The sequence below is a fragment of the Pseudomonas sp. 2822-15 genome (genome assembly GCF_002742515.1).
Taxonomy (GTDB): Bacteria; Pseudomonadota; Gammaproteobacteria; order Pseudomonadales; family Pseudomonadaceae; genus Aquipseudomonas; species Aquipseudomonas salomonii.
Genome location: NZ_LJRY01000178.1, coordinates 170,579 through 228,249 on the forward strand (window position 1 = coordinate 170,579; position 57,671 = coordinate 228,249).

Annotated in this window: 51 protein-coding genes (2 of these 51 running past the window's edge); 19 read left to right on the plus strand and 32 right to left on the minus strand. The window is 59.7% G+C overall.

The features are described from left to right. Positions 1-402, plus strand: the 3' portion of a protein-coding gene (locus AOA59_RS10210; protein ID WP_099487144.1) for a tetratricopeptide repeat protein. It extends 183 nt beyond the left edge of the window; 402 of the gene's 585 nt are visible here — the last part of the coding sequence; its start codon lies beyond the left edge, outside the window; its stop codon occupies positions 400-402. Here the strand turns inward: AOA59_RS10210 and AOA59_RS10215 are convergent. The 7 genes from AOA59_RS10215 to AOA59_RS10245 all read right to left on the minus strand — a co-directional run bounded on the left by AOA59_RS10215 (position 384) and on the right by AOA59_RS10245 (position 7,185). Then, entirely contained in the window at positions 384-1,496 is a 1,113-nt protein-coding gene (locus AOA59_RS10215; protein WP_099487146.1) for a succinylglutamate desuccinylase/aspartoacylase family protein, read from the minus strand. The two genes, AOA59_RS10210 and AOA59_RS10215, sit on opposite strands and share 19 nt — an antisense overlap. A 9-nt stretch (positions 1,497-1,505) precedes the next feature. After that, a complete protein-coding gene (locus AOA59_RS10220) occupies positions 1,506-2,216 on the minus strand; it encodes an ABC transporter permease (RefSeq protein ID WP_065911222.1) in 711 nt (236 codons plus the stop codon). Next, the gene (locus tag AOA59_RS10225; RefSeq protein ID WP_099487147.1) at positions 2,213-2,929 is read right to left on the minus strand and encodes an ABC transporter permease; all 717 of its coding nucleotides are present in this window, start codon (positions 2,927-2,929) and stop codon (positions 2,213-2,215) included. The genes AOA59_RS10220 and AOA59_RS10225 overlap by 4 nt, the downstream gene beginning before the upstream one ends. 31 nt (positions 2,930-2,960) lie before the next feature. Then, positions 2,961-3,713, minus strand: a complete 753-nt coding sequence (locus AOA59_RS10230; protein ID WP_099487149.1) for a transporter substrate-binding domain-containing protein — start codon at positions 3,711-3,713, stop codon at positions 2,961-2,963. A gap of 53 nt (positions 3,714-3,766) precedes the next feature. Further along, on the minus strand, positions 3,767-5,824 hold the full coding sequence (locus AOA59_RS10235) for an FAD-dependent oxidoreductase (RefSeq protein WP_065911225.1): 2,058 nt from the start codon (positions 5,822-5,824) through the stop codon (positions 3,767-3,769). 74 nt (positions 5,825-5,898) lie between these two features. Next, positions 5,899-6,753, minus strand: a complete 855-nt coding sequence (locus AOA59_RS10240) for a MurR/RpiR family transcriptional regulator (protein WP_065911226.1) — start codon at positions 6,751-6,753, stop codon at positions 5,899-5,901. Between the two features lie 105 nt (positions 6,754-6,858). Then, complete coding sequence (locus tag AOA59_RS10245) at positions 6,859-7,185, minus strand: DUF1820 family protein (protein WP_003194436.1); 327 nt, start codon at positions 7,183-7,185, stop codon at positions 6,859-6,861. A 131-nt stretch (positions 7,186-7,316) separates the two neighbouring features. Between AOA59_RS10245 and miaB the strand changes: the two genes are divergently transcribed. The 5 genes from miaB to lnt all read left to right on the plus strand — a co-directional run bounded on the left by miaB (position 7,317) and on the right by lnt (position 12,744). Then, positions 7,317-8,645 carry a tRNA (N6-isopentenyl adenosine(37)-C2)-methylthiotransferase MiaB gene (gene miaB / locus AOA59_RS10250; protein WP_065911227.1) on the plus strand — a complete coding sequence of 443 codons (1,329 nt, stop codon included), beginning with the start codon at positions 7,317-7,319 and terminating at the stop codon, positions 8,643-8,645. A 228-nt stretch (positions 8,646-8,873) separates the two neighbouring features. Beyond that, a complete protein-coding gene (locus AOA59_RS10255) occupies positions 8,874-9,878 on the plus strand; it encodes a PhoH family protein (RefSeq protein WP_058420190.1) in 1,005 nt (334 codons plus the stop codon). Then, on the plus strand, positions 9,871-10,329 hold the full coding sequence (gene ybeY / locus AOA59_RS10260) for an rRNA maturation RNase YbeY (RefSeq protein ID WP_099487151.1): 459 nt from the start codon (positions 9,871-9,873) through the stop codon (positions 10,327-10,329). Before AOA59_RS10255 ends, ybeY begins: the two co-directional genes overlap by 8 nt. 43 nt (positions 10,330-10,372) lie before the next feature. After that, the gene (locus AOA59_RS10265; protein ID WP_010206772.1) at positions 10,373-11,212 is read left to right on the plus strand and encodes an HlyC/CorC family transporter; all 840 of its coding nucleotides are present in this window, start codon (positions 10,373-10,375) and stop codon (positions 11,210-11,212) included. Between the two features lie 8 nt (positions 11,213-11,220). Beyond that, positions 11,221-12,744: an apolipoprotein N-acyltransferase gene (lnt, locus tag AOA59_RS10270; RefSeq protein WP_065911228.1), complete on the plus strand. Its 1,524-nt coding sequence runs from the start codon at positions 11,221-11,223 to the stop codon at positions 12,742-12,744. A gap of 128 nt (positions 12,745-12,872) precedes the next feature. Here the strand turns inward: lnt and AOA59_RS10275 are convergent, their stop codons facing one another. Both AOA59_RS10275 and AOA59_RS10280 read right to left on the minus strand, forming a co-directional pair. After that, entirely contained in the window at positions 12,873-13,634 is a 762-nt protein-coding gene (locus AOA59_RS10275; RefSeq protein ID WP_065911229.1) for a YdcF family protein, read from the minus strand. A 104-nt stretch (positions 13,635-13,738) separates the two neighbouring features. Further along, a complete protein-coding gene (locus AOA59_RS10280; RefSeq protein WP_065911230.1) occupies positions 13,739-14,050 on the minus strand; it encodes a hypothetical protein in 312 nt (103 codons plus the stop codon). A gap of 262 nt (positions 14,051-14,312) precedes the next feature. Between AOA59_RS10280 and leuS the strand changes: the two genes are divergently transcribed. The 5 genes from leuS to AOA59_RS10305 all read left to right on the plus strand — a co-directional run bounded on the left by leuS (position 14,313) and on the right by AOA59_RS10305 (position 20,465). Beyond that, positions 14,313-16,919 (plus strand): leucine--tRNA ligase, encoded by a 2,607-nt coding sequence (gene leuS / locus AOA59_RS10285; protein WP_099487153.1) that lies wholly within the window; start codon positions 14,313-14,315, stop codon positions 16,917-16,919. An 88-nt stretch (positions 16,920-17,007) separates the two neighbouring features. Next, the gene (gene lptE / locus AOA59_RS10290) at positions 17,008-17,613 is read left to right on the plus strand and encodes an LPS assembly lipoprotein LptE (protein ID WP_065911232.1); all 606 of its coding nucleotides are present in this window, start codon (positions 17,008-17,010) and stop codon (positions 17,611-17,613) included. 39 nt (positions 17,614-17,652) lie between these two features. Continuing rightward, positions 17,653-18,690 carry a DNA polymerase III subunit delta gene (holA, locus tag AOA59_RS10295; RefSeq protein ID WP_065911233.1) on the plus strand — a complete coding sequence of 346 codons (1,038 nt, stop codon included), beginning with the start codon at positions 17,653-17,655 and terminating at the stop codon, positions 18,688-18,690. 223 nt (positions 18,691-18,913) lie between these two features. Continuing rightward, positions 18,914-19,078 carry an alternative ribosome rescue factor ArfA gene (gene arfA / locus AOA59_RS10300; RefSeq protein WP_003176285.1) on the plus strand — a complete coding sequence of 55 codons (165 nt, stop codon included), beginning with the start codon at positions 18,914-18,916 and terminating at the stop codon, positions 19,076-19,078. Positions 19,079-19,139: 61 nt separating this feature from the next. Continuing rightward, positions 19,140-20,465: a lytic murein transglycosylase gene (locus AOA59_RS10305; protein ID WP_099487154.1), complete on the plus strand. Its 1,326-nt coding sequence runs from the start codon at positions 19,140-19,142 to the stop codon at positions 20,463-20,465. A 124-nt stretch (positions 20,466-20,589) separates the two neighbouring features. Here AOA59_RS10305 and AOA59_RS10310 read toward each other — a convergent pair whose 3' ends face one another. The 13 genes from AOA59_RS10310 to AOA59_RS10370 all read right to left on the minus strand — a co-directional run bounded on the left by AOA59_RS10310 (position 20,590) and on the right by AOA59_RS10370 (position 33,043). Next, a complete protein-coding gene (locus AOA59_RS10310) occupies positions 20,590-21,522 on the minus strand; it encodes an LD-carboxypeptidase (RefSeq protein ID WP_068932025.1) in 933 nt (310 codons plus the stop codon). 119 nt (positions 21,523-21,641) lie between these two features. Then, positions 21,642-22,643: a lipoyl synthase gene (gene lipA / locus AOA59_RS10315; protein ID WP_057444888.1), complete on the minus strand. Its 1,002-nt coding sequence runs from the start codon at positions 22,641-22,643 to the stop codon at positions 21,642-21,644. A gap of 26 nt (positions 22,644-22,669) precedes the next feature. After that, on the minus strand, positions 22,670-23,317 hold the full coding sequence (gene lipB / locus AOA59_RS10320) for a lipoyl(octanoyl) transferase LipB (protein WP_016973912.1): 648 nt from the start codon (positions 23,315-23,317) through the stop codon (positions 22,670-22,672). Beyond that, complete coding sequence (locus AOA59_RS10325) at positions 23,317-23,598, minus strand: DUF493 domain-containing protein (RefSeq protein WP_017136054.1); 282 nt, start codon at positions 23,596-23,598, stop codon at positions 23,317-23,319. The genes lipB and AOA59_RS10325 overlap by 1 nt, the downstream gene beginning before the upstream one ends. An 85-nt stretch (positions 23,599-23,683) precedes the next feature. Continuing rightward, on the minus strand, positions 23,684-24,841 hold the full coding sequence (locus AOA59_RS10330) for a D-alanyl-D-alanine carboxypeptidase family protein (protein ID WP_017136053.1): 1,158 nt from the start codon (positions 24,839-24,841) through the stop codon (positions 23,684-23,686). A gap of 173 nt (positions 24,842-25,014) precedes the next feature. Continuing rightward, a complete protein-coding gene (locus tag AOA59_RS10335; RefSeq protein ID WP_099487156.1) occupies positions 25,015-26,016 on the minus strand; it encodes a septal ring lytic transglycosylase RlpA family protein in 1,002 nt (333 codons plus the stop codon). After that, on the minus strand, positions 26,016-27,026 hold the full coding sequence (mltB, locus tag AOA59_RS10340; protein ID WP_099487158.1) for a lytic murein transglycosylase B: 1,011 nt from the start codon (positions 27,024-27,026) through the stop codon (positions 26,016-26,018). The genes AOA59_RS10335 and mltB overlap by 1 nt, the downstream gene beginning before the upstream one ends. 17 nt (positions 27,027-27,043) lie before the next feature. Beyond that, the gene (gene rodA / locus AOA59_RS10345; RefSeq protein ID WP_178076257.1) at positions 27,044-28,147 is read right to left on the minus strand and encodes a rod shape-determining protein RodA; all 1,104 of its coding nucleotides are present in this window, start codon (positions 28,145-28,147) and stop codon (positions 27,044-27,046) included. A gap of 31 nt (positions 28,148-28,178) precedes the next feature. Continuing rightward, the gene (mrdA, locus tag AOA59_RS10350; RefSeq protein ID WP_056861964.1) at positions 28,179-30,077 is read right to left on the minus strand and encodes a penicillin-binding protein 2; all 1,899 of its coding nucleotides are present in this window, start codon (positions 30,075-30,077) and stop codon (positions 28,179-28,181) included. Between the two features lie 15 nt (positions 30,078-30,092). Further along, complete coding sequence (rlmH, locus tag AOA59_RS10355; RefSeq protein ID WP_003176297.1) at positions 30,093-30,560, minus strand: 23S rRNA (pseudouridine(1915)-N(3))-methyltransferase RlmH; 468 nt, start codon at positions 30,558-30,560, stop codon at positions 30,093-30,095. A gap of 9 nt (positions 30,561-30,569) precedes the next feature. Then, positions 30,570-31,064, minus strand: coding sequence for a ribosome silencing factor (gene rsfS / locus AOA59_RS10360; RefSeq protein WP_010206793.1), 495 nt, complete (start codon positions 31,062-31,064; stop codon positions 30,570-30,572). A gap of 69 nt (positions 31,065-31,133) precedes the next feature. Next, positions 31,134-31,778 (minus strand): nicotinate-nucleotide adenylyltransferase, encoded by a 645-nt coding sequence (gene nadD / locus AOA59_RS10365; protein ID WP_099487161.1) that lies wholly within the window; start codon positions 31,776-31,778, stop codon positions 31,134-31,136. Continuing rightward, entirely contained in the window at positions 31,778-33,043 is a 1,266-nt protein-coding gene (locus AOA59_RS10370) for a glutamate-5-semialdehyde dehydrogenase (protein ID WP_056861962.1), read from the minus strand. The genes nadD and AOA59_RS10370 overlap by 1 nt, the downstream gene beginning before the upstream one ends. Positions 33,044-33,217: 174 nt before the next feature. On the opposite strand from AOA59_RS10370, the gene AOA59_RS10375 reads away from it, so the two are divergent. Together AOA59_RS10375 and AOA59_RS10380 are read left to right on the plus strand one after the other, a co-directional pair. Further along, positions 33,218-33,901, plus strand: coding sequence for a DNA-3-methyladenine glycosylase (locus AOA59_RS10375; RefSeq protein WP_099487163.1), 684 nt, complete (start codon positions 33,218-33,220; stop codon positions 33,899-33,901). 155 nt (positions 33,902-34,056) lie between these two features. Next, complete coding sequence (locus AOA59_RS10380; RefSeq protein ID WP_099487165.1) at positions 34,057-35,373, plus strand: bifunctional DedA family/phosphatase PAP2 family protein; 1,317 nt, start codon at positions 34,057-34,059, stop codon at positions 35,371-35,373. Here AOA59_RS10380 and AOA59_RS10385 read toward each other — a convergent pair. From AOA59_RS10385 to AOA59_RS10395, 3 genes are read right to left on the minus strand one after another with little or no spacing between them, the layout of a single operon-like run. After that, on the minus strand, positions 35,367-35,960 hold the full coding sequence (locus tag AOA59_RS10385; protein ID WP_099487167.1) for an LON peptidase substrate-binding domain-containing protein: 594 nt from the start codon (positions 35,958-35,960) through the stop codon (positions 35,367-35,369). The genes AOA59_RS10380 and AOA59_RS10385 overlap by 7 nt on opposite strands. A gap of 21 nt (positions 35,961-35,981) precedes the next feature. Next, entirely contained in the window at positions 35,982-36,698 is a 717-nt protein-coding gene (locus AOA59_RS10390; RefSeq protein ID WP_065911246.1) for an LrgB family protein, read from the minus strand. Further along, positions 36,695-37,048 (minus strand): CidA/LrgA family protein, encoded by a 354-nt coding sequence (locus AOA59_RS10395; protein ID WP_017136042.1) that lies wholly within the window; start codon positions 37,046-37,048, stop codon positions 36,695-36,697. Before AOA59_RS10395 ends, AOA59_RS10390 begins: the two co-directional genes overlap by 4 nt. A gap of 163 nt (positions 37,049-37,211) precedes the next feature. Between AOA59_RS10395 and AOA59_RS10400 the strand changes: the two genes are divergently transcribed. The 3 genes from AOA59_RS10400 (at position 37,212) to AOA59_RS10410 (ending at position 40,162) form a co-directional block, all read left to right on the plus strand. Then, entirely contained in the window at positions 37,212-37,667 is a 456-nt protein-coding gene (locus AOA59_RS10400; protein WP_065911248.1) for a MaoC family dehydratase, read from the plus strand. 105 nt (positions 37,668-37,772) lie between these two features. Further along, on the plus strand, positions 37,773-39,491 hold the full coding sequence (locus AOA59_RS10405; protein WP_099487168.1) for a C13 family peptidase: 1,719 nt from the start codon (positions 37,773-37,775) through the stop codon (positions 39,489-39,491). 29 nt (positions 39,492-39,520) lie between these two features. Next, positions 39,521-40,162: an oxidoreductase gene (locus AOA59_RS10410; protein WP_065911250.1), complete on the plus strand. Its 642-nt coding sequence runs from the start codon at positions 39,521-39,523 to the stop codon at positions 40,160-40,162. Between the two features lie 114 nt (positions 40,163-40,276). Here the strand turns inward: AOA59_RS10410 and AOA59_RS10415 are convergent, their stop codons facing one another. From AOA59_RS10415 to AOA59_RS10445, 7 genes are all read right to left on the minus strand, one after another. Further along, positions 40,277-40,561 (minus strand): YceK/YidQ family lipoprotein, encoded by a 285-nt coding sequence (locus AOA59_RS10415; RefSeq protein WP_099487170.1) that lies wholly within the window; start codon positions 40,559-40,561, stop codon positions 40,277-40,279. Continuing rightward, positions 40,554-41,183: a flavin prenyltransferase UbiX gene (ubiX, locus tag AOA59_RS10420; protein WP_017136038.1), complete on the minus strand. Its 630-nt coding sequence runs from the start codon at positions 41,181-41,183 to the stop codon at positions 40,554-40,556. The genes AOA59_RS10415 and ubiX overlap by 8 nt, the downstream gene beginning before the upstream one ends. Next, entirely contained in the window at positions 41,180-42,529 is a 1,350-nt protein-coding gene (gene mpl, locus AOA59_RS10425) for a UDP-N-acetylmuramate:L-alanyl-gamma-D-glutamyl-meso-diaminopimelate ligase (protein ID WP_099487172.1), read from the minus strand. Before mpl ends, ubiX begins: the two co-directional genes overlap by 4 nt. A gap of 428 nt (positions 42,530-42,957) precedes the next feature. Continuing rightward, a complete protein-coding gene (locus tag AOA59_RS10430; protein ID WP_143522771.1) occupies positions 42,958-46,185 on the minus strand; it encodes a hypothetical protein in 3,228 nt (1,075 codons plus the stop codon). Positions 46,186-46,567: 382 nt separating this feature from the next. Then, positions 46,568-47,518, minus strand: a complete 951-nt coding sequence (locus AOA59_RS10435; RefSeq protein ID WP_099487175.1) for a hypothetical protein — start codon at positions 47,516-47,518, stop codon at positions 46,568-46,570. A 279-nt stretch (positions 47,519-47,797) separates the two neighbouring features. Further along, on the minus strand, positions 47,798-50,998 hold the full coding sequence (locus tag AOA59_RS10440) for a hypothetical protein (protein ID WP_143522772.1): 3,201 nt from the start codon (positions 50,996-50,998) through the stop codon (positions 47,798-47,800). Between the two features lie 176 nt (positions 50,999-51,174). Continuing rightward, complete coding sequence (locus tag AOA59_RS10445) at positions 51,175-53,082, minus strand: sigma-54-dependent Fis family transcriptional regulator (RefSeq protein ID WP_099487179.1); 1,908 nt, start codon at positions 53,080-53,082, stop codon at positions 51,175-51,177. Positions 53,083-53,353: 271 nt separating this feature from the next. On the opposite strand from AOA59_RS10445, the gene AOA59_RS10450 reads away from it, so the two are divergent. The 3 genes from AOA59_RS10450 to AOA59_RS10460 form a co-directional block, all read left to right on the plus strand. Beyond that, positions 53,354-54,874 carry an aldehyde dehydrogenase family protein gene (locus tag AOA59_RS10450; protein ID WP_056861948.1) on the plus strand — a complete coding sequence of 507 codons (1,521 nt, stop codon included), beginning with the start codon at positions 53,354-53,356 and terminating at the stop codon, positions 54,872-54,874. A 207-nt stretch (positions 54,875-55,081) separates the two neighbouring features. After that, positions 55,082-56,515, plus strand: coding sequence for an ethanolamine permease (gene eat / locus AOA59_RS10455; protein WP_068931319.1), 1,434 nt, complete (start codon positions 55,082-55,084; stop codon positions 56,513-56,515). Between the two features lie 52 nt (positions 56,516-56,567). Continuing rightward, positions 56,568-57,671, plus strand: the 5' portion of a protein-coding gene (locus AOA59_RS10460; RefSeq protein WP_056861946.1) for an ethanolamine ammonia-lyase subunit EutB. 291 nt of this gene lie beyond the right edge of the window; only the first 1,104 of its 1,395 coding nucleotides appear in the window; it begins with the start codon at positions 56,568-56,570; its stop codon lies off the right edge, out of view.

Below are 57,671 nucleotides of genomic sequence, written 5' to 3' on the forward strand. Positions count from 1 at the left end.
GATGCGCAGGCGCAATACGAGTTGGGCGAGTACTTCCACGACGACAAAAACCCTGCCCGCGACCTCAACAAAGCCCTTAGCTACTTCGAGAAGGCTTCGTTGCAGGGCCATGCCCAGGCGCAATTCCAGCTGGGCAACATGTTCTTCAAAGGCGAAGGCGTGCCGGCCAATAACGTTCAGGCGTACATCGTGCTGAAAATGGCGGCGGTCAACGGCGCCGAGGACGCACTGGACACGGCCGACGAAGTCGCCGAGCACATGCAGCGCGATGAATTGGAAGTGGCCACCCAGGTACTGGGCCAGATCTTCCGCAATTACCTGCAGGAATTGCAGAGTGCCGATGGGCGTTCGCCCTTCTCGCCCTTGCCCGAACCCATCGCGCCTCAGGGCGACAACAGGTAGCCCTGTCGGTAGGCCGTTGCACCTGCAACATGCGCAATCGTCATGCCGCTGATGGCCATGCGCCTTAGTGATCGCACATACAGCAAACCTTCCCGAGTACAGGCAATGGCCGTCACGCTGTCGCTGATCGGATCAATGATGTGCGCCACGACTTGACCCGCGCTCAAATAATCCCCGACCTTGGCACAAAATACGATCAAGCCGCCCACCGGGCTGACGACGGGCTCAACGCCGGCCAGCGGCGTGGGCGGGTTCAATAAAGGCGGCAACTCAGGTGCCTGGCCCTCGATGACGCCCGCGTGCGTAAGGTAGTCAATCAAAGCCTGGCAATCCTGTTCGGCCAGCTCATAACTCACGTCGGCCACACCTCGCAGTTCCAGCGTCACGGCAAAACCGGGCGGCGCCACACGTTGCGGGAAGCGCGCCTCTATCTGTTGCCAAAACAAGCTGAAGCACTCATCGAAGGACTGCCCACCGGCGTCTGTCGCCATAAAGCACGCCTGTGCCCCCAGGTAACGGGCCAGGGGTTCCACTTGTGGCCAGCAAACCGGCGACGCATACAGATGCTGCACGGCCTCGAAATCACAATGCAAGTCGAGCACGATATCGGCATCGCAGGCCAGGCGCTGAAGCGTCAGGCGCATGGCCTGTACCCGGTTGGCAGGCACTTGGCTGGTGAGCACGCGAACCAGCACCGAACGAATCAACCGCAAGTTTTCCTCGGGGTCATCGGTCAGCAGTGCCTCGACGGCATCACCCACCTGCCGGCTGACATCAAGGAAGTGCCGATTGAAGTTCTCCCGGCTGTCGTAATCGAAACGGCCTTGAGGCACGTCCATCAACACTTGCTCCAGGCCCATGGGGTTGGCCACCGGCACCAGCACCACCGCACCACGTAACAGGCCCGCAGCCTCCAATCGCAACAACCTCCGCTTGAGATGCCACACCACCAACATCCCCGGCAGTTCATCGGCATGCAGGGAAGACTGGATATAGACTTTGCCCACGCCATCGGCCGGGCCGTAGTGAAAACTATGGATCTGCCGCGTCGTACCCGGCACGGTTACTGGCAGTTGATGCACGCGTTCATACATGGCGACCTCCTATCGGCTTGGGTCAAGAAATCTCAGCCAACGCTTCTCGGCCAGGTGAAAAAGGCCGACCAGAGCGAAGGTGATGCATAGATAAATGGCCGCGGCGATGCCGAAGGACTCGAACGTCAGAAAGGTCGCGGCATTGGCATCCCTGGCCACTTTCAGCACATCGGGGACCGTGGCGGTGAACGCCAGCGTGGTGGAGTGCAGCATGAAAATCACCTCATTGCTGTAGTACGGCAATGCGCGGCGCAGGGCCGACGGCATGATCAGATAGGTGTAGAGCTTCCAGCCATCGAACCCTAACGCCCTGGCGGCCTCCACTTCACCGCGCGGCATGGAGCGGATGGCACCGGCGAGGATTTCGGTGGTGTAGGCGCCCGTGTTAAGGGCAAAGGCCAGCAGTGTGCAGTTCAAGGCATCACGGAAAAAAGCGTCCAGAAGCGGCTGTTCGCGTACAGCTGCCAGGCTGTATAGGCCGGTATAACAAACCAGCAACTGGACATAGAGCGGCGTTCCGCGAAACAGATAAGTGAAGCTCTGCACCGGCCAACGCACCCACGAGCGGGTTGAAACCCGGGCAATGGACAACGGCAATGCCACCAGCAGCCCAAGGCATAACGAAGCACTGGTGAGCCACAGCGTCATGGCCAGGCCGGTGATTTGCTGACCGTCGGAATAGAGAAACGGCCGCCAATATTCCTGTATCAGTTCAATCATCGCGGCGCCTCCTGCCCTGCACCGCCATAACGACGCTCAAGCCAGCGCAGCACCGCATTGGAGGCGCTGCTGAGGAGCAGATAAATAAAGCCCGCCAGCAATAGAAAGCTCAATAGCTGCTGGCTGCTTTTGCCAGCCACCTGAGCCACCTTGACCAAGTCTGCCAAGCCGATAATCGACACCAACGCGGTAGCCTTGAGCAAGACCATCCAGTTATTGCCCAGCCCCGGCAAGGCGACGCGCATCATCTGTGGAAAGGTTATGTAGATGAAACTTTGGCTGGGCTTCATACCCAGCGCTTTGGCCGCCTGTGCCTGCCCACGTGGCACCGCCAACAATGCGCCACGAAAGGTCTCGGTAAAATAAGCACCGTAGATAAACCCCAGGGTCAGTACGCCCGCAGTCAAAGGGTCAATTTCGAGGTAGGCCCAGCCCATCACAGCCGTCAGGCGGCTCACACCGGTTTGTACGCCGTAAAAGATCAGCAGCATCAACACCAGGTCCGGCACCCCGCGGATCAGGGTGGTGTAGACCTGTGCTGAAACACGCCAGGCCCTGACGCGTGACAGCTTGGCCCCCGCCCCGAGCAGACCGAAGATCAGCCCCAGCAACAGCGATAGCAGCGCCAGCTTCAGGGTCACCCATACACCTTGCAGCAGTAACGGCGCAAAACCCTCCAGGGTCGCGACAAAGCGCGCAACGTTCTCCAGCATGACCACGCCCTCCAGATATGATGACGGGCGGTCAATTGCCGCTGAACATGTCGACGCCTGGGAAATACTGTTCTTGCAGGCGAGCATAGGTGCCATCGGCATGCAGCGCTGCCAGGCCCTGATCCAGCAGAGTCTTCAGCGCCTGATTGCCCTTGGCGATGCCAATGGCACTCAGGGAAGGCATCAGCTCGCTTTCTATGACCTTGCCCAACTCGAAACCGGCACCTTGAGGCGAGCGCAAAAAGCCACTTTGCGCCTGTTGGGCGTCCTGCAACGAAGCGTTAAGCCGACCCGCCACGAGGTCGGCGTAAACCTGTTCCTGATCGGCGTAGGCCACCACTTTCATGCCCTTAGGGGCCAACACGCGCTTGGCGTAGGTTTGCTGAGTACTGCCCTGCAAATAGCCCACGGACTTGCCCTTGGCGTCGCCAAGGTCGGTGCCGGCCTTGAACACCATGGCGGAGGGGCTGGAGAACACTTGCGAAGAGAAGTCGATGATCTTGCGCCGCGCTTCGGTCACGGTTACCGACGCCAGTATGGCGTCGATCTTGCCGGCCCTGAGGCTGGGAACCAGGCCGTCAAAGTCGCTTTCGACCCATTGGCAGCGCACCTTCAAATGCGCACAGATGGCGTTGCCGATATCAATCTCGAAACCGACCAAAGTACCGGTGTTGTCTTTATAGGCAAAAGGCGCGTAGTTAGGGTCAGCACCGAAGCGTATGACCTCATAGTTGTTGGCGGACACCCAGTTGCTGACCACTAGGGAAGCCAACACCGATAACATCAGAACTAATTTTTCATTATTTTATTCCTTGTTATTGTTTGCACAGCAGGACGTTACAACACCTCTAAATGAGGAATTTCGCGACGCATGACCAACGAGCCGGCGGGCGCATCAAACTCACGCGCCAGCCGATGCCCTGAAAACACGGCAGCCGCAATGGTTCCAGGCGCCAGGCAGTCCCCCACCAATGCGACCGACTCAATACCCGCCTCAAAGCGTTGCTCCGTTGCCTCGTTGAGTGCCTGGTACAGGCCTTGCTCAGGCTCACGGGCTGTCACCAGCAACAAGGACGCCACGGTAATGAACCTTGGCCGGCCGGTGTACATACAACTGGCAACCGCACCTTCAGGCGTCACCGCCGCCAACGAGTGAGAGGCGATGATCGTGACATTGAGTTCCAGCAGGCGACGCTGGATGCGCTGTTGTTCAAGCGTGTTATGGGTCCAGGTCGCCACATCCGGCGCAGGGGTGACAAAGATCACCTCCACGCCCTGCGCTACCAACTGCTCTGCCAACACACTGCCCATGTAGTAGTGGTCATCATCGAACAGCAGCACCGGTGAAGCAGGGACTGTTCCGGCCAGCAGATCATCCGGGGTCAGTACCGGCAGGTGTTCCAACCCCGGCAAGGCCTGGCGCAATACACGCCCCAGACCATCGGTGCGCCAGCGCGAACCGGTGGCGATAAACACGTGGGCGGCGGCGAAGTCCAACACGTCCTGGGCTTGTAGCTGACTTTCTCGATAGATCTCTACTGAAGGCAATCGGCTGAGGGCGTCCAGCCGGTAGTCGAGCACCCGTGACCAACTCGCCAACCCTGGCAGCCTGGCTTCAAGGAACACACGCCCGCCCAGCGTGCGCGTGCCTTCGACCAGCGCCACCTCCATGCCCCGCGCGCCCAGTATCCGCGCGCATTCAAGGCCGGCAGGCCCTGCCCCGACCACCAGCGCGCGTGCGGGGTTAGGCGCACGGGGCGTCGACTCGGGGTGCCAGCCGCGCCGCCATTCTTCACCCAGGGTGGGGTTTTGCGTGCAGCGCAGCGGGGTGCTGGTGTGGTCACCACTGACACAGACGTTGCAGCCGATGCATTCGCGAATCTCCTCCAGACGCCCTTGCTCTATCTTCTTTGGCAAGAAGGGGTCGGCAATCGAGGGACGGGCCGCGCCGATCAGGTCCAAGACGCCTCGACGCACCAATGAGACCATGGTGTCCGGTGAGGTAAACCGACCCACGCCCACCACCGGCTTGGTGGTCAGCGCTTTGAGCCCGAGCAGGAACGCCTCTTGAAAACCTTCAGGGGCAAACCGTGAGGTCACGCTGTCGTTGGACCAGTCGGCAACGTTGACATCCCACAGGTCCGGCAGCTGCGCCAACAGCGAAAAAATCTCGCGGCCTTCGCCCTCGCAGGCCAGCCCGCCAGCGACCTGTTCATCCACGGCCAGCCGCACGGCGACTGCGCAACGATCACCCACCGCATCGCGGGTATCTTCAATCAACTCACGCAACAGCCGTACACGATTCTCCAACACCCCACCGTACTCATCGGTGCGCCGGTTATTGCGTGGGGTCAAAAAGTGAAACGGCAGGCCAAGGTCGTGGCCGGCATACACGTAAATAATATCGAAACCCGCCTGGCGTGCCCGTAACGCAGCAGCGCGATGCATCTGGCGCAGTTGCTTGATATCGGCGCGGCTCATGGCCCGGGCTTGCACCGGGTCGTAACCACGCACCGGTGTATTGGAAGGCGCCCAGGGGATTTCGCGGCTATAGCGATTGGGCGCCGAATAGCCATTGAACGCCAGTTCGACGCCGGCCAATGAGCCATGCAGATGGACGGCCTCACACATTTTCGCCAGCGCGGGGATGTCGCGTTCATCCCATAAGCGCGCTTCTATATAAGGCGAAAACTCGCTCAGCGGGCTGATCTCGCACTCCTCCGTACACACCACCCCCCAACCCCCCTCGGCTTTGACCCCGCGCATGGCGGCCATGGCCGAGGGATGCACATGGCCCATGCCATTACAGTGCGGCACTTGGTAAAAGCGATTACGCGTGCGAACCGGCCCAATGTGTACCGGCTCAAAAAGAATGTCATACCGAGGATCGCGCACAGGGCTACTCCCGAACCAATAAGTTCGCTAATGACAGTTAAATAAAAAGCGTTAGTTAAATAACGCTTAAGCGGTCAACTCTGGGTGTAACCCACAAACGCCTGATGCAACTGGGCGATCGCATTCAAGTGCTCTTCCATTTCCGGTCCCAGTTGTTTGGACATAGCGTTAATCAACAAGTGAGTCAGCGATAACATGGTGGCCGTCGAGTCCCATAACAAATCAAATTCGGTCGACACCCGAAACACTTCGTTGGCGTTTTGCTCGGCCCACTCACAAAAGTTGTCGGTTATCAGCGTGACCGCAATGCCGCGTTTGCGTGCCGCCTGGCACAGCAGTAAAGACTGGCGGGAATGGCGCCGCGCCTCATAGACAATCAGCATTGAATCGGCAGACGGCGCCAGCAACACCTCGCCGAAATGCCCTGATGCACCGTCCACCAGATGCACGCCTGTGCGCAGGTATTGCAGCATGTGGACCATGGAGCAGGCGATGCCCCGCTCGGTGCCGAAACCGGCGACAAAAACCTGCGGGCTTTGCGCCAGCCTTGAGGTCACCACGCGCCAAGGCTCGGTGCGGGTGTACTCGTAGACCCGCACCAACGCCGCGATCTCCAGTTGCAGGCTGTTGGCCAGCGGGTTTGCGTCGCCTTCTGCCTGGAACGCCCGCAGCCGGTCGCCGATCAGCCATGGGCTGTCACCCAGGTCGTCTTTGAGTTCGTGTTTAAGGTCTTTGAAATGCTTGTAGCCCAACGCCCGGCAGAATCGGCCGACCGTGGACTCGCTGATCTGGAGCTTGTACGCCACCTGCGCCGAATTCTCGAACGGCAGGTCTTTGAGGTTCGCCAGGATATAGGCCGCCAGCGCCCGATAAGCCTGGGACTTGGATGACAACTGGTGTTCGAGGGATTTTTTTATGGATGTGCTCATGGCGTCCTCTCTGCATGGGCACAAACTGCTATTTTTCTGTCAAACCGTCAACGGCGACTGAAAAGTTTCAGATGTGTCTTACAACACCCTGTCACCAGCGCAGTGTCACTTTTCCGGCATCGGCATCGGAAACGGCATCACATTACTGGTGCCGCGTGCCTCGCTGATCTTCGGCGTGCCGAGGCGCTCGACTTCATCGATGCGCACAATCGAATGCATCGGCACAAAGCTGCGCACCACGCCTTCAAACTGCGCCTTGAGTTTTTCTTCGCCCGGGTCGACGACCAATTGGGTGCGCTCGCCAAAGACGAACTCTTCCACCTCCAGGAAGCCCCACAGATCACTTTGATAGATCTGCTTGGCGTACATTTCGAACACCTGGCCCTGGTTGAGGAAAATCACCTTGTAGATTGGAGCTTCACGTTTGGTCATGGTGGGCGAATAACACATGGGGGATATAAAAGAGGGCGCGAACTATAGCATGGCACCCGATGCACAGCGCTAGGAACCAATGGGCATGCCCCCTATAATGCGCGGTTCTTTACCTCCAGTTGATGATTCCCATGGCCAAGAAGCTTTACATCGAAACCCACGGTTGCCAGATGAACGAGTACGACAGCTCGCGCATGGTCGACCTGCTGGGCGAACACCAGGCCCTGGAAGTCACTGCCCGCGCCGAAGATGCCGACGTCATCCTGCTCAATACCTGCTCGATCCGCGAGCGTGCCCAGGACCGTGTGTACTCCCAGCTGGGCCGCTGGCGTGAATTGAAACTGGCCAACCCGGACATGGTGATCGCCGTCGGCGGCTGCGTGGCCAGCCAGGAAGGCGCCGCGATCCGCGACCGCGCCCCCTATGTCGACGTGGTTTTCGGCCCGCAGACCCTGCACAGGCTGCCGGAAATGATCGACGCCGCACGCATCACCAAGCTGCCGCAGGTGGACGTGTCATTCCCGGAAATCGAAAAATTCGACCATTTGCCCGAACCGCGCATCGACGGGCCGAGTGCCTATGTGTCGGTGATGGAAGGCTGCAGCAAGTACTGCACCTTCTGCGTGGTGCCTTACACCCGTGGCGAAGAAGTCAGCCGGCCGTTTGACGACGTGCTGGCCGAAATTATCCACCTGGCCGAAAACGGCGTGCGCGAAGTGACCTTGCTGGGCCAGAACGTCAACGGCTATCGCGGCCAGACTCACGACGGGCGCCTGGCCGACCTCGCGGAGTTGATCCGCGTGGTGGCTGCGGTGGACGGCATCGAGCGTATTCGCTACACCACCTCGCACCCGCTGGAGTTCTCCGACAGCCTGATCCAGGCGCACGCCGAAGTACCGGAGCTGGTCAAGCACCTGCATTTGCCGGTGCAGTCGGGTTCTGACCGCATTCTGGCGGCCATGAAACGCAACCACACGGCCCTGGAATACAAATCCAAGCTGCGTAAATTGCGCGCCGCGGTGCCGGGTATCTGCATCAGCTCGGACTTTATCGTCGGGTTCCCCGGCGAGACCGAGAAAGATTTCGAGCAGACCATGAAGCTGATCGAAGACGTCGGCTTCGACTTCTCCTACTCCTTCGTCTACAGCCAGCGTCCGGGCACCCCGGCTGCCGATCTGGCAGATGACACCCCGGAAGCGCTAAAAAAAGAGCGCTTGAACGCACTGCAGCATCGCCTGAACCAGCAAGGTTTCGAGATCAGCCGACAAATGGTCGGTTCGATCCAGCGCATCCTGGTCACCGACTACTCGAAAAAAGACCCGGGCGAGTTGCAAGGGCGTACCGAGAACAACCGGATCGTCAACTTCCGCTGCGACACGCCCACCCTGATCGGCCAGTTTGCCGATGTGCACATCGATGCGGCGCAACCGCACTCGCTGCGGGGGTCGCTAATCAACTGACCTCTGACCGGATGAAGATCAAAATGTGGGAGCTGGCTTGCCTGCGATAGCGGTGGGTCAGCCGACACACCTGGCACTGACACACCGCCATCGCAGGCAAGCCAGCTCCCACAGTGGATTTTCATGGTTCTTGAGAGTGAGCCAGCACTATATAAGTGCTTTCGCACGCCGAGCACTGGCGTTATCCTCTCCTTCACCTAAACAGCCAAAGGGCGGCTAAAAGCAACCTTGAACGCACCCATAGCAGAACCCCATCGTTTTATCCTCGAGCCGTTTGAGGCTCGCCGTTTCGCCAACCTGTGCGGACAGTTCGACGAGCACCTGCGCCTGATCGAACAACGCCTGAGCATCGAGATCCGCAACCGCGGCAATCAGTTCGAGCTTATTGGTGAACCCCAGCACACCACGTCTGCAGAAAACCTGCTGCGCCGCCTCTACCGCGAAACCAAGGGGAGTGAGCTGTCGCCGGAGACCGTGCACCTGTACCTGCAGGAATCTGCCGTGGAAGACTTGGCCAACAACCCGGTGGCCGAAGCCAGCGTGGCCCTGCGCACCAAAAAAGGCATGATTCGCCCACGCGGCTTGAATCAGCAGCGCTACGTCAAGGAAATCCTCGGTAACGACATCAACTTCGGCATCGGCCCCGCCGGTACCGGCAAGACCTACCTGGCCGTGGCCTGTGCGGTCGACGCCCTGGAGCGCGAGCAGGTGCGCCGCATCCTGCTGGTACGCCCGGCAGTCGAGGCTGGCGAGAAGCTTGGCTTCCTGCCCGGCGATCTGGCCCAGAAGATCGACCCGTACCTGCGCCCGCTCTACGACGCGCTGTACGAGATGCTCGGCTTTGAATACGTGGCCAAGTTGATCGAGCGCCAAGTGATCGAAATCGCCCCGCTGGCCTACATGCGTGGTCGCACCTTGAACAACAGCTTCATCATCCTCGACGAAAGCCAGAACACCACCGTCGAACAGATGAAAATGTTCCTCACCCGTATCGGTTTCGGCTCCACCGCCGTGATCACCGGCGACGTCACCCAGGTCGACCTGCCCAAGGGCACCAAGTCCGGCCTGGCCCAGGTGATCGATGTGCTCAAGGACGTGCCAGGCATCAGCTTCACGCATTTCATGCCTAAAGACGTGGTTCGCCACCCGTTGGTGCAGCGCATTGTCGAAGCCTACGAGCGCTTTGAGCACCGCGATGACGCACCCGCCAAGGACGTGCGCCGCGATGCTTGAGCTAGACCTGCAGCTGGCCACCGAAGCGCCCGCCCCCAGCGAAGCGCAGTTCCGTCAATGGTGCGCCCTGGCCCTGCGCCAGCGCACCGCCGACTCGGAGCTGACCATCCGCCTGGTGGACGAGCCCGAAGGCCGTGAACTGAATCACACCTGGCGCCAAAAGGACTACGCGACCAACGTGCTGTCCTTTCCCGCCGACGTGCCGGATGAGTTACTGGATATCCCGTTACTGGGCGACCTGGTGATCTGCGTCGAAGTGGTGGAGCGTGAGGCGAAGGAACAAAGCAAGGAACTTGAAGCCCACTGGGCCCATCTAGTCATCCACGGCTGCTTGCATCTCTTGGGTTACGACCATATAGACGATGACGAAGCCTGCGAAATGGAAACACTGGAACAAACGTTGCTTGCTGAACTGGGTCACCCTGATCCGTATGCAGACGACGAAAACTGAAACTACACATAACTGACACAACAAAGGATTTAGAGTAATCGCTATGAGCGAAGACCGATCGAGCAACGGGCAGAAGTCATGGCTGGGTAAACTGACCCAGGCTTTTGCCCACGAGCCGAAAAACCGCCAGGAGCTGCTGGAGCTGCTGCGCGAGGCCCATCAGAACAAGTTGCTGGACAGCGAAGCGCTGGCCATCGTCGAAGGCGCCATCCAGGTGGCTGACCTGCAGGTACGGGACATCATGGTCCCGCGCTCGCAGATGATCAGCATCAAGGCGACCCAGACCCCACGGGAATTCCTCCCGGCCGTGATCGACTCGGCGCACTCGCGCTACCCGGTGATCGGTGAAAGCCATGACGACGTCATGGGCGTCCTGCTGGCCAAGGACCTGCTGCCACTGATCCTCAAGGAGAACGGCGACAGCTTCAACATCAAGGACTTGCTGCGCCCGGCCACCTTCGTGCCTGAATCCAAGCGCCTGAATGTGCTGCTGCGCGAGTTCCGCGCCAACCACAATCACATGGCCATTGTGATCGACGAATACGGCGGCGTGGCCGGTCTTGTGACCATCGAAGACGTGCTTGAGCAAATCGTCGGCGACATCGAAGACGAGCACGACGTCGAAGAAGACAGCTACATCAAGCCGCTGCCCAGCGGTGATTTCCTGATCAAGGCGCTCACGCCGATCGAGAACTTCAACGAGTTCTTCGACAGCGAATTCTCCGACGATGAGTTCGACACCGTGGGCGGTTTGGTGATGAGTGCGTTCGGGCACCTGCCAAAACGTAACGAAACCACCGAGATTGGCGCTTATCGCTTTCGCATCTTGAATGCCGATAGCCGCCGGATTCACTTGATCCGCCTGACACCTATTGCCCGCTAAGGACTGATATGCGCCGTCTGATTGCACCCGGCTGGCCCGGTAACCTGCTGGCCGCGGTGGCTGGCGCCGTCACTACCCTGGCGCTGGCGCCCTTCGATCTGTGGCCATTTGCGCTGCTGGCCGTCGGGCTGTTCTACGTCGGCCTGCGCGAGCTGACGCCACGCCAGGCCCTGGGCCGTGGTTGGTGCTTCGGTTTTGGCCTGTTTGGCGCCGGTACCAGCTGGATCTACTACAGCATCCACCATTTCGGCGGTGCTTCGGTGTTGCTGGCTGGCTTTTTGATGCTGCTGTTTACCGCCGCGATTGCCTGGTTCTTCGCCCTGCCCGCTTGGCTGTGGGCACGCTGGCTGCGTCGTAATGAGGCGCCGGTGGCCGATGCGCTGACCTTTGCGGCGCTGTGGGTTGGCCAGGAAGCGTTTCGTGGTTGGTTCCTGACGGGTTTCCCTTGGCTGTACTCCGGTTACAGCCAACTCGATGGCCCGCTCACCGGCCTGGCGCCACTGGGCGGCATGTGGCTGATCTCCTTTGCCCTGGCGCTGACGGCTGCCGTGCTGTGCAACTTGCCACGCCTGCTGGCAAGCAAGCGCAACGGCTTCATCGGCGCAGGCTTGGTGTTGTTGGTTGCACCCTGGGCCATCGGCCTGGCGCTCAAGCATCATGCCTGGACCTCGCCCTCCGGCGCACCGCTGACCGTGGCGGCGATTCAGGGCAATGTCGAACAGAGCATGAAGTGGGACCCCGCGCAGATCGACGCGCAGTTGGCGCTGTACCGCGACATGAGCTTCAGCTCCAAGCCGGTAGACCTGCTGGTATGGCCGGAAACCGCGGTGCCGGTGCTCAAGGAATCCGTCGAAGGTTACCTGGGCATGATGGGCAAGTTTGCCGCCGACCGGCACACCGCGCTGATCACCGGCGTACCGATCCGCCAGGAAGTGCACCACCAGAAGCGCTACTTCAACGGCATCACCGTGGTGGGCGAAGGCGAAGGCACTTACCTCAAGCAAAAACTGGTGCCGTTTGGTGAGTACGTGCCGTTGCAAGACATGCTGCGCGGGCTGATCGCTTTCTTTGACCTGCCGATGTCGGACTTCGCCCGCGGCCCGTCCGATCAGGCGATGCTGCAGGCCAAGGGTTATCAGATTGCGCCGTTCATTTGCTATGAAGTGGTGTACCCGGAATTCGCCGCAGGCCTGTCGGCCCAGAGCGATTTACTGCTGACCATCAGCAACGACACTTGGTTCGGCCGCTCCATTGGCCCGCTGCAACACCTGCAAATGGCGCAGATGCGTGCGTTGGAGGCTGGTCGCTGGATGATCCGCGCCACCAACAATGGCGTGACCGGCCTGATCAACCCGTTCGGGCAGATCACCGCGCAGATCCCGCAGTTTGAACGCGGGATTCTCTACGGCGAAGTGGTGCCGATGCACAACCTGACGCCGTACCTGCAATGGCGCTCGTGGCCGTTGATCATTGTGTGCCTGGGCTTGTTCGGCTGGGCGCTGCTGGCGGGGCGGATGTCGAAAACGGTCTAACGAACGGCATAAGACCAATGTGGGAGCTGGCTTGCCTGCGATAGCGGTGGGCCAGCTAAAAACCGGCCAACTGACACGACGCCGTCGCAGGCAAGCCAGCTCCCACACTTGACCTGCGGTGCTTCTGCTTACCGGTAAAACACCCGATACCCCACCTGCCCCACCGCCTCATTGATCAACTGCCCGCTGCGCCACACCGACACGAACTCCGGCATCCAGCCGCCCAGTGGCCGCGCATTGTCCACGCCCAAAAAGCCCACCGGCCCCGGCACCACGGCAAAGCCGGCCTTCTCGAAGCTCCACACCGCACGCGGCATATGCCAAGCCTGGGTCACTACCACCACGCGCTTGATGCCTTGCGGCAACAGGATGTCGGCGCTCATCTGCGCGTTTTCCCAAGTGGTGCGGCTGCGCTCTTCTTTCCAGCGCACGGTGACGCCGAAGTCATCCTGCATCGACACCGCCATCAGCTCGGCCTCGCTGGGTGGCGTGCCGTAGTGCAAGCCGCCGCTGGTCAGCACCGGCAAACCAGAGGCCTTGGCCAGACGCGCGGCATAACGCTGGCGCTCAAGCCCTGTACCGGTGGGTTGATCGGTGCCCCACGCAGGGTCGCCGCGCTCACGCCCAGAGCCCAACACCACAATTGCATCGGCGCGCTGGGCCAGCGTCGCCCATTCTTCACGGGCCAACGGCGGCTCGGTCTCCAAGGCATGCGCGCCCCATTGCACCATCACCGGCAGGCTGATCAACCACAGCCCGCCGAACCCCACGGCAAAGCAGCATCCGGCCAGGCGCGGGCGACTTTTACGCAACCACCAGGCAAGCGCCAGCAGCAGCAAAAAAAGGCCGGGCGGCAAGAGCAATTGTTTAATGAAATAACGAAAAGGCATCGGGCATCTCCAAAGATGCCCGAAGCCTAGATGCAACGGGGTTCAGCGACAATCTTTACCAACCTGTTTCGAGACGACTCAAAGGTTAACGTGGTGCTCCACGTTTACCGTGCGGCCCGACGTTTGTCGGGACCGCGAGCCGCAGACACATCTTTCAGCCAGATCACCTTGGCCGAACGCAAAGGCTCTTGGGCGGGCGGGGCAGCCCGTTCCTCGGAGGCACGGTGGTGATTCAATTCCAGGTAGCCCTTGATCAATTCAAGTTCAGCCTGGCTCAAGCCTCGCAACTCCAGCTCCAGAGGCCGCTCATCAAGCAATCGGCCTGCGGTTCTTGCGGCATCCAATGCCCGACCCAAACGGTCGATCAGTCCTTCATACAATTGCGGTTTCATTAAAGTTCGCTGCGATTCAACCATCCCCTCACCTCATTGAAGATAAGACTCACTCCCCAATAAACAGCGTAGTCCCCGTGGCTGCGCCTGCCTCGCGCCGCGACAGACGGCCCTTGCCGCGCAATCAGGGTTTCCCTCGATAGAGTGGGGTCATGTATGCTACGGCGCTTCCTGTAACTCCACTTCCCGCAGGGTTTGGGCACGGACGCGCCGCTTTTTGGTGTCGATCAACCTGAATGTTGTACCGAAGAGGATTAGGCCACCCCTATTCAGTTCAAAAGTAGCCATGCACGAACAATATCAGCCCCGTGAAATAGAAAATGCCGCCCAAACCTTCTGGGACGAGCAAAAGTCCTTTGAAGTCAGTGAACAGCCAGGCAAGGAGACTTACTACTGCCTATCGATGTTCCCTTACCCCAGCGGCAAGCTACACATGGGGCACGTGCGTAACTACACCATCGGCGACGTAATTTCCCGCTACCAGCGCATGCTCGGCAAAAACGTCCTGCAACCTATGGGTTGGGACGCCTTCGGCATGCCGGCGGAAAACGCCGCGATGAAAAACAACGTGGCGCCCGCCAAGTGGACCTACGAAAACATCGCCTACATGAAAACCCAGCTGCGCAGCCTGGGCCTGGCGGTGGACTGGTCCCGTGAAGTGACCACCTGCAAGCCCGATTACTACCGCTGGGAACAGTGGCTGTTCACGCGCCTGTTCGAAAAAGGCGTGATTTACCGTAAAAACGGTACCGTGAACTGGGACCCGATCGACCAGACCGTACTGGCCAACGAGCAAGTCATCGACGGTCGCGGCTGGCGTTCCGGCGCGGTGATCGAAAAGCGCCAGATCCCGATGTACTACTTCAAGATCACGGCCTACGCCGATGAACTCTTGTCGAGCCTCGATGACATGCCGGGCTGGCCTGAACAGGTCAAGACCATGCAGCGTAACTGGATCGGCAAATCCAAGGGCATGGAAGTGCAGTTCCCGTACAACGTCGATTCGATCGGCGAAGCCGGCGCACTCAAAGTCTTCACCACCCGCCCCGATACCCTGATGGGCGCGACTTACGTGGCCGTGGCCGCCGAGCACCCGCTGGCCACCCAGGCCGCACAGAACAATCCTGAGCTGCAAGCGTTCATCGCCGAATGCAAAGGCGGCAGCGTGGCCGAAGCCGACGTTGCCACCCAAGAGAAAAAAGGCCTGCCGACCGGCCTGTTCGTCGAGCACCCACTGACGGGCGAAAAACTGCCGGTGTGGGTCGCCAACTACGTGTTGATGCACTACGGCGATGGCGCAGTCATGGCTGTGCCGGCCCACGACGAGCGCGATTTCGAGTTCGCCACCAAGTACAGCCTGCCGATCAAATCCGTGGTGCGTACCAGTTCCGGCGAGACCAACCCGGCCCCGTGGCAAGACGCCTACGGCGAGCACGGCACGCTGATCAACTCCGGTGAGTTCGACGGCCTGGACTTCCAGGGTGCCTTCGACGCCATCGAAGTTGCCTTGATCAAGAAAAACCTCGGTGCCTCGCGCACCCAGTTCCGCCTGCGCGACTGGGGCATCAGCCGCCAGCGCTACTGGGGCTGCCCGATCCCGATCATCCACTGCGAAACCTGCGGTGACGTGCCGGTGCCGCAAGACCAGTTGCCGGTGGTCTTGCCTGAAGATGTGGTGCCCGATGGCGCCGGTTCGCCATTGGCGCGCATGCCCGAGTTCTACGCGTGCACGTGCCCTAAATGCGGCGCACCTGCCAAGCGTGAAACTGACACCATGGACACCTTCGTCGAGTCCTCGTGGTATTACGCCCGCTACGCCTCGCCACACTATGAAGGCGGCCTGGTAGAAAAATCCGCAGCCGACCACTGGTTGCCGGTGGATCAATACATCGGCGGCATCGAACACGCGATTCTTCACCTGCTTTATGCGCGCTTCTTCCACAAGCTGATGCGCGACGAAGGCCTGGTGAGTTCCGATGAGCCGTTCAAGAACCTGCTGACCCAAGGCATGGTAATCGCCGAGACTTACTATCGCCGCGAAGCCAATGGCGCCTACACCTGGTTCAACCCGGCGGACGTCGAGCTTGAGCGTGACAGCAAAGCCAAGGTAATCAGCGCCAAGCTGAAATCCGACGGCCTGCCGGTGGAAATCGGTGGCACCGAGAAGATGGCCAAGTCCAAGAACAACGGCGTCGACCCACAGTCGATGATCGATCAGTTCGGCGCCGATACCTGCCGCCTGTTCATGATGTTCGCCTCGCCGCCCGACATGAGCGCCGAATGGTCCGACTCCGGGGTTGAAGGTTCGCACCGCTTCCTCAAGCGCGTCTGGCGCCTGGCGCACGCCCATGTCAGCCAGGGTTTGCCGGGCAAACTGGACGTGACGTCGCTGAGCGATGAGCAAAAAGCCATCCGTCGCAGCACCCACCTGGCCATCCGCCAGGCCAGCCAGGACGTGGGCCAGAACCACAAGTTCAACACCGCCATCGCCCAGGTGATGACGCTGATGAACGTGCTGGAAAAAGCCCCGCAAGCCACCGAACAGGACCGCGCGCTGGTACAGGAAGGCCTGGAAGCTGTGGTGTTGCTGCTGGCGCCAATCACGCCGCACATCAGCCATGAGCTGTGGAGCCGCCTGGGCCATAGCGATGCGGTCATCGATGCGCGCTGGCCGGTGCAGGATGACAGCGCGCTGGTGCAGGACACATTGCAACTGGTTATCCAGGTTAACGGTAAACTGCGCGGCCAGATCGACATGCCTGCCAGCGCCAGCCGTGAAGACGTGGAAGCCGCAGCGCGCATCAACGAAAACGTGCTGCGCTTTACCGAAGGCCTGACGATCCGCAAAGTGATCGTAGTGCCGGGCAAACTGGTCAACATCGTCGCCAGCTAATCGGATCGGGCGCAGGGCTTGAGCCCTGCGCCGAACTAAACCTTTAAGGCCTCGATAAGGCCAACATGGTTTCAAGGGGAGCAACAAAATGATCAAACGCAATTTGCTGGTGATGGGCCTCGCTGTGCTGCTGAGCGCTTGCGGCTTCCAGCTGCGTGGCACCGCCACCAATGAACTGAGCATCAAGGAACTCGACGTCAGCGCGCGCAACGCCTACGGCGATACCTTGACCCAACTGCGCCAGACCCTGGAAAGCAGCGGTGTACGCGTGGGCTCCGGCGCCACTTACAAACTGAACCTGGTGGACGAGAAAGAAACCCAGCGTAACCTCAGCTACGCCAGTGCCGGCCGTGCGTCGGACATTGAGCTGAACACCCTGGTCGTCTATGAACTGCAAGGTCGCGACCACCTGCCATTGATGGGTGACAAGATTGAAGTGCAGAAAGTTGTCAGCCACGACGGTAACAACCTGGTGGGCTCGGACTCGGAGATCATCCAGGTTCGCAAGGAAATGCGTCGTGAGCTGATCCAGCGCCTGATGATTCGCCTGCAACAGCTGACGCCGGAAAAACTCGCCGCCTTGCAGTTGACCGCCGACAACAAGGCCAAGGCTGACGCCGACGCCCTGAAAGCTGCGCAGGAATACGAAGACAACACGCCGAAACAATCGCCTGCCGAAGTCCCTGTCGAGTAAGCCAGACGGGGCGCCCCTGGCGCCCCGTTCGCCCCGCCTATGAAACTTGCCCCCGCCCAACTCGCCAAGCACCTGCAAGGTGGCCTTGCGCCTGTGTATATCGTCAGCGGTGATGACCCGTTGCTGTGCCAGGAGGCGGCCGACGCGATTCGCAGCGCCGCACGCCGGCAAGGCTTCGATGAACGCCAGGTGTTCAGCGCCGACGCCAGTTTCGACTGGGGCACGCTGCTGCAAGCCGGTGCGAGCATGTCGTTGTTCGCCGAGAAACGCCTGCTGGAACTGCGCCTGCCTTCGGGCAAGCCCGGCGACAAGGGCGCGGCGGCATTGATGGAATACTGCTCACGCCCCGCTGAGGACACGGTGCTGCTGATCAGCTTGCCCAAGCTCGATGGCAGCGCGCAGAAAACCAAGTGGGGCAAGGCGCTGGTAGAAGGCCCGCAAACCCAGTTCATTCAGATCTGGCCAGTGGACAGCAACCAGCTGCCGCAGTGGATACGTCAGCGCCTGTCGCAATCAGGGCTGTCGGCAACGCAAGATGCCGTCGAGCTGATCGCCGCCAGGGTCGAGGGCAACCTGCTTGCCGCCGCCCAGGAGATCGAAAAGCTCAAGCTGATGGCCGAAGACGGGCAGATCACCGTCGAAACCGTCCAGGGCGCAGTCGCTGATAGCGCGCGCTTTGATGTGTTCGGGTTGGTGGACGCGATTCTCAATGGCGAGCCCGCCCACGCCCTGCGCATGCTCGAAGGCTTGCGCGGCGAAGGCGTGGAACCCCCGGTGATTCTGTGGGCGCTGGCTCGAGAGCTGCGAGTGTTGGCCAATATTGCCCTGCAATACAGCCAAGGCACGCCGCTGGACAAGTGCTTCAGCCAGGCCAGGCCGCCGGTGTGGGACAAGCGCAAACCCCTGATGAGCAAAGCCCTGCAACGCCATTCGGCGCAACGCTGGGCGCAGCTGTTGCTGGAAGCGCAGCGCATCGATGCGCAGATCAAAGGCCAGGCGGCGGGCTCGCCGTGGATGAGCCTGAGCCGTTTGTCACTGTTGATGTCTGGCCAACGTCTGACACTGCCTGCCGAATAACCCCCTCTCTCGTAAGCACCACAGTCCCAATGTGGGAGCGGGCTTGCTCGCGAATGCGGTGTGTCAGTCAACAAACTCAGTGACTGACACAACCCATTCGCGAGCAAGCCCGCTCCCACATTTAGATCCCGTTTACACGTCTTGAAACTCGCCGGGCTTTACAGCCGCGCCACTTCGGCAGATGATTTGCACCGCTTCACCCCACCTCAAGAGAGCAATGAACATGAGCAAAAAGCCATCTAAGCATGGCCCCAACAAGGCCAAATCCATCATCGCCCAGCCACTGTTCCGCAGCCGTCAGGAACGCGCCGGCAAGGGCAAAGGCAGCTACCGCCGCGAAGCCTTCCAGTCTAATAGCTGGGAGGCTTCTTACTTTCTGGCTGCCTGAAGGCAAGTGCCCCTCCGGCATGATAAGGTCGGTACTTGATTTGTAATCCCTGGACCTGTGCATGCCCTCTAGCCTTTCCCGTCGTTGGCACCTTCGCCAACTGATCGCTGCCTCCAGCCTCATTCTGCTTGTCGCCTGCGCCGAGAAACCCACCGCCGCGGACGCGCAACCCCTGCCAAAGCTCCAGACCGTGCCGGCCGTCGCGCCTGCCGTGGTCCCCCCTTTGGCCGTGGACAATCTTGATATCCAGCCGACCCAGACCTTTGCCGAATGGCAGGCTGGCTTTCGTGCGCAAGCCCTGAGCGCGGGGATCACACCCGCCGTTTTCGATAACGCCTTTGCCGGCGTGACACCCGACATGGCGGTGATTCGCGCCGATCGCAGCCAACCGGAATTTTCCCGCCCGGTATGGGAATACCTCGATGGCGCCCTGTCGCCGGTACGCGTGCGTAATGGCCAAGCCTTGCTGATCAAGTACGCCGATATCCTGCAACGCATCGAAGAGCGTTATGGCGTTGACCGCCAGGCACTGGTTTCGGTGTGGGGCATGGAAAGCAACTTTGGCCAGTTCCAGGGCAATAATTCGGTGATCCGATCGCTCGCGACCCTGGCCTATGAAGGCCGCCGCCCGGCGTTTGCCCAGGCGCAACTGCTGGCGGCGCTGCAGATCATCCAGCATGGCGATATCTCTGCCGACCAGATGAAAGGTTCGTGGGCCGGGGCCATGGGCCAGACCCAGTTCATCCCGACCACCTACAACACCCATGCCGTGGATTTCGATGGCGACGGTCGCCGCGATATCTGGAACAGCCCGGGCGACGCCCTGGCCTCCACTGCGCACTACCTGCAAAGCTCCGGCTGGCAGCGTGGCCAGCCGTGGGGCTTTGAGGTGAAACAACTGCCGGCGAACTTCGATTACGCCCTGGCCGACGGCGGCATCCGCAAGAGCGTTGGCGAGTGGATGAGGCTCGGCATTCAGCTGCCACCTGGCGCGAGCATGCCACCCAACGTCGAGCAACTGTCTGCCGCCCTGCTGCTGCCGGCCGGCTATCGTGGCCCGGCATTCCTGGTGCTGGATAACTTCCGCGCGATCCTCAAGTACAACAACTCATCGTCCTACGCGCTGGCCGTGGGCCTGCTCTCTGAGCGGTTTGGTGGCGGTGGTGTGATTCGTGGCGATTGGCCCAAGGATGAGCTGCCGCTGAGTCGCTCTCAGCGCATCGATTTACAAACAGTGCTCAGCGCCAAAGGCTATGAAGCGGGCAACCCGGACGGGATTATCGGCGCCAACACGCGCAAGGCGATTCGGGCGGCGCAGCAGTCGTTGGGTTGGCCCGCGGATGGGTATCCGACGGTGAAGCTGCTGGAGTCGTTGCAGAGCCGCTGAGGACACGATCGTTCCCACGCTCTGCGTGGGAATGCCGCCTTGGACGCTCTGCGTCTGCTCTTGAGGGGGTGACGCGGAGCGTCACAGGATGCATTCCCACGCAGAGCGTGGGAACGATCGACTCTCAGGGCTTGAACACTACATCCTGCTCCAACACCAACTGCTGCTCCCCCGCATCCAACCGCACCAGCGCGCCCAGCGGCAGCGTCAGGTTCGGGTCGCAGTGCCCACTGCGCCAGCCGGATAACACCGGAATACACAGCGGCTCGAAGGTCTGCTTGAGCAGCCGCTCCAACGCCGCCTTGTCCACACCCGATACATCCCCGACCAGCACACCGGCGACCTGGCACAGCTTGCCCGCCAGGCGCAAATGGGTCAGCAGCCGGTCTATTCGGTAGAGCGGCTCGTTGACGTCTTCGATAAACAGAATGATGCCTTCCGCGTCGATCTCAAACGCCGTGCCCATCACCGCTGCAATCATCGACAGGTTGCCACCGAGCAAACGCCCGCAAGCGATACCCGGCTCAATCGTGGTCAGCGGATAAGCAACCGGGTGTGCCAGCACGCTGCACTCGCTCAGTTGCCCGCGCAGCATGCTGAACAACGATGACTCTGTGGGCTGCTGTTTGTCACCGAGCAGGTCAGCGTTGAGCATTGGCCCATGAAAGGTCACAAAACCCGCGTAGCGGTTGATGGCCAGGTGCAATGCGGTGATGTCGCTGTACCCCACAAATGGCTTGGGGTTGGCACCAATCAGGTCGAAATCGAGCGTGTCCAGTAATCGCGGGGTGCCATAACCGCCCCGCAGGCAGAAGATGGCATCGATTTCGGGATCGGCAAACGCCGCATGCAAATCGCGCAGGCGCACCTCGTCGCTGCCGGCCAGGTAGCCATCGCGCTCATACACACCGGGAAATATGCGCAGCTCATGGCCACGGGCGCGCATCCACTGGCCGGCTTTTACAACATCCAGTGCGGCAGGGCCGGCGGGAGCGATCAGGCCAATGACGCCTTCGGGGCGCAGGGCAGGCACGGCAGCCGAGAGTTGAGTCGTCATCCATGGTTCTCCGTGGTTGGATACCCAGGCACTCTAGCCAGTGATGGTTGCAAACAGAAGGGAGAAAAGGAGGGAAACTCTGTAGGAGCAGTTCGGCTGCTCCTACAGAGGGGAAGCGCTTACGAAACCAGGCTTGCCTTGACCAGCTTGGCTTGCTCATCGGCGTGGTACGAGGAACGTACCAGCGGGCCCGAAGCCACGTTCTTGAAGCCCATCTTGTAACCTTCCTCGGCGAACCAGGCGAAGGTGTCCGGGTGCACGAAACGCTGCACCGGCAAGTGGCTGCGCGACGGTTGCAGGTACTGGCCCAGGGTCAGCATGTCGATGTCGTGTTCGCGCATGCGCTTCATGACTTCGATGACTTCTTCGTCGGTCTCGCCCAAGCCCAGCATCAGGCCGGACTTGGTCGGGATGTGCGGCATCATCTGCTTGAATTTTTGCAGCAGGGTCAGCGACCACTGGTAGTCCGAACCCGGACGCGCGGCCTTGTACAGGCGTGGCACGGTTTCCAGGTTGTGGTTGAACACATCCGGTGGCTCGGCCGCGGTGATTTCCAGCGCGACGTCCATGCGGCCGCGGTAGTCCGGCACCAGGGTTTCGAGCATCACGTTCGGCGACAGCTTGCGGATCTCGCGGATGCAGTCGGCAAAGTGCTGGGCACCGCCGTCACGCAGGTCGTCGCGGTCTACGGAAGTGATCACCACGTATTTGAGTTTCAGGTCGGCAATGGCAATCGCCAGGCTTTCCGGCTCGTTGACGTCCAGCGGCTTCGGCCGACCGTGGCCAACGTCGCAGAACGGGCAACGACGGGTGCAGATGTCACCCATGATCATGAAGGTGGCGGTGCCGCCGGAGAAGCACTCGCCCAGGTTCGGGCAGGAAGCTTCTTCGCACACACTGTGCAGCTTGTGTTTGCGCAGCAGGGCCTTGATACGGTCGACTTCCGGCGAAACCGGGATGCGCACGCGGATCCAGTCGGGCTTCTTCGGCAGTTCGGTGGTCGGGATGATTTTCACCGGGATGCGTGCAACCTTCTCGGCGCCGCGCAGCTTGACGCCGGCTTCGACCTTGGCACGCGGGGCCGGGGCCGGACGCTCGGTGATGTCCAGCGTCGGGATCATGGTTTGCACTGCATCAGTAGTCATAATCAGTCGATTCCGCCCGTGAGGGTCGTCTGCTCAGCATAGTCGAGGTGTTTGACGAGCTGCGCACGCAGCCGGGCACTTACCTCGGCAAATTTAATCGGTGTGGCGTGGTCGCTCAGTTGCGTCATCGCCAGCCCGGCGTAACCGCACGGGTTGATGCGCCGAAACGGCGCCAGGTCCATGTCCACATTCAGGGCCAGGCCATGAAAGGAGCAACCATGGCGAATGCGCAAACCGAGGGAGGCGATTTTCGCGCCGTCCACGTATACACCGGGTGCATCGGGCTTGGCCGCGGCGGTGACGCCGTAACTGGCCAACAGCTCGATCAGGCAAGCCTCCATGCGGCTTACCAGGTCACGCACGCCAAAACCCAGCTTGCGCACGTCCAGCAGCAAATAGGCCACCAGCTGACCAGGGCCATGGTAAGTCACTTGGCCACCTCGGTCGACCTGCACCACCGGAATATCACCCGGCAGCAGCAAGTGCTCAGCCTTGCCGGCCTGGCCCTGGGTGAAGACCGGCGGGTGTTCCACCAGCCAGATTTCATCCGGGGCCGAGCTGCCGCGCTCGTTAGTGAAGCGCTGCATGGCATGCCAGACCGGCTCGTAGGCCATCTGGCCGAGCTCGCGAAAGCCCAGGACCTGTGACATCACAACACCATGTGCACGAAGCCGGTGGCCCGCAGTTCACTGTTGATGTCGTAGAGCTGGTCTTGACCGGTCGCAACGATGTGCAACTGGATCGTGGTGTACTTACCGTTGGAGCTCAAACGCTCGTCCACCCGGTTGTCGTTGATCGTCGCGTGTTTACGCACGATCTCGAGAATCTTGTCTTTGTTGCCCACACCGGTATCGCTGATCACCTTGACGGGATAGTCCACGTTGGGGAATTCGATCTTTGGCGCCTTTACTTCTACTTCTTTATCGGTCATGGCAGAACAGCCTCGTAAGCGCTAAGCCGTGGCGACGGGCAAAGCCCCGCGCTGGATCAACGCGGGGCTTTGCAGGTGCGCACAATCAGTTGAACAAGCCGTAGAAGAATAGACGGATGCTATCCCACACGCGGCGGAAGATACCACCTTCGTCAACGGCGTCCAGTGCGATCAGGTCGGCGCTGTGCACCACCTTGTCGTCCAGCTTCACTTCGACTTTACCGATCACGTCACCCTTGGCGATTGGAGCAACCAACTGCGGGTTCATGGTCATGCTGGCCGCGAGCTTTTTCAGCTGGCCTTTAGGCATGGTCAGGGTCAGGTCATCAGCCAGGCCGGCCTTGACTTGATGGGTCGCGCCTTTCCATACCGGGGCTTGAGCCAGCTCGGCGCCCTTCTGGTAGAAGGTCTGGGTTTCGAAGAAGCGGAATCCGTAAGTCAGCAGTTTTTGCGTTTCGGCCGCACGGGCCTGCTCGCTGTTGGTGCCGAATACCACGGCGATCAGGCGCTGGCCATCACGTACGGCGGACGACACCATGCAGTAGCCGGCTTCGTCGGTGTGGCCGGTTTTCAGACCGTCGACGGTCTTGTCACGCCACAGCAGCAGGTTACGGTTAGGCTGCTTGATGTTGTTCCAGAAGAATTCCTTCTGGGAGTAGATCGCGTAGTGCACCGGGTCGACACGGATGATCGCGCGAGCCAGTACGGCCATGTCGTGAGCCGACGAGTAGTGCTCCGGGTTCGGCAGGCCGGTCGGGTTCATGAAGTGGCTGTTGGTCATGCCCAGGTCGCCGGCAGTCTTGTTCATCAAGTCGGCGAACGCGTCTTCGCTGCCGGCGATGTGCTCGGACAGGGCCACGCTGGCGTCGTTACCGGACTGGATGATGATGCCGTGCAACAGGTCGCTCACGGTCACCTGCGAACCGACCTTGATGAACATCCGCGAACCGCCGGTGCGCCACGCGTTTTCGCTGACGGTAACCGGGTCATTCTCGCCGATCTGGCCGCGACGGATTTCCAGGGTCGCGATGTAGGCCGTCATCAGTTTGGTCAGGCTGGCCGGGGGCAGGCGCTGGTCACCGTTGTTCTCGACCAGCACGTTGCCGCTGGCGGCATCCATGAGGACCCAGGCCTTGGCGGCCAGTTGCGGGGAAGCTGGCACCATTTCCACCGCCCAGGCGGCCGGGGTAATGATCAGCGAAAGTAGCAGGCACGTGCGTTTGGCTAAGGTGGTGATGTTCATCCGTCTCTCGAAATTGCTTATGGAAACTTGCCCTCGCGGGCAAAACTATTCAGACAGCCCGCTGCCAGACTGTCGCGTGTTCGGTTGCCCGCTCACCCCTTGCCCCTGGGTTTTTATTGTTCAACGAGCCAACAACCTCGGTTCAGGCGAACCTGAACCATCAATCCTTTTACTTATTCAGCCGTGACGACGCTGGGTTGCCCCAGGTTGGCCAGGCGCACACTGTTCTGCACGTGCGCCACTTCACTTGGCGAACCAATCGGGCCCATGCGCACACGGTGCAGGGTTTGCTGGTTACGCACGATGGAGCTGATAAACACTGGCGCGCTGACCATGCCGCTGAGCTTGGACCTTAACAGTTCTGCCGCATCCGGGTTGGCGAAAGCGCCGACCTGCAGGTACTGGCCACCCACTTTAGATGCGCCTGGCGCTGCATGTGGCACCACGACCGTGTCCGGTGCGTGCTGCGCCGGTGGCGGGGTCCACTGCTCGATCTTGCCCGCCGAGGCGGTCACTTGCGGTTGCGGGGTTTGCGGCTCGTTGAGCATCAATGGCGCCGGTTTGCCACGCTGAGCCCAATACTGCGCCGGGTCGATACCTTCGACTTTCACGCGCGCGGTGCCGGTTTCGGCATAACCGAGTTTCTTCGCGGCGGCGTAGGACAAGTCGATGATCCGGTCCGAATAGAAGGGCCCACGGTCGTTGACCCGCAGGATCACCGAGCGGTGGTTGTCCAGGTTGGTCACGCGTACATAGCTGGGCAGCGGCAAGGTCTTGTGGGCCGCGCTCATGCCGTACAGGTCATACACTTCGCCGTTGGCGGTGTTCTGGCCATGGAATTTGGTGCCGTACCAGGACGCCGTGCCCGTTTGCGAGTAGGTCTTGGAATCCTGCAGCGGGAAGTAATTCTTGCCCAGCACGGTATACGGGTTGGCTTTGTAAGGCCCGGTGTGCAGGGTCGGCGTGGCATCCGGGATCTTCGATACATCGACATCCCACCACGGCGCGCCGTCTTTGTGCGCGCGGTTGATGTCCAGGCCCGGCTGGGCGCGCACGATAGCCCCGCCCTTCGGCGCCGGAGCACGGCTGGTGGTGGAGGAGCAACTGACAACCAGCAAGGACAACGCGGCGAACGCCACCAGCTTGAGCGGTTTTTGGAACGGCGATACCCGCATTACTTGTTGCCCCGTGCTTGGACCAGCATGTCTGACAGCTGATGCACGGCCATGGCGTACATCACACTGCGGTTATAACGCGTGATTGCGTAAAAATTCTTCAGGCCCATCCAGTATTCCGGGCCGTTTGCGCCTTCGAGGCGGAACGCCGTCACCGGCATATCATCGCGTGGCGCATTCTGACTCGACCAGCCCAGCGCTCGCAACTCCCCGACGGTCTTGACCGGCTCAATACCTTGGGTCAAACCTTCGTCGGCGCGCTCGCCGGTGACATCGGCGCGGATCACCACCGGTTCACCGGCCACCCAGCCATGACGCTTGAAGTAGCTGGCCACGCTGCCGATGGCATCGTCCGGGTTGCTCCAGATATTAATGTGGCCGTCACCGTCGAAGTCCACCGCATAGGCGCGGAAACTGCTCGGCATAAACTGCGGCAGGCCCATCGCACCGGCGTAGGAGCCCTTGAGCGTCAACGGGTCGACCTGTTCTTCCCGGGCCAGCAGCAGGAATTCACGCAGCTCCTTGCGAAAAAACTCGGCACGCGGCGGGTAATCGAAGCCCAGGGTCGACAAGGCGTCGATCACCCGGTAACTGCCGGTGTTGCGCCCGTAGAAGGTTTCGATACCGATGATGGCGACGATAATCTGGGCGGGCACGCCGTATTCCTGCTCGGCGCGCGCCAGTACCGCTTCGTGCTGGCGCCAGAAGTCCACGCCACGCGCCACGCGGGCGTCGGTGAGGAACATCGGGCGGTAGTCTTTCCACTGTTTGACGCGCTCGGCGGGACGCGAGATCGCATCAAGGATCGCCTGCTTGCGCTGGGCTTCACGGAACACGCCCATCAGCTGTTCACCGGCAAAACCGTAGTCGCGGGTCATTTCACCGACAAATTCGGCGACCTGGGGTGAACCATCGTAGTCACCGGCCTGCACCTCTTGCGTCGCGCCCAGGAGCCCAATCAGGCCCATCCAGGACGCGTGCCGAGTCGCCCAGCCGCGCATTAATTGCATTGACATCTTCACCTTATTCAAACCTGCGCGATCCACTTGCGATGCGTGTGAATCGACATCAAAACCCCAAACGCTGACATCAATGTCACCAGCGAAGTTCCGCCGTAGCTAATGAACGGCAACGGCACCCCAACCACCGGCAACAGGCCACTGACCATACCGATGTTGACGAAAACGTAAACAAAAAAAGTCATGGTCAGGCTGCCGGCGAGCAATTTGCCAAACAGCGTCTGCGCCTGGGCGGTAATCACCAGGCCGCGACCAATCAGCAGCAAATAGATCAGCAACAGCGCGCAAATGCCCACCAGGCCGAACTCTTCACCCATTACCGCAATGATGAAGTCGGTATGGCTTTCGGGCAAAAAGTCCAGGTGTGACTGGGTACCCAGTAACCAACCTTTGCCAAACACGCCCCCGGAACCAATCGCCGCCTTGGACTGGATGATGTTCCAGCCGGTGCCCAGCGGGTCGCTCTCCGGATCAAGGAAGGTCAGGATCCGCTGCTTCTGGTAGTCGTGCATAAAGAAGAACCACATGGCCACGGCCACCGGGATCGCTGCGGCCAGCACGCTGAGGATCCAGCGCCAACGCAGGCCGCCCATAAACAGCACGAACGCCCCGCCCGCGAGGATTAGCAGCGAGGTGCCGAGGTCGGGCTGGCGCACAATCAAGATGAACGGCACGCCGATCAATATCAGGCTGATGCCCACGTGCTTGAGCTGCGGCGGCAAAGTGCGCTTGGACAAATACCAGGCGATGGTCGCCGGCATCAGGATCTTCATGAATTCCGACGGCTGGAAGCGAATCACCCCCGGAATGTTGATCCAGCGCGTCGCGCCCATGGCGTTGTGGCCCATTACGTCCACCACCACCAGCAGCAACACACCAACGACATACCCCAGCGGCACCCAGCGCGCCATGAAACGCGGCTCCAGCTGGGCGATAACCACCATCGACAACAGACCCAGGCCGAACGACGACGCCTGCTTAATCAGCAGGTCCCAGTTTTTACCGCTGGCCGAATACAGCACGAACAGGCTGCCGGCCGCCAAGGTCAGCAGCAAAATCAACAACGGGCCATCAATGTGCATGCGCTGCAGCAACGTCGCACGGCGACGCATCACATCCTCGCTGGAGAGGATGCGGTCAAAATTACTCTTCACGGGCCGTAACCTCAGTACTTGAAGGGGGGCCGCCATATTCGGGTTTGAGCCTGCCGTCGTCGGCCAACAGCCAGGCGTCCATGATCTGGCGCACCACAGGCGCCGCGACGCCGGAGCCGGACTCGCCGTTCTCGACCATCACCGCCACCACGATTTTCGGCGCGTCGGCCGGCGCAAAGCCGACAAACAAGGCGTGGTCGCGGTGACGCTCCTGAACCTTGGAGCGGTCATATTTCTCGCCCTGCTTGATCGCGACCACCTGGGCCGTACCGCTTTTGCCGGCAATGCGGTATTGCGCACCGACCGCGGCCTTGCGCGCCGTGCCACGGGCGCCGTGCATCACTTGCTGCATACCGTGGTTGACCTTGGTCCAGTCGGACGGGTCGCGCAGCACAATGTCCGGAATCGGGTTTTCATCCACAGGCTTTTCGCCTTCGATGGTCTTGGCCAGGTGCGGGCGGTTCCACACGCCTTTGTTGGCCACCAGCGCGGTGGCCTGGGCCAGTTGCAGCGGTGTGGCCTGCATGTAGCCCTGGCCGATGCCGAGGATCAGGGTTTCGCCCGGGAACCACGCCTGGCGACGGGTCGCGCGTTTCCACTCCCGCGACGGCATCAAGCCAGGGGATTCTTCGAACATATCCAGGGAGACTTTCTGACCAAGGCCGAACTTGCCCATATAGGCAGACAGGCGATCAATCCCCAGCTTGTGGGCCAGGTCATAAAAATAGGTGTCGTTGGAACGCATGATCGCGGTGTCCAAGTCGACATAGCCGTCACCGGTGCGGTTCCAGTTACGGTATTTGTGATCGTAGTTGGGCAGCATGTAGTAGCCGGGGTCGTAAACGCGGCTCGAGGCCGTGACCACACCCGAATCCAGACCGGCAATCGCCACCGCCGGCTTGATGGTCGAACCCGGCGGGTACAGCCCGCGCAGTACGCGGTTGAACAGCGGCCGATCGATGGAATCACGCAACTCGGCATAGGCCTTGAAGCTGATACCGGTCACAAACAGGTTCGGGTCGAAACTCGGCTGGCTGACCATCGCCAGTACTTCGCCAGTGGCCGGGTCAAGCGCCACCACGGCGCCACGACGACCGCCGAGAGCCATCTCCGCGGCTTCCTGCAACTTGATATCCAGGCTCAGCACAATGTCTTTGCCGGGGATCGGGTCGGTGCGCTTGAGCACACGCAGCACGCGGCCACGGGCGTTGGTCTCAACTTCTTCGTAACCCACCTGGCCGTGCAACTCCGGCTCGTAGAAACGCTCGATGCCGGTTTTGCCGATATGGTGGGTGCCGCTGTAATTCACCGGATCGAGGCTTTTCAGCTCTTTCTCGTTGATGCGCCCCATGTAGCCGACCGAGTGCGCGAAGTGTGCCCCTTGCGGGTAATGCCGCACCAACTGCGCCACCACTTCCACACCCGGCAAACGGAACTGGTTCACCGCAATGCGCGCGATCTGTTCTTCATTGAGCTCGAACAGGATCGGCACCGGCTCAAATGGCCGACGCCCCTGTTTCATGCGTTTTTCGAAGATCACGCGGTCTTCCGGCGTCAGTTGCAGCACCTCGACGATCACGTCGAGGACCTGCTGCCAATCGCCGGAACGCTCGCGGGTCATGCTCAGGCTGAAACTGGGCCGGTTGTCTGCTACCACTACGCCATTGCGGTCGAAAATCAACCCGCGGGTCGGCGGGATCGGCTGCACATGCACCCGGTTGTTTTCCGACAACGTGGAGTGATAGTCGTACTGGATCACCTGCAGGTAATACAGGCGCGCAATCAGCACCGCAATCAAACCCACCACCAAAAAAGCGCCAAACACCACGCGCGCGCGTACCAGACGTGCGTCTTTCTCGTGGTCCTTGATGCGGATCGGCTGGGTCATCGGCAATGGCGCAGATTATTTGTGGTAAGGGTGCCCGGACAGAACTGTCCAGGCGCGATACAGCTGTTCACCGATCAGAATCCTTACCAACGGGTGCGGCAACGTGAGTGCCGACAACGACCAGCGCTGGTCCGCCCGCGCGCAGACTTCCGGCGCCAGCCCTTCGGGGCCGCCGACCATGAAGTTGACGGTACGCGAGTCCAGGCGCCAGCGGTCCAGTTCCACCGCCAACTGCTCGGTGCTCCAGGGCTTGCCGTGCACCTCGAGGGTGACGATGCGCTCGTTGGGGCCGACCTTGGCCAGCATGGCTTCGCCTTCCTGCCGGATAAAGCGCGCCACGTCGGCATTCTTGCCCCGGGTGTTGAGCGGTATTTCCACCAGCTCCAGCGACAGCTCAGCGGGCAGACGCTTGGCATACTCGTGCCAGCCTTCTTCCACCCACTTGGGCATGCGTGAACCGACAGCGATCAGACGCAGGCGCACAGCCGTTCCTTATTCCTGGTCTTTGTTGAGCTTGTCGAAGTGCGCGTGGCCCACTTCCGGGCTGTGGTGCTTGCCATCGGCCGCGCGGCTCTGCTCGGCGCCTTTCCACAGACGCTCCAGGTCGTAGAACTGACGGGCGTTGCTGGTCATCATGTGAACGATCACGTCGTCCATGTCCAGCAGTACCCAGTCGCTGTCGCCCTTGCCTTCTTCACCCAGTGGCTTGACGCCTTGGGCTTTGACGGCTTCGCGAACCTTGTCGAGCATCGCGCCGATCTGGCGGTTGGACGTACCGGTGGCAATGATCATGTAGTCGGTGATGCTTTGCTTGTCGCGCACGTCCAGTACCTGGATGTCCTGGGCTTTAACGTCTTCCAGGGCCGCCACGGCGACTTTTACCAGCTCTTCGCCAGCCAGCTCTGGGCCGGTGTGCGCTTCTACCGGCAGCGGGGCGCTTTTGAACGTGCCTTTGCGCTTAACTTTGCTTACGTCTTTGTTCGTCATATAAAACTCGTTTTGCTCGTATGTTCGGGCGCTCGCTGCACGAATGTTCGTGCGATCAAGCGCGCCTTTTCAGTTCGACGCACGGTAAAGCCCGTGCGCATCGATGTAGGCCAGGACCGCGTCAGGCACCAGGAAACGTACCGACTTCCCGCTGGCCAGCAGTTGACGGATCTGGGTGGCGGACACCGCAAGCGGGGTCTGCCAGACGAATGCAATATTCCCGTTCGGCCCGGTCAGGGCCAAGGGGTCACTTACCGATCGCGCAGCCAGCAGGTTGCGCAAGGCATCCGGCGATTCGCTGTCGGCATCCGGGCGTTGCAAAACCAGGATGTGGCAATGCTGGAGGAGTTCCTCCCAGCGATGCCAAGAGGGCAGGCCGCAAAATGCGTCCCAGCCCAAAAGCAGAAACAACTGGTCATCTGCGGCCAACTCGGCGCGCATCAGTTCCAGGGTGTCGACAGTGTAGGACGGTTTATCGCGTTTGAGTTCGCGGTCGTCCACCACCAGCGGCGGTATACCGTCTACGGCCACGCGCACCATCTCCAGGCGTTGCTGCGCAGACACCTGCGGCATATCGCGATGAGGCGGGCGCGCATTGGGCATCACGCGCAACTCATCCAGCGCGAGGGCATCCGCGACTTCCAGGGCACTGCGCAAATGGCCGATGTGCACGGGGTCGAAGGTGCCACCGAGCAGCCCGATGCGTTTACCCATCAAGTGCGCACATGACCGTCGCCGAACACCACGTACTTCTCGCTGGTCAGGCCTTCCAGGCCGACCGGGCCGCGTGCGTGGAGCTTGTCGGTGGAAATGCCGATCTCCGCCCCCAGGCCATACTCGAAGCCGTCGGCAAAACGCGTCGAGGCGTTGATCATCACCGAGGCGGAATCCACTTCAGTGAGGAAACGCCGGGCATCGCTGAAATGCTCGGAAACAATGGCGTCGGTGTGCTTGGAGCCGTATTTGTTGATGTGTTCGATGGCCTGGTCCAGGTCGTCGACGATGCGAATCGACAGGATCGGCGCCGTGTACTCGGTGTACCAGTCGTCTTCAGTGGCTTCGATCACGTCCGCGCCCAGCAGTGCACGGGTGCGTTCGCAGCCGCGCAGTTCCACGCCCTTGTCACGGTAGATGGCAGCCAGCGGCGGCAGCACGCGCTCGGCAATGCCGACGTGCACCAGCAGGGTTTCCATGGTGTTGCACGGGGCGTAGCGGTGGGTCTTGGCGTTGTCGGCGATACGGATCGCCTTGTCGAGGTCGGCCGCGATGTCGATGTACACATGGCACACGCCGTCCAGGTGCTTGATCACTGGCACCTTGGCATCACGGCTGACGCGTTCGATCAGGCTCTTGCCACCACGCGGCACGATCACGTCGACGAATTCCGGCATGGTGATCAACGCGCCTACGGCAGCGCGATCAGTGGTTTCCACCACCTGCACCACTTCAGCCGGCAGCTCGGCCACGGCCAGGCCCTGCTGAATGCACACAGCAATGGCGCGGTTGGAATGAATGGCCTCGGAACCGCCCCGCAGGATGGTGGCGTTGCCCGACTTGAGGCACAGGCTCGCGGCGTCGATGGTCACGTTCGGGCGCGACTCATAGATGATGCCGATCACACCCAGGGGCACGCGCATCTTGCCCACCTGAATGCCGGACGGCAGATAGCGCATATCGCGGATTTCACCGATGGGGTCAGGCAGCTTGGCCACCTGACGCAGGCCTTCGATCATGTCGTCGATACGTGCCGGGGTCAGCGCCAGGCGGTCCAGCAGGGCCGGCTCCAGGCCATTGGCGCGGCCGTTGGCCAGGTCCAGTTCGTTGGCGGCGGCCAACTCGGAGCGCGAAGCATCCAGAGCATCGGCGGCAGCCAGCAGGGCACGGTTCTTCTGCGCAGTGCTCGCACGGGCGATCAACCGCGAGGCCTGCCGGGCAGCGCGACCCAGGCGGGTCATGTAGTCAAGAACGGACTCAGTCATGGTCAGGGAGTCTTGGCAAAGAGGAAAGCGGCAGATTATAGCTGTGACGCCGCCCGACTGACAGCGGTGAGGGGCGGATGGTCGAAATGAACTGTAAAAACTTGGGGTTCAGCGGTAATTAAGGTGGGAGTTGTTATTATTCGGTCACATTTAGCCGTATTAACCTGTGCCGCCATGTCCAGTTTTGCCCCACAGCTCCCCGCCAGCGCCCTGCCCGACAGCTTCTTCGACCGTGACGCGCAAATACTTGCGCGCCAATTGCTCGGCAAAGTCATCCGCCATCGCGTCGGTGAAACCTGGCTTTCGGCGCGAATTATCGAAACCGAAGCCTATTACGTGGCCGAAAAAGGCAGCCATGCCTCACTCGGCTACACAGAAAAGCGTAAGGCTTTGTTTCTGGATGGTGGGCACATCTACATGTACTACGCCCGTGGCGGCGATTCGCTGAACTTCAGCGCCCACGGCCCCGGCAATGCGGTGCTGATCAAATCGGCTTACCCGTGGGTCGATGAGCTGTCCGGCCCGGCGAGCCTGGCGCAGATGCTGCTCAATAACCCGGACGCCAATGGCCAGCCGCGCCCCTCGCAAAAGCTCTGCGCCGGCCAAACGCTGCTGTGCAAAGCATTGGGCCTGAAAGTGCCGATGTGGGACGCCAAGCGCTTCGACCAGGAACTGCTGTTTGTTGAAGACGTGGGCCAAACCCCGACGCAGATCATCCAGACCACCCGCCTGGGCATCCCCAGCGGGCGTGATGAGCACCTGATGTACCGCTTTGTGGACGCAGGTTATGCGCCTTATTGCACGCGGAACCCGCTGCGCCGGGGCCAGGTCGAAGGCCGTGATTATTTTTTGATTTGAACAGACAGAAGCAGCCAAGCAGATCGAATGTGGGAGCTGGCTTGCCTGCGATAGCGGTTGAACATTCACTCTGGAGGTGACTGACACACCGCCATCGCAGGCAAGCCAGCTCCCACAGTTGATCGCCACTGCCGATATAAATGGAGTGAAGTTTTATGGGCCAATGGCTCGATAGCATTACCGGCTGGCTCACACTGAACCCCGAATGGCTGGCGGTGGCGGTATTTATCGTCGCGTGCGTTGAGTGCCTGGCCATCGCCGGTCTGATCGTGCCAGGCACGGTATTGCTGTTTGCCATTGCGGCCCTCGCCGGCAGCGGTGCGCTGTCGTTGAGTGAAACCTTGCTGCTGGGCTTTCTCGGCGGCTTGCTGGGCGACGGGGTTTCCTACTACCTGGGCCGACACTTCCATCAGAACATCCGCCGCCTGCCCGGTTTACGCCACCACCCGGAATGGATGAACGGCGCCGAAACCTACTTCCATAAATACGGCATCGCCAGCCTGCTGGTCGGGCGCTTCATCGGCCCGCTGCGCCCTATGTTGCCGATGGTGGCGGGCATGTGCGACATGCCGTTCCCACGCTTTGCCGCCGTGAGCATCGTGGCCGCCGCCGGCTGGTCGGTGGCCTACCTGCTGCCGGGCTGGGCCACCGGCGCGGCCTTTCGCCTGCCGCTGCCGGAAGGTTTCTGGCTGGAAGCCGGGATTGTCGCCGGGTGTATCGCGGTGTTGCTGGGGCTGAGCTTGAACAGCAGCCTGCGCGGCCATCGTCGTGCCACCTTGTGGGTCGGTTGCGCCAGCCTGACGTTGTTGATCGCCCTGTTTATCGGCTATCCCCACCTCAATCACTTCGACCAGGGCCTCAGTGCGCTGGTGCAGGAGCACCGCAGCCCGTGGCTGGACGAGGTGATGGTGCGGATTACCCAATTGGGTGAATTCAGGAAAATGTTTATCGCCAGCGCGATTTTCACCGGCCTGCTGCTGGTGGCGCGGCAATGGCGGCATGCCGTGTTCGTCGGCGCCACGTTGGCGGGGGCGGCGGTGATCAACACCGGCACCAAACTGTTTTTCGCCCGTGGCCGCCCGGAAATCCTCACAGAGCCACTGACCAGTTTCAGCATGCCCAGCGGCCACGCCTCCGGCGCCTTTGCATTCTTTCTCGCACTGGCGGTGCTGGCCGGGCGCGGGCAACCCACGCGCCTGCGCCTGACCTGGATGTTGCTGGGCTGTATTCCCGCCGCCTTCATTGCCTTGTCGCGGGTGTACCTGGGCGCGCATTGGCCCACGGACATCCTGGCCGGCACCTTGCTGGCGATGACGGTGTGCGCCTTCAGCCTGGGCGCCAGCCAGTACCGCACCCCACTGCCGGCGATGCCGCAAAAGGTCTGGTGGTGGATGTTGCCGGTGGTGGTCGCGGTGCTCGGTTTTATCGCCTTCACCGGCACCCCCCACGCGTTGCTGCGCTACGCCTACTGAGTGAAGAGTTCGCCCTGCAACTCGTCGAGCAACATCTGGATCGCATCCAGGCGTTGCTGCGGGTCATCGAGTTGCAGCAGGTCGATCTTGTCGGCCTCGGTGAACGGCAGCAAATACGCCAGCTGATTGCCCAAGGCTTGCTGGCCCTCGGCATGGGCGTCCATGTCCAGCGAGGCCACCATCGGGTGCTCGGCCAGGGCCTGGAGCAACGCCAGCAGGTCAGCGTCCTCTTCTTCCAAAGGGTGGTCGGGCTGTTCTTCGAGCCATTGCACCTCGGCTACCAGTAACTGGTCCTTCTGCACGCCGGCGTCGCGTACGCGGAAGCGGCGACCACCTTCGACACGAATCCCCAGCAGGCCGTTGTCCTGCTGCTTGAAATCGCGGATCAGCGCTTCACAACCGATCAGCGCGTAGCCGTCCGGTGCCATGCCGACTTCCTTGCCGTCGAGGATGCACACCACACCAAAGCTTTCGCCCTTTTTCATGCAGCGGCTGATCATGTCCAGGTAGCGCGCCTCGAACAGTTGCAAGTCGAGGGTGCAGCCGGGGAACAGCACGGTATTGAGCGGGAACAGCGCCAGACTCATAAAGGTTTCCTTAAACCTGGTTTAAACGATCACCGACACGGCCAACGGCAGGAAAACCGCCGTGCCCACGCCCATCAGACTCATGGCCAACGCCGCAAAGGCGCCGCACTCTTCACTTTCCTGCAAGGCCACCGAGGTGCCGACGGCGTGGGCGGTCATGCCCAGCGCCATGCCCCGCGCCTCGGGGCTGTGCACGCCGAGGCGCGACAGGTACGCCGGGCCGATCATCGCGCCGATCACCCCGGTGATCAGCACAAACACCGCCGCCAGCGCGGCCACGCCACCGATCTGCTCGGCCACCAGCATGGCAATCGGCGAGGTCACCGATTTGGGCGCCATGGTCATCAGCATCATATGTTCAGCGCCGAACCACCAGCCCAGCAGCACGCACAAGCCGGTGGCCACCACCCCGCCTATCACCAGCGTAGTAAATATCGGCCAGAACAATTGACGAATCCGTCGCAGGTTCAAGAACAGCGGCACCGCCAGGGCCACCGTCGCCGGGCCGAGCAGGATGCCCATGATCTCGGTGCTCTTGCGGTATTCGACGTAGGTCAGGCCGCAGCTGAGCAACACGCCGATCACCAGCAGCATCGACACCAGCACCGGTTGCAGGAAAATCCAGCGGGTTTTCTCGAATGCCGCCAGCACCAGTTGGTAGGCGCCAAGGGTGATGCCGATGCCGAACAAGGGGTGATGAATGACGGCCGCCCAAGCGCCCTGCCAGTCGCCGATCATTGATCGCGCTCCTTGCGCTTGACCATGCGCTGCATCAGCACGCCGACAAAGCCCATGGCGATCACCAGCGACAAAACGAGCGCGCCGATGATGGCCCAGAAATCGGCGGCAATGTCCTTGGCGTAGACCATCACACCCACCGCCGGCGGCACCAGCAGCAACGGCAAATAACGTAACAGGCTGCTGGCGGCCAGGCTCAGGGGCTCGCCGACTTCACCGCGCCAGATCAGAAAACCGAGCATCAGCAGCAAGCCGATAATCGGCCCCGGCAGCACCGGCAACAGCAAATGGTTGATCGCGGTGCCGATCAATTGAAACAGCACCAGCCAGGTCAGTCCCCGTAACAGCATCGCTCTCTCCCCTCTAAAGCTGGGACGCATTATAAGCACGCCCACCGTATGCTTCGGCATTCGCCAAAAGCATGGTGGGTTGACCGGGTGGGTTGCCCATGATGATCTACATTGGTTCTCTGTAACTCATAAAAACAGAATCGATGAACCAAGGAGAGTCGCAATGCCCTATGTACCTGTAGCGCAGCTCAAAGATTATGTCGGCAAGGAACTGGGACGTTCCGATTGGCTCACCATCGACCAGGCGCGTATCAACCTGTTCGCAGAAGCCACTGGCGATCATCAGTTCATCCACGTCGACCCGGTCAAGGCCGCCAAGACACCGTTCGGCAGCACCATTGCCCACGGTTTCCTGTCGCTGTCGCTGATGCCCAAGCTGATGGAAGACATCCTGATCATGCCCGAAGGCCTGAAGATGGCCGTCAACTACGGCCTGGACAGCGTGCGTTTTATCCAGCCGGTGAAGGTCGACTCCAAGGTCCGCCTGAACGTCACCCTCACCGACGTGACCGAGAAAAAACCTGGCCAATGGCTATTTAAGGCCACCGCCACCCTGGAAATCGAAGGCCAGGAAAAACCCGCTTACATCGCCGAGTCGTTGTCACTCTGCTTCGTGTAAGGCCGTGCCTGTGGCGAGGCAATAAACCTTGCCACAGTGTATGTAAATTTATGTATGAATCTCGCAGCTGCGGCATACTCGGCGCTTAATTATCCGGATCCCGCTATGCGCCCACTCGCTCCCCTTGCCCTTGCCCTGTTGCTCACCGCTTGCGGAGACGGCGAATCGCTGTTGCCGCCCGATGCGCGCCTGCCCGACGGCGGCCGTTATCGGGGTGATGTGGTCAACGGTTTGCTGCAAGGCCAGGGCCGCGTGGACTACCCCAACGGCAGTTGGTACGCCGGCCAGTTCGACAAAGGCCAGTGGCACGGCCAGGGCGAATGGCATGGCAGCAACGGCGAGGTCTACAAAGGCCAGTTCCAGCAAGGCCTGTTCGACGGCCATGGCAGCCTGACCACGGCGGGCAGCAGCTACGTCGGCGGTTTCAAGAACGGGCGACGCAACGGCGAAGGCACCCTCAAAGAGGGGCAGATGACCTATCGCGGCGAATTCAAAAACGATCAATATTCCGGCCTTGGCCGCCTGGAGTTGGCCGACGGCAGCCAGTACCAGGGCCAGTTCGTGCACGGCAAACCCAATGGCGAAGGCCAGCGCAACGACGACAGCGGCAACCAGTTCAGCGGCCGCTTTGTCGACGGCCAGCTTGAAGGCAATGGCACCTTCAACAGTGCCGACGGCGATATCTATGTCGGCCAGTTCAAACAGAACCAGCTCAACGGCAAGGGCCGTTATGAAAACGCCGACGGCGACGTGTGGATCGGCCAGTTCAAGGAAGGCGCGCTCAGCGGCAAAGGCGAGCTGATCGGCGTGGACGGCAGCCACTACGTGGGCCAGTTCAGCGAATGGCGCTTCAGCGGCGAAGGCCGCCTGAACCTCACCGACGGCAGTTTCTATGTCGGCGGTTTCGACAGCGACAGCTATCAAGGCAAAGGCACCCTGGTGCTCACCGACGGCACCGTGCAGGCCGGCACCTGGGTCAACGGCATGCGCGTGCGTGACGCCGATGGCAAGTTGCTGCCCGACCCACTCGAGGTCGGCATACTGGCCCAAGGCCGCTTGCTCGATGCCGCCCTCGCCGCCGTGCCACCTTCCACGCCTGCCGTCGAGCTATACACCCTGGTGTTGGCCGGCGATGGCAAACAAAGCGTGTTCCTGCGCGAAGCCGATTACGTCAGCAACATGCTCGCCACGCGCTTCGGCGCGCGCGGGCAGATCCGCCTGGTCAACCATCGCGACCACATCGCCGACCGCCCGCTGGCCACCCGCGAAAGCCTGCGCCGCGCCGTGCAAACCCTGGCCGAGCGCACCGGGCCGCAAGACCTGGTGTTTATCTACATGACCAGCCACGGCACCCACGAACACGAACTGGTGCTCGACCAGCCGCGCATGGAACTGGCCGACCTGCCCGCCGATGAACTGGCCGCCGTGCTTGCGCCGCTCAAGGAGCGTGACAAGATCATCGTGATTTCCGCCTGTTATTCCGGCGGGTTTATCCCGGCCCTGAAGGACGAACACACGCTGATCATGACCGCTTCGCGCGCGGATCGCGTGTCCTTCGGTTGTTCCGAGGAAGCGGACTTCACCTACTTCGGCGACGCCCTGTTCGCCCAGGCCTTCAACCAGACCGACGATTTGCAACAAGCCTTCAAACTGGCGCAGTTGCATGTGGCCGAGCGTGAACAGGCAGACAACTTCGAAGCCTCTGAACCGCAGATCTGGGCGCCCAAAGGCGTGATCGCACACTGGCAATTGTTACGTAAACAGCAGGCACGAAAGGCGCTCGAAAGCGTCTCAATGAATAGCAAGGAAGCCAAAGGCAACTAAGCTGTAACGTGTAACAAGGGGGAAACACCATGTACCTGACACCTCAGCATATCCTGCTCGCAGGCGCCTCCGGCCTGACCGGTGAACACCTGCTCGACCGCCTGCTCAACGAGCCCACAGTGACCCGCGTACTGGCACCTAGCCGCAAGCCACTGGCCGAACACCCGCACCTGGAAAACCCGGTGGGCAACCCGACGGTGTTGCTGCCGCAACTGAGCGGCCAGGTCGATATCGCCTTCTGCTGCCTGGGCACCACGATTAAAAAAGCCGGCTCAGAAGAAGCCTTCCGCGCGGTCGACCTGGACATGGTGGTGGCCTTCGCCAAGCGCGCACGGGAAATGGGCGCGCGGCACCTGATCGTGATCAGCGCGATTGGCGCCGACCCGAAATCCTCGATCTTCTACAACCGCGTCAAAGGCGAAATGGAACAGGCGCTCAAGGCCCAGGACTGGCCGCAACTGACCATCGTGCGGCCTTCGTTGCTGCTGGGGGAACGCCTGGAGTCGCGCCTGGCCGAGAAAATCGCCGGGCCGTTGTCGCGGTTGATTCCGGGCAAATACCACGGCATCGAAGTCTGCGAACTGGCCCGCGCCATGTGGCGCCTGGCGCTGGAAGAACAGGATGGCGTGCGGGTGGTGGAGTCGGATGAGTTGCGCAAGCTCGGCAAGTAATTTTGCGGCGCCTGTGCCCACGCCATCGCAGGCAAGCCAGCTCCCACCTTTGGAATGCATTCCCCTGTGGGAGCCGGGCTTGCCCGCGATAGGGCCGGCGCATTCAACACAACACTAAAGCCCGCCCGTTGCGTTGAACCCCACACCCAACACCGTCAATAACGACAGCGGCAACAGCAAGGTATCGAGCAGCGCACTGGCCGGCAGGTCCACATGCGGATAGCTCGGCGCCTCAGCGCCAAAGCGATCCTTGGCGCAACAGCCGCCATTGATCGCATACAAATCCAGCCGCGTGCCGGCATACACCACCGGTGCCCCAGGTTGCGCGGCATCCAGGGTGCGCGCCGTGGCGCAGCCCGTCAGGTGCAGCGCCAACACCACCAGCAGCGCCTTATTCATCGCTGCTCAAATGGTGCTCGCCCCAACGTGGCAGCATGTCCTGGGGAATGTTCAGCAGGTTGAGAATGCGCGCCACCACAAAGTCCACCAGGTCATCGATGGTTTGGGGCTGGTGATAAAACCCTGGCGAAGCCGGCAAGATGGTCACGCCCATGTTCGACAACTTGAGCATGTGCTCCAGGTGAATGCTCGAATACGGCGCCTCGCGGGGCACCAGGATCAACTGGCGGCGCTCCTTCAAGGTCACGTCCGCCGCCCGCTCGATCAGGTTGTTGCAGGCGCCCGTGGCAATCGCCGACAAGGTGCCGGTGGAGCATGGCACCACCACCATCGCCGCCGGCGCGCCGGAGCCGGACGCCACCGGCGACATCCAGTCTTCTTTACCGTACACCTTGATCTGCCCCGCCGCCGCGCCGGTGTACTCGGTGAGGAAGGCTTGCATCATCTGCACCTTGGCCGGCAGTTGCACATCCGTCTCGGTGGCCAGCACCAACTGCGCGGCCTTGGAAATCAGAAAGTGCACCTCGCGATCTTCGCGCACCAGGCAGTCCAGCAGGCGCAGGCCGTAAGGCGCACCGGAAGCGCCGGTCATCGCCAGGGTAATGCGTTCCGGGCCACTCATTGGAGCGCCTCGGCCAGCTTGCCGTGCAGGCCGCCGAAGCCGCCGTTGCTCATGACCACCACATGGGTGCCGGGCTTGGCCTGGTGTTTGACGTGCTCGATGATCGACTCAATGGAGTCACACACGATGGAGGGCACCGTGCACAGCGCCGCAATCGCCGGCAGGTCCCAGCCGAGATTGGCCGGGGCGTACCAGACCACTTGGTCGGCGTCGTTGACGCTTTGCGGCAAACCATCGCGGTGCGCGCCGAGCTTCATGGAATTGGAGCGCGGCTCGATAATGGCAATGATATTGGCATCACCGACGCGCTTGCGCAGGCCATCCAGCGTGGTCGCAATGGCTGTTGGATGGTGGGCAAAGTCGTCGTAGATGGTAATCCCGTTCACATCAGCAACTTTTTCCATGCGGCGTTTCACGCTCTTGAACGCGCTCAAGGCGGCGATGCCCATGGACGGCACCACGCCCACATGCCGTGCGGCCGCCAGGGTGACCAAGGCATTGGCGACGTTATGTTGACCGGTCATGCCCCATTCAACGACGCCCTGGGCCTCGCCTTCGAACAGCACTTCAAAGCGCGAGCCGTCTTCGCTGAGCAACTTGACCTGCCACTGCCCGCCCGCGCCGGTGGTTTGCACCAGCGTCCAGCAGCCCATGTCGATCACGCGCTGCAAGGCCGCTTCGGTGGTCGGGTGGATCACCAGGCCTTCACTCGGGATGGTGCGCACCAAATGGTGGAACTGGCGCTCGATGGCGGCCAGATCGGGGAAAATGTCCGCGTGATCGAACTCCAGGTTGTTGAGGATCGCGGTGCGCGGGCGGTAGTGGACGAATTTGGAACGTTTGTCGAAGAAGGCGCTGTCGTACTCATCGGCCTCAATCACAAAAAACGGCGTGTCGCCCAGGCGCGCCGACACCGAGAAGTTCTGCGGCACGCCGCCGATCAGGAAACCCGGGGCCATGCCCGCGTGCTCCAGCACCCAGGCCAGCATGCTGCTGGTGGTGGTCTTGCCGTGGGTTCCCGCGACCGCCAGTACCCAACGGCCTTGCAGCACATGGTCGGCCAGCCACTGCGGGCCGGACACATACGGCAAGCCTTTGTTGAGTACATATTCGACCGCCGGGTTGCCACGGGACATGGCGTTGCCGATCACCACCAGGTCCGGCACCGGGTCAAATTGCGCGGGGTCGTAACCTTGGGTCAGTTCAATACCCTGGGCCTGCAACTGGGTGCTCATGGGCGGGTAGACGTTGGCGTCGGAGCCGGTGACGTGATGGCCCAGCTCTTTGGCCAGAACCGCCATCGAACCCATGAATGTGCCGCAGATACCTAGAATATGAATGTGCATAGTTGACCTCGTAAACATCGAGGCAGGTTAGCGCAGGGAGTAGGAAATCGCACCTTTTAAACGGTTGCAGCGCGAGCGAACTGCGCCAGGCACTTCGCTCGAGGGCGCCTTGTTCACGCGGCGAAACACTTTAAGTAGTTGCCTTGATTGAGTGGGCAACTGCTGTTGGGTGGTTGCGTCGGAACAACTCACTGCGAGGTGTACGACACTGGCGCTAACTAGACCGCTGGAGTGTCAACTCGGGTGATCACCACTTGTCGCTCGGTCGCGTTCACGTCGGGCGATGGCTGTGAATAGCTGGCGTCGGCAGCGTAGCGAGTGGGCTTGACGGCAATAGGCTTGCTGCCAAACCAGGGCCGAGGGTGACGATCAAGGCGCGCGCCTTATTGATCATCACCCTCATGCCGTACGGATCGCCGTACCAGCACCTACCGGGTGGCCTGCAGCGCAGAAGACTGCTGAGGTGGTGTCGGACCCGATCCGTTCTCCTTGAATTCTCCTGCCGTCTCAACATGTCCATCACTGTCCTTTATAGCAGTAGAAGTGTCGTAACGAAGATCACGCAACTCTTTCACCGTAATTGGCGTGAAGTCGTTCAATGCAGGGCCATAGGGTTTCAGTGTTTGGGGGTCAATGGCATACCACTTGCTGCCTTGTTTAACCGCAACAACGGGAACGTCACTACCCGTTTTATCCAGCGGCCGGTACGTGCCATCGGCGATGGTCTGCTTGTAACTACCGTGCGGGACATTCCAACCACGCCCAGGCAGATAAAACTTATCCCTAAACGAGGCCAAGTCAACAGAAGGCGCCGCCTTCAAAGCGCTATTGCCCAACTTAAAGAAACCACTCCCGACGTCATAGAACCCCTTAAACGGAATACCTTCCTTAAGTCCTGCCTTGGCAGCGCCTTTTAAAAATGTCAGGACTGAACTTACCCCTTTGGCACCAACGTTAACCGCCTTAAAACCGCCTTTGGCAGCAGGATTAAACAAGCCGATAAAGTCATAGACCCCATTGACAACTGCATCATGCTTATTGCCTTCTATTATATTTTTCACAAGATCGTGAAAAGGCAGGAGGCTCAACAAAAAGTTTTTGACAAAGTGCAATCGAGCGCGGTTTTTTTCGGAGTCGGATAGGCCATTCGCCGCGGACTTCAGATTATCGACAGCCGTTTTATAATCATCACTTAACTGTTTGGCAAACGTACTCATCCTTTCCGAGGGGGTATTCTCCTGCGTCAACGTATGTGGCTCTGGTCGTTCCGGAGCCCCTATATAACTCCAGATCGGCTTTAGGGCGTACGCCTTCCCTTTAACAATCAAACCAGTATTACCAAGGCCTTCGTTCTTTATACGCCACCCTTCAGGAACGCCAGGCAGAGGGTCACCGTTTTTGATGATTTTCCCTAACTGTGGCGAGTAAATATAATCGACCCTTTCACCTTTATATTGCGTCTTGATGAAAAACGCACCCACTCCGAACATCTGAAATAAAGGCTTACTCTCACTGTCTTCAGGAAATTTTGAGAAGGGTGCCTGGCTCAAATGCTGCATTTGCGTCCTGCCGAACTCAAGTCGTTGCCGATCTTCACTCGGCAACAGCGATACTTGATGCAGGAACATCTCACCCGCCGCCTTGCTGAAGCTGTCGGCGTACGCGTCAAAACCCTCAACGAATTTTTTCTTTATGTCCGGCAGCTGGTTGACACTCGCAAGAATAACCGCCCTGGAAAATTCTTTATTATTAGAAGTCCAACCATACCAGGGGTGAAGTGTTCCAGACATATAAAGGTCCACCAGGGAGGTTTTTGACGTATGCAGCCCACTGCGACGCGAGAATATTTTTTTCTCAAACAAGTGGGCGTGTTCTTCACCGAATACCTTGGTTAACGCCTCCAGCGCCAAATCCAGACGAGTCGGCAGCGGAGCCAGAACACCTTCCAGAGTAGCTGCCAGGCGCTTGGTCTGTTGTTCCATGGCCGCCGTTACGCTCGCAATGGCTTGCTCGGAGTAGCCCTCACTGTTTTCCTTGATAATGTTTTTAGCGACACCCCAATCGATCACCGCCTGCAAAACAGCAGCTTTCGTCTGATACTCTTGCTCCCGTGTAACAGGCTCCAGACTCCCTTGTTCCCGGATCTGATCATAGCGCTTGCCCGCCGACGACCCCGCGGTGTTTTGCTCACGACGAAAGACTTCAGCGCTGAACATCACCCATTGCGGGGAACCAAAAACCACTGATTCGGGTACATCTTTGACCAAAAACTCCGGAGCCGACATAGCCAGCAATTGGTAAGCGGCCACCTTCGCCATCTCGGGGCCGACGATACCTTCCATATGGGTTTCAAAGCGCTTGACGATCTCGGCTGGCGTACGCCCCACGTTGTCTGATTGGCGCAAGTTATACCCGGCTAAATTATTACGCTCCCCCCCCGCTGACGATGGGTTGACTTCCAGCCCCAACGCCGTGAGCAGTGCTTCCTGGGCACCGGTTGCGGTGGGCAATGCGCCAATAGCCTCCTGCAGTTGCTTACCCAGTGCACGGGCTTGGGGGGTGTTTATCAAGACTTTCAGAAACGCTTCGGGATCGGTATCGGCCAGCGCCCTGCCAGACGCTGGAACCGCACGTTTGAGATACTCGAAAAGGCTTGGAGCCTTCCCCTCTGCGCCCAGCGGAACCTGCGTTTGAAGAGCCTTCCAGGCACTGACGGTTTCGCTTATCTTTTTCCGGGCGTCCTCGCCCAGTGGTACATCCTTAGTCAGCAACCCACCAAAGTCACCCTCAGGTGGCGCACTTAAGGGCGCTGCGAACAACACATTCTCCAGATTGACGAGCGCTTCCTGTGTCGTCGGCACTCGCAAACCGTAAGCGGCCATCAATTGCTTGAGATTCATCGTGACAGGCTGCGGTTGGTCTTCGCGCCAAAAGACGGAGTGCGGTGCGATCTCTACGACGATGGATTCCAGATCCGGTTTCGCGCCGGGCGTCTCGATATGTTTTTTCAACGCAGCGAGCAGGTTATGGTACGTGTCGGCTTCACCCGTTTTACTTAAAATATCAACAGGCACCTGATGGTCGGACGACATATTCGCACCGGGGCCATTAATAAATTGACGAACAAGGTTCGAATCGACCGTGCGTGAGCGTCCTGATCCGGCAAGTTCATAGACGTCTTCCCGGCGCAATATGCCAGAAGGCGCCAATTTTTTAGCAATGGCTATCAAGTTGTTAAACAACGCTTGGCCGCCTGGAACATCCTGGATCTCAGGCGAATCTCTATTTATTTTTTTTCTTCCGAAGTCAAACCAGATCTCACCTTTGGTGTGATCAAGGTGAGTAAATGCACCATGACCACCAAACATGCTCTCCAATTGCCTGAACGCAGAGGAATGGGCCGCAAACCTCAGTGCTTCAACCCAACGACCCAGGGTCGACTCGGGTGGAACCGGCACACGCGATCCGCCTGAAGACTTCTGCTTCCAATAATCTTGCTCCACACGCGCATCGGCCGCTGTTCGGGCAGCCTCAAGGTCATCCGACGACGTGTTCTCACTCATCACGGACGGTGCATTACCCGCATGACGGTTCAGTTGAGGAAAACCACTTTTTTGTAAGCCAAAGGGCGCAGCACTTATAGTATGCACAGTCATATTTCATCTCTCTTTCAGGCTTTCGATGAACGGCTTGCAAACGCACCTGAATCAACAGCGCAAATCGCGAAAATTTTTTATAAGGCCAGCCAAATTTAAGGCTTACCTAATAAGCGCCCACCCTAAAAGGCAATCATTCAAATAGCCCAACTGCGAGCTATTTTAATTCCCCGTACCCTGAGCGCAGACCGTGGTTCGCTGCTGCGTCATGGCACGCTGGTCGATGCGACGATCAGTTATTGCACGAATAATCAAAGTGTTCACCCGCGCGATGGTTATTGTATGAAAACACGCTAAGCAGTTGCCCCTGTTACGTGAGCAACTGCCTACGCAGTGGATCCGTCGGAACAACCCACTACAACGTGTACAACGCTGGCATTAACTATTGCTTGGCTGTGATAGCTTTCATCAGCTCGGTGATGTATGCCATTCTGGATTCCATGCCAATAGCCCGACTCTTGATATCATCTTCCTGCGCGCCGAATGTCGGGACCTGAACTTCAATATTCAGCGCTTTCGCTTCTTTAGCAAACTCTACTTCAAGGTGGTCAAGCATCTCATCAAGATAGTCCATTCGCTCTTCATTTGTCTTTGCCAACCACTCTATACTTGGTTTGACACCCTCTTCTGAACGAAGGCTACCCAACGTATTGGCTAATAGGAATACACGCCTCTGAGATTCATCAACCAACCGCGACTCCATAACATGTTGCTCTGTTGCCGGAGTTTTCGGTGGATTGATTTTGGGCTTGAGAAATTCAAGAGCGACGTTGGCGGCGAATGTCCCGGCAACTGTTAAGGGTACTGTGATCGCTGCCGAAATTAAGGCGACCTTGCCAATATTTCGCCTTTCAAGCGGAAGTGCTCGATCCGGCTTCGCAGCTTTAGGCTTCGCGACCGCCTCGGCGCTTTCTTCCAGATTACTCTGCGAAAAAGGCTCCACCTCCTTTCCGTCTACTCGACCTGCCGTCGGCTGAGCAAATAGCTTATCCCGGGCGTCAGCATCTTTTTGAGCTTGCCACTTCTTCCTGTTGGCTTCTCTGTGTTGAGCCACTTCCGGAGTAACTGGGGCCTCTGTATCAGGGGCATCCCCAGCCTGGCGATGACCCGTGGCTTGCCCCGGCCCGTCGAAACCCACTTTTTTATCAACAAAACCCTGATCAAAATTGTTATTGCTACCGTCTGCCGGCTTGGACCCTCCCGGGCCTTCTACCTTAGGTGCTCCACCTGTCCTTATAACGCTAGGCGTCTCGGTCCTGGTGAATCCACCACTGAAAATCTCCCCAAACTTTATGAATACTACCGGCCTTGCTGCTGCATTTGAAAGCATCATAATGATCTACCTAATGATTGATTTGCATTAGAAAGCCATCCATTTCTTCCACTTACTGTGTAACAGATAGGCTGCAAGCAGTTCCAAGCTACAAAACAAATAGTTCAGTCCTATAATAAATACGCAACAATCTTGGAGCGTACTTTCCAAGCGCGCAGGCGCACTTCACCAGCCAGCCTGATACTCATCAGCCTGCTAAATCGCTCAACGATGCGCATCGCTTATAAAACACTTACACTGATGCGGTGAGCACTCGTCAATCCACCCGTCTGAACATCATTACGTTTTATTCGACGGCGCCTGTGCGCTCAGCACACCAAATTGCGCTAACTGAGGACCAAAGGGTGTATTCATGAGGGAACTGTACGCATACCAAGCCCCGTTTTTTAAGACAGCGACTACTGGCCTACGCACACCATCTGATTCCACCTGATAGAAGCCCTTGACGATATCACCGTCCTTATAAGTCCTTGTCACTTCATAAGACCTATAATTGCCTTTGAGTCGAGGAAGCACCTCATCGGCGTGTTTGTACACCCTCGTCATATCCTTACCGACAGCCACCACCCCTCGCTTGATATTTCTCGGCAGGTTAATGGCATCGGTAACGCCCAGCGAAGCACCGAGACCAGCAAAAAAAGAGCGCTTGAGTACTTTGCCTGTTGACTTGCCCAGTTTCAACGCCTTGTTCGCGGCACTTGCCCCGGGAAGAAAAAACCCCAAAATATCGAACCCGATATTGAAAACTGCGCCTGCGACATTCCCCGATATCGCATCCTTAATACCGTCATAGAAAGGAATAAGCGAAAGGAGAAAGTTATTGACGGTTTGAACACCTGCTGTATTTTTTTCAATCCTCGTTTCACTGACAGCCTGTGCTTTCAAATGCCCATAATCTTTAGTAAAAAACTTACCCACCACAGTAGCCAGCGAACCGTTTCGTCGAGAAAAATAAGGAACTCGTCCTTCGCCGGTGACCTCAGGCACATCACGGTCCTGATTGGTGGCATCAAATTTCGTAAAAACATTATACGTGCCGGGTACGCGGGCTTTGGAATCCGGGGAAAAATACTTGCTGTCATCAAAATTTGACGGTTCTCCCGGCCCCCCCTTTTCCTTAACGATCTTTCCTAGGCCTGGGTAGTAACTATAGTACTCGACCTTGCCGTCAGCTCCCTCCACTTTCATAAGTACACCTTGCCCCCCTTCCAACTCTTTGAGTTCATTAGGGGTCGGCGTTCGTGGTCGGCGCCCGGGGTACAGTTGGCTGCTGTTCGTTTCTTCTGTACCCAAAAAAGGGCGAGACACGCCCATGAACGTGACATCCGCTTGGTTGATACGCTCTTGTTCGGCTATAGGCAGCAGAGAAACCTGATACTTGAACTGGATAGCCCAGGCCGCCGTTTGAGTCTTCGTATAGTCTTCAAACGTTTCAGAAAATGTTTTATTGATGTCTGGATCAAGCTCGGAAAAGCGAGACTTAATCGTTGCCCAAGGCAATTCCTTTTCATTTATCGGCGCCCACCATTCCAGATTAAGGGGCTTCGTCATGAAGACATCAAGTGGCGATACACGGTACCCGTCATCCATTTTACTTCGTAGTGTTATCTTCGTCGGGTCAACACCCGGGAACACCCGCTTGAACTCAGCCAGCGCCAACGCCTCACGAGTGGGCGCTGGCTTCATCAGCTCAGCGCGTGCCCACGCCAATTCCTTTTTCTGCTTTTTTAACACTGTTAATGATTGCTCGACGTCTTCGAACGTATATTGACCCTTGGGGTTGTTTTTAATCACCTGATTAGCGAGCCCCCATGCAATAAGCGAATCGGCGGACGCGGCAGCTAACTCATCCCCACCGTCAAGAATACTAAGCTGCGCGTCTGCATAGTTCATGACTTGACTGAGCGTCATGTTCCCCGATGCGCCAGGCGCTTCTTGCTCTACCAGTGCAACGGCTATAGAAAAATCCGCCCACGTATGAGACCCATAAACAAGTCCAGGTGGAATATTTTTTACCAGGAGTTCAGGGGCGACGGCTGACAGTAATAGTTGCGCAGCAAGAGGCGCCGCTTCAGCACCCACCTTAGTTTCAAGGTAAGCGGTAAACCGTTTGACGATTTCAGCAGCGGAGGCACCTGCATTTTCGCTTTTATAGAGGTTATAACCCGCCAAGTTGAAGCGTGACTTTTCTGGATTAGGGTCAAGCTCTTGCACAAGCGCCGCAGTCACGGCCTCAGTTGCACCGGTCGGCGACGCTGCTGATTTGATTTTACCTTGTATAGTTTTGCCCAATGTTTGCGCCTCGGGCGACCGAATGAGTTGGTCAAATGCAAATGAAGGGTTGTCCGCAATCACCTGCTTTGTAGACGTCGCAAGTGTGCTGGTCAGGCCGCGTAACAAACTGCCTGCCCCCACCCCTGCCTGCGGATCAGGTGCCTGGCTTGCATGCTTGAACTTCCACTGATCCACCACCGCTTTCATCTTGCGTAATTCAGTTTTGTTCAGCAGCCCACCAATATGCCTGACGCCACCAGCGTCAACCCCAGGCACCTTATGCGCAAGGTCAAAGGTCAGCGCGTTAGCCAGGTCATGCGCCTGCGTGCTGTCGACGGGTAGTTTATGCCCTTGCTTTTCGAGCAGTTGTGCAACACTTATCTCTCGGCGCTGTTCGGTAAGAAATAAACTTGAACGTCGGTCAATCGGGACCATAACGTTATTCAGATCGATCTTCCCTCCAGCATCGTCTACCTGGGACCTCAGTGCAGCGATAAGTGCATGACGGTTAGCGTCATCACCCAGCGCCTTGCCCTGCTCCGCTAATGCTTCTACCGATCGCTGCGACGCATGCCCCACAGGTTCAAACTCAAACGCGGCGCCTTCTATCAATTTCTCACGGTGCGAGGCAGCTTGCGAAGGGGAGAGGTCGATAGGCTCTCCATAAAATCGCCCCACCGTGTACAGCGGCATCTTACCGTCCGGCCAGGGGTAATTGAACGCCTGGCCGAGCATTGGAGCGATCGCCTTGGCAATCGATAACAGCACGCGAGAAACATCTGACCAGCCCGAATCATCTTTTAGGGAAAACGTCTGCAGCTTGCCATTTACAAGGCCGGTCAACTCCCCGAGGACGGGATCCAGTTTGAGACTCCTGGTATCGAGCCCCTGTGCTTTCGCCCACGATAAAAATCCAGGGCTTTTGAAAGCACTGTCCAATTGGGTGCGCCAACGCCCGAGTGTGGACTCAGGGGTGACTTGAACGTCAGGCGGCGCTATTGAGGCGTGATAGGAGCGCGTCGCTAATGCGATCGCGTAGGTCTTCGCCAATTGAGCGTCAGCCATTGCACGCGCGTCGGGACTGTCAGGCATTTGCGCGTGTGTGTTGCTGTGAACGACTGCACTCTTGATGGCAGCCGCAGGAAGTTCGCTTACCACGTTGCCTGATAAGGTAGGCGTTACTCTGACGTCTTGAAAATTTGTCATTTCCACACTCGCGTACGATTCAAATGAATAACTGTTCGTACGCTGAGTGGTGCAATATCTTACAAGTCATACAAAAAAAATTCGGAAAAGCTTACCCAGATATTTCAGTTCTAAACGTCGCCCTCATCAGCGCCTCATAATCAGGCTTCATATGTGTTGCGGTAAAAACGTGCAGATTACGCTTGTGGACACCGTTCGATACCATGCTTGCGTAACTTCCGGTAAAGCGTATTCCGGCTCACGCCCAAACTTTCTGCTGCGTGGGACATGTGCCAATGTTGCTGCTTCAGTGCGTTGAGCAACACTACGCGCTCTGCATCGTCCAAAGCGCCCCCTTGCCGGGGCTCGACAACCATCGCCGCTCGCGCCTGGCGGATGAGGGGCGGCAAATCGTCCAACCTGATTCGCCCGTTCTCGCACAAGGCCGCCAGGGTGCGAAGTACGTTGCGCAATTGCCGAACGTTGCCCGGCCAGGCGTAGTCGAGCAACGCGTGCCGCGCCTCCTCATCAAGCAAAACAACCTGTCCTGCTGCCTCTTGCGCCAGCAAAAACGCCAGTAATTGCGCTTTATCACTACGCTCACGCAGGGGCGGCACGGCTATTTCAAGGCCGTTGAGACGATAGTAAAGATCTTCGCGGAAGCTACCGTTCGCAACACGTGCCAACAGGTCACGATGGGTGGCGCTGATGATTCTGACGTCTACCGCCTGCGGCGCACCGCCGATGGGCACCACCACGCGATCTTCCAGCACCCTTAAAAGGCGGGTTTGCAACGCGAAAGGCATGTCGCCAATCTCATCGAGAAACAGCGTGCCGCCGTCGGCTTGCTGTAATTTGCCACGCATCCCTTCCTTTAACGCGCCGGTAAAGCTGCCGCCGCGGTAACCGAACAACTCACTTTCAATCAGGTTTTCCGGGATGGCGGCGCAGTTGAGAGCGACGAAGGCGTTATTGGCACGCGAGCTGGCCTGATGCACGGCCTTGGCGAACGCCTCTTTACCGCAGCCGGTTTCGCCGTTGATCAGCAGCGGCACGTCGCGTTCGAACACCCTCAGCGCCTTGTTAAAATCACTCTGCAACGCAGGGTCGCCCAGGCAGATACCCGGCAGGCGTGGCGCCTCGGGCTTGGGCAGCGGCGCGGGCAAACTCTGCACCTGCCCGCGCAGCGCGGCGAATAACTGCCGGCCATCGCGCGTACGCAACGGCCAGCTGGCCGTGGCATTGGCGCTGGCACGGCCGAGCAGTTGGTCCAGCGAACACTCGAAAAACGCCTCTACCGGCTGCCCGAGCAAACCGCCGCGCGCCTGGCCCAGCAGGTTCAACGCACTCTGGTTGACCGCACAGATACGCCCTTCACCGTCGAACGCCAGCAACCCTTCGCTGAACAACCCCACGGACTCCGCCTGCAGGTGAAAGCGCAGCAGCCAGTGCTGTTCAAAATGGCGCAGGAAGTAACAACTTTCGATCATCTTGGCCGACAAGTTCACCAGCGCCATGGTGTGGAACTGGCTTTGACGCGACACGGCCTCACGCGCCGATGACACGTCCAGCACGGCCAACAGTTCGCCATGGGGGTCGAACACCGGGCTTGCCGAGCAGGTCAGGCCGGTGTGGCGGCCGCGAAAATGCTCGTCGCGGTGAATGGTCAGGGACTGGCGCTCCACCAGGCAGGTGCCGATGCCGTTGGTGCCTTCGCACGCCTCGCTCCAATCGGCGCCCAGCCACAGGCCTGCGCGCTCGAACACCTTGCGCTCGGCCGGCGCAGTCACGCAGTTGAGGATCACCCCGCGGGCGTCGGTGAGCAGCACCGCATGCCCGGCGCCGGAGAGCTGTTGATGCAGGCTGTTCATCTCGCTGCCGGCGATGTGCAGCACTTGCTGCAAGCGCTCGCGACTTTCGAGCAGGCGCCCGTGCTCAAGCACGGTGGGGGCCATGGTCAGCGCCGGGTCGAGGTGATAGTCCTCCAGGCAGCGCAGCCAGGAGCGGGCGATGGATGGGTCGCTGCCGGGGCCCTGGCCGAGGTCTTGCCCACGGGTGACGGTGAGGACTTGCTGGGCATGGCGACTGAAATGATCGTTATGCATGTTCTTATTATTCTCCCTGCGTGAGAACGGCCAGCATCCCCCAGCCATCCGGGCATTGCAATCCCGGGCCGACCCACTGGTCACAGGCTGTACCGTTTATGGCACAAACTGTCACCCCACCTGTACCGCAAGTGTCACAGCAACGCTTTGCAACAAAGCCAAAACCCTTGATTTACCTGGCGTGCAAGGCGGTGGCCCGACCTTTGCTCTACGCTTTATCACGCGCAACACCGCTGTACTCCAATAAACATAAAAGCAGGAGATACCCACCATGCGTTACGCACATCCCGGCACCGAAGGCTCAATCGTTTCCTTCAAGGCCAAGTACGGCAACTTCATCGGCGGCGAATTCGTTGCACCGGTGGACGGCAACTATTTCACCAACACCTCGCCGGTCAACGGCAAGCCCATTGCCGAATTCCCGCGCTCCACCGCCAAAGACATCGACAAGGCCCTGGACGCGGCCCACGCCGCCGCTGACGCCTGGGGCAAGACCTCGGCCCAGGACCGTTCGCTGGTGCTGCTGAAAATCGCCGACCGTATCGAACAGAACCTCGAACTGCTGGCCATCACCGAAACCTGGGACAACGGCAAGGCCGTGCGTGAAACCCTCAACGCCGACATCCCGCTGGCCGCCGACCACTTCCGCTACTTCGCCGGTTGCATCCGCGCCCAGGAAGGCACCAGCGCCGAGATCAACGAACTCACCGCCTCCTACCACTTCCACGAGCCACTGGGCGTGGTCGGCCAGATCATCCCGTGGAACTTCCCGCTGCTGATGGCCGCCTGGAAACTCGCGCCGGCCCTGGCCGCCGGTAACTGCGTGGTGCTTAAACCCGCCGAGCAAACCCCGCTGGGCATCAACGTGCTGATGGAGCTGATCGGCGACCTGCTGCCGCCTGGCGTGCTGAACGTGGTGCACGGCTTCGGTAAAGAAGCCGGTGAAGCCCTGGCCACCAGCAAGCGCATCGCCAAGATCGCCTTCACCGGTTCCACGCCGGTGGGCTCGCACATCATGCACGCGGCGGCCGAGAACATTATTCCGTCGACCGTTGAGCTGGGCGGCAAGTCGCCGAACATCTTCTTTGCCGACATCATGAAAGCCGAGCCTTCGTTTATCGAAAAAGCCGCTGAAGGCCTGGTCCTGGCGTTCTTCAACCAAGGCGAGGTGTGCACCTGCCCATCCCGCGCACTGGTGGAAGAGTCGATCTACGACGACTTCATGAAAGTGGTGATGAAGAAGATCGAGCAGATCAAACGCGGCGACCCGCTGGACACCGACACCATGGTCGGCGCCCAGGCGTCCGAGCAGCAGTTCGACAAGATCCTGTCCTACCTGGAAATCGCCAAGGGCGAAGGCGCGCAACTGCTCACCGGTGGCAAGGTCGAGCAACTGACCGGCGACATGGCCGGTGGTTATTACATCCAGCCGACGCTGCTCAAGGGCACCAATGAGATGCGCGTGTTCCAGGAAGAAATCTTCGGCCCGGTGGTGAGCATCACCACCTTCAAGGACGAAGCCGAAGCCCTGGCGATTGCCAACGACACCGAGTTCGGCCTCGGCGCCGGCGTGTGGACCCGCGACATCAACCGCGCCTACCGCATGGGCCGCGCGATCAAGGCGGGCCGTGTGTGGACCAACTGCTACCACCTGTACCCGGCGCATGCCGCGTTTGGTGGCTACAAGAAGTCCGGCGTGGGCCGTGAGACCCACAAGATGATGTTGGACCACTACCAGCAGACTAAAAACCTGCTGGTGAGTTACGACATTAATCCGCTGGGCTTCTTCTAACTAACACCCGCTCCCCCACTTGAAATGCAATCAAGTGTGGGAGCTGGCTTGCCTGCGATAGCAGTGGTTCAGTCAGCAAAAGTAGTGACTGCCCTACCGTCATCGCAGGCAAGCCAGCTCCCACATTTGAATCTTCGCAAGTACTCGCAACTCACGTTCGACACAAAGAGGTCGAGCTAAAACAATAACAACGGACGGTACTTCCCCATGCCTAGCGAACCCACTGGCTCTTCCGTCGACTTCGAAAAAGTCGGCACCGACTATTTCCAACAACGCGAACTGAAAAAAGGCGCTGCCGGTTGGGTGCTGCTGGTCGGCCTTGGCGTTGCCTACGTGATCTCCGGCGACTACGCCGGTTGGAACTTCGGCCTGGCCCAGGGTGGCTGGGGCGGTATGTTCCTCGCCACCTTGCTGATGGCCACCATGTACCTGTGCATGTGTTTCTCCCTGGCCGAACTGTCTTCCATGATTCCTACCGCCGGCGGTGGCTACGGCTTTGCCCGCAGTGCCTTCGGCCCTTGGGGCGGGTTCCTCACGGGCACCGCCATCCTCATTGAATATGCGATCGCGCCCGCCGCCATCGCGGTGTTTATCGGCGCCTATTGCGAGTCGTTGTTCGGCATCGGCGGCTGGATGATTTACCTGGCGTTCTACATCATCTTTATTGGCATCCACATCTTCGGCGTGGGTGAAGCCCTGAAGCTGATGTTTGTGATCACCGCCATCGCAGCGATTGCCTTGGCTGTGTTCCTGGTGTCGATGGTGCCGCACTTCAACGTCGCCAACTTGCTCGATATCCCGGTGACCGAGGCCAAGGGCGCCAGCAGCTTCCTGCCGTTTGGCTATGTCGGCGTGTGGGCGGCGATTCCCTACGCGATCTGGTTCTTCCTCGCCGTCGAAGGCGTGCCCCTGGCCGCCGAAGAAACCAAGAACCCCAAGCGTGACCTGCCGCGTGGCTTGATCGGCGCCATTGTGGTGCTGACCAGTTTTGCCCTGTTGATTCTGGTGATTGCGCCAGGCGGCGCGGGCACTTACGCACTGGTCAAGTCGGGCAACCCGCTGGTTGAAGCGCTGGCATTGTCGTACGGCGGTTCGACCTGGATGGGCAGCTTCGTCAACCTGGTGGGCCTGGCCGGGCTGATCGCGAGCTTTTTCTCGATTATCTACGCCTATTCGCGGCAGATCTTTGCTCTGTCCCGCGCCGGCTACCTGCCACGCAAGCTGTCGCAGACCAACAAAAGCAAGGCGCCGGTGCTGGCCTTGATCATTCCCGGCATCATCGGCTTTGGCCTGTCGCTGACCGGTCAAGGTGACCTGCTGATTCTGGTGGCGGTGTTCGGCGCGACCATTTCCTACGTGCTGATGATGGCCGCGCATATCACGTTGCGCATCCGTCGCCCCAAGATGGAGCGTCCGTACCGCACGCCGGGTGGCATTTTCACGTCAGGTATCGCGCTGGTACTGGCCTGCGTGGCCGTGGTGGCGGGCTTTCTGGTGGATCCACGGGTGGTGATTGGCGCGGCGATCATCTATGGAGTATTAATTGCTTACTTTGCTTTCTACAGCCGGCATCACTTGGTAGCGGGCACGCCCGAAGAGGAATTCGCGGCGATCCAGGCCGCAGAGGCCGCCTTGCACTGATAGCCGTAAACCTCGGCGCGAGCATCTGCTTGCGCCGCCCAGGAGACACTGTATGGCAAGCTTTTCCCACGCGGTGGGTACACAGACTTACCGTTTCGACAGCCTCAAGGACGTGATGGCCAAGGCCAGCCCGGCGCGCTCCGGCGACTTCCTCGCTGGCGTGGCGGCGCAAAACGACGGCGAGCGCGTTGCGGCGCAAATGGCACTGGCCAATATCCCGTTGAAACACTTCCTCGAAGAAGTGCTGATCCCCTACGAAAGCGACGAAGTCACCCGGCTGATCATCGACACCCACGATAAACAGGCGTTTAGCGCAGTCAGCCACCTCACCGTCGGCGGCCTGCGCGACTGGCTGCTCAGTGATGCGGCCGATGAACAAAGCCTGCGCGCCCTGGCACCCGGACTGACACCGGAAATGGCCGCCGCTGTGTCGAAGATCATGCGCGTGCAGGATTTGGTGCTGGTGGCGCAGAAGATCCGCGTGGTGACACAGTTTCGCGGCACCATGGGCCTGCGCGGGCGGCTGTCGACCCGGCTGCAACCCAACCACCCCACCGATGAGCCGGCCGGCATCGCCGCCAGCATTCTCGACGGCCTGCTCTACGGCAACGGCGACGCCATGATCGGCATCAACCCGGCCACCGACAGCATCGCCTCGATCTGCGCCATGCTGGAGATGCTCGACGCGATCATCCAGCGCTACGAAATCCCCACCCAAGCCTGCGTGCTCACCCACGTGACCACCTCCATCGAGGCGATCAACCGTGGCGTGCCGCTGGACCTGGTGTTCCAGTCGATTGCCGGCACCGAAGCGGCCAACGCCAGTTTCGGCATCAGCCTGAGCGTGCTGCAGGAAGGCTACGAAGCGGGTTTGAGCCTGAATCGCGGCACCTTGGGCCAGAACCTGATGTATTTCGAAACCGGCCAGGGCAGTGCCTTGTCGGCCAATGCGCACTTTGGCGTCGACCAGCAAACCTGTGAAACCCGCGCCTACGCCGTGGCGCGGCATTTCAAGCCGTTTTTGGTCAATACGGTCGTAGGTTTTATCGGCCCGGAGTACCTGTACAACGGCAAGCAGATCATCCGCGCCGGCCTTGAAGACCACTTTTGCGGCAAGCTGCTCGGCGTGCCGATGGGCTGTGATATCTGCTACACC

Bases quoted from the DNA above. Each gene is read 5' to 3' on its own strand.
- AOA59_RS10440 (WP_143522772.1), bottom strand. From the start codon at position 50,998: ATGACAAATTTTCAAGACGTCAGAGTAACGCCTACCTTATCAGGCAAC.
- AOA59_RS10220 (WP_065911222.1), bottom strand. From the start codon at position 2,216: ATGATTGAACTGATACAGGAATATTGGCGGCCGTTTCTCTATTCCGAC.
- AOA59_RS10330 (WP_017136053.1), bottom strand. From the start codon at position 24,841: ATGAACATCACCACCTTAGCCAAACGCACGTGCCTGCTACTTTCGCTG.
- AOA59_RS10380 (WP_099487165.1), top strand. From the start codon at position 34,057: ATGGGCCAATGGCTCGATAGCATTACCGGCTGGCTCACACTGAACCCC.
- lipB (WP_016973912.1), bottom strand. From the start codon at position 23,317: ATGTCACAGGTCCTGGGCTTTCGCGAGCTCGGCCAGATGGCCTACGAG.
- rodA (WP_178076257.1), bottom strand. From the start codon at position 28,147: ATGCGTCGCCGTGCGACGTTGCTGCAGCGCATGCACATTGATGGCCCG.
- AOA59_RS10415 (WP_099487170.1), bottom strand. From the start codon at position 40,561: ATGAATAAGGCGCTGCTGGTGGTGTTGGCGCTGCACCTGACGGGCTGC.
- AOA59_RS10230 (WP_099487149.1), bottom strand. From the start codon at position 3,713: ATGTTATCGGTGTTGGCTTCCCTAGTGGTCAGCAACTGGGTGTCCGCC.
- leuS (WP_099487153.1), top strand. From the start codon at position 14,313: ATGCACGAACAATATCAGCCCCGTGAAATAGAAAATGCCGCCCAAACC.
- AOA59_RS10430 (WP_143522771.1), bottom strand. From the start codon at position 46,185: ATGACTGTGCATACTATAAGTGCTGCGCCCTTTGGCTTACAAAAAAGT.
- mltB (WP_099487158.1), bottom strand. From the start codon at position 27,026: ATGCAATTAATGCGCGGCTGGGCGACTCGGCACGCGTCCTGGATGGGC.
- AOA59_RS10410 (WP_065911250.1), top strand. From the start codon at position 39,521: ATGTACCTGACACCTCAGCATATCCTGCTCGCAGGCGCCTCCGGCCTG.
- eat (WP_068931319.1), top strand. From the start codon at position 55,082: ATGCCTAGCGAACCCACTGGCTCTTCCGTCGACTTCGAAAAAGTCGGC.
- ubiX (WP_017136038.1), bottom strand. From the start codon at position 41,183: ATGAGTGGCCCGGAACGCATTACCCTGGCGATGACCGGCGCTTCCGGT.
- ybeY (WP_099487151.1), top strand. From the start codon at position 9,871: ATGCTTGAGCTAGACCTGCAGCTGGCCACCGAAGCGCCCGCCCCCAGC.
- AOA59_RS10400 (WP_065911248.1), top strand. From the start codon at position 37,212: ATGCCCTATGTACCTGTAGCGCAGCTCAAAGATTATGTCGGCAAGGAA.
- miaB (WP_065911227.1), top strand. From the start codon at position 7,317: ATGGCCAAGAAGCTTTACATCGAAACCCACGGTTGCCAGATGAACGAG.
- arfA (WP_003176285.1), top strand. From the start codon at position 18,914: ATGAGCAAAAAGCCATCTAAGCATGGCCCCAACAAGGCCAAATCCATC.
- AOA59_RS10390 (WP_065911246.1), bottom strand. From the start codon at position 36,698: ATGATCGGCGACTGGCAGGGCGCTTGGGCGGCCGTCATTCATCACCCC.
- AOA59_RS10405 (WP_099487168.1), top strand. From the start codon at position 37,773: ATGCGCCCACTCGCTCCCCTTGCCCTTGCCCTGTTGCTCACCGCTTGC.
- AOA59_RS10370 (WP_056861962.1), bottom strand. From the start codon at position 33,043: ATGACTGAGTCCGTTCTTGACTACATGACCCGCCTGGGTCGCGCTGCC.
- holA (WP_065911233.1), top strand. From the start codon at position 17,653: ATGAAACTTGCCCCCGCCCAACTCGCCAAGCACCTGCAAGGTGGCCTT.
- AOA59_RS10245 (WP_003194436.1), bottom strand. From the start codon at position 7,185: ATGACCAAACGTGAAGCTCCAATCTACAAGGTGATTTTCCTCAACCAG.
- nadD (WP_099487161.1), bottom strand. From the start codon at position 31,778: ATGGGTAAACGCATCGGGCTGCTCGGTGGCACCTTCGACCCCGTGCAC.
- AOA59_RS10275 (WP_065911229.1), bottom strand. From the start codon at position 13,634: ATGCCTTTTCGTTATTTCATTAAACAATTGCTCTTGCCGCCCGGCCTT.
- lptE (WP_065911232.1), top strand. From the start codon at position 17,008: ATGATCAAACGCAATTTGCTGGTGATGGGCCTCGCTGTGCTGCTGAGC.
- AOA59_RS10335 (WP_099487156.1), bottom strand. From the start codon at position 26,016: ATGCGGGTATCGCCGTTCCAAAAACCGCTCAAGCTGGTGGCGTTCGCC.
- AOA59_RS10265 (WP_010206772.1), top strand. From the start codon at position 10,373: ATGAGCGAAGACCGATCGAGCAACGGGCAGAAGTCATGGCTGGGTAAA.
- AOA59_RS10325 (WP_017136054.1), bottom strand. From the start codon at position 23,598: ATGACCGATAAAGAAGTAGAAGTAAAGGCGCCAAAGATCGAATTCCCC.
- AOA59_RS10305 (WP_099487154.1), top strand. From the start codon at position 19,140: ATGCCCTCTAGCCTTTCCCGTCGTTGGCACCTTCGCCAACTGATCGCT.
- AOA59_RS10445 (WP_099487179.1), bottom strand. From the start codon at position 53,082: ATGCATAACGATCATTTCAGTCGCCATGCCCAGCAAGTCCTCACCGTC.
- AOA59_RS10310 (WP_068932025.1), bottom strand. From the start codon at position 21,522: ATGACGACTCAACTCTCGGCTGCCGTGCCTGCCCTGCGCCCCGAAGGC.
- AOA59_RS10225 (WP_099487147.1), bottom strand. From the start codon at position 2,929: ATGCTGGAGAACGTTGCGCGCTTTGTCGCGACCCTGGAGGGTTTTGCG.
- AOA59_RS10395 (WP_017136042.1), bottom strand. From the start codon at position 37,048: ATGCTGTTACGGGGACTGACCTGGCTGGTGCTGTTTCAATTGATCGGC.
- lipA (WP_057444888.1), bottom strand. From the start codon at position 22,643: ATGATCCCGACGCTGGACATCACCGAGCGTCCGGCCCCGGCCCCGCGT.
- AOA59_RS10215 (WP_099487146.1), bottom strand. From the start codon at position 1,496: ATGTATGAACGCGTGCATCAACTGCCAGTAACCGTGCCGGGTACGACG.
- AOA59_RS10240 (WP_065911226.1), bottom strand. From the start codon at position 6,753: ATGAGCACATCCATAAAAAAATCCCTCGAACACCAGTTGTCATCCAAG.
- AOA59_RS10375 (WP_099487163.1), top strand. From the start codon at position 33,218: ATGTCCAGTTTTGCCCCACAGCTCCCCGCCAGCGCCCTGCCCGACAGC.
- AOA59_RS10280 (WP_065911230.1), bottom strand. From the start codon at position 14,050: ATGGTTGAATCGCAGCGAACTTTAATGAAACCGCAATTGTATGAAGGA.
- rsfS (WP_010206793.1), bottom strand. From the start codon at position 31,064: ATGACGAACAAAGACGTAAGCAAAGTTAAGCGCAAAGGCACGTTCAAA.
- AOA59_RS10385 (WP_099487167.1), bottom strand. From the start codon at position 35,960: ATGAGTCTGGCGCTGTTCCCGCTCAATACCGTGCTGTTCCCCGGCTGC.
- mpl (WP_099487172.1), bottom strand. From the start codon at position 42,529: ATGCACATTCATATTCTAGGTATCTGCGGCACATTCATGGGTTCGATG.
- mrdA (WP_056861964.1), bottom strand. From the start codon at position 30,077: ATGACCCAGCCGATCCGCATCAAGGACCACGAGAAAGACGCACGTCTG.
- lnt (WP_065911228.1), top strand. From the start codon at position 11,221: ATGCGCCGTCTGATTGCACCCGGCTGGCCCGGTAACCTGCTGGCCGCG.
- AOA59_RS10435 (WP_099487175.1), bottom strand. From the start codon at position 47,518: ATGATGCTTTCAAATGCAGCAGCAAGGCCGGTAGTATTCATAAAGTTT.
- AOA59_RS10450 (WP_056861948.1), top strand. From the start codon at position 53,354: ATGCGTTACGCACATCCCGGCACCGAAGGCTCAATCGTTTCCTTCAAG.